Annotated in this window: 38 protein-coding genes and 1 pseudogene (1 of these 39 cut by a window edge); 14 read left to right on the forward strand and 25 right to left on the reverse strand. The window is 67.8% G+C overall.

All coding sequences use genetic code 11. From position 1 onward, the window contains the following. Positions 1–605, reverse strand: partial view of a DNA topoisomerase IV subunit A gene (gene parC, locus D575_RS0101350; protein ID WP_018144112.1) — the 5' portion only. It extends 1,657 nt beyond the left edge of the window; 605 of the gene's 2,262 nt are visible here — the first part of the coding sequence; it begins with the start codon at positions 603–605; its stop codon lies off the left edge, out of view. 126 nt (positions 606–731) lie between these two features. On the opposite strand from parC, the gene cls reads away from it, so the two are divergent. Both cls and D575_RS0101360 read left to right on the forward strand, forming a co-directional pair. Continuing rightward, the gene (gene cls, locus D575_RS0101355) at positions 732–2,153 is read left to right on the forward strand and encodes a cardiolipin synthase (RefSeq protein ID WP_018144113.1); all 1,422 of its coding nucleotides are present in this window, start codon (positions 732–734) and stop codon (positions 2,151–2,153) included. 164 nt (positions 2,154–2,317) lie between these two features. Beyond that, positions 2,318–5,224: an EAL domain-containing protein gene (locus tag D575_RS0101360; RefSeq protein ID WP_018144114.1), complete on the forward strand. Its 2,907-nt coding sequence runs from the start codon at positions 2,318–2,320 to the stop codon at positions 5,222–5,224. Positions 5,225–5,239: 15 nt separating this feature from the next. Here the strand turns inward: D575_RS0101360 and D575_RS0101365 are convergent, their stop codons facing one another. Further along, positions 5,240–6,970 (reverse strand): diguanylate cyclase domain-containing protein, encoded by a 1,731-nt coding sequence (locus D575_RS0101365; RefSeq protein WP_018144115.1) that lies wholly within the window; start codon positions 6,968–6,970, stop codon positions 5,240–5,242. A 153-nt stretch (positions 6,971–7,123) separates the two neighbouring features. Between D575_RS0101365 and D575_RS0101370 the strand changes: the two genes are divergently transcribed. Continuing rightward, entirely contained in the window at positions 7,124–7,621 is a 498-nt protein-coding gene (locus D575_RS0101370) for a DUF3293 domain-containing protein (protein ID WP_018144116.1), read from the forward strand. Between the two features lie 8 nt (positions 7,622–7,629). Here D575_RS0101370 and D575_RS0101375 read toward each other — a convergent pair whose 3' ends face one another. Then, the gene (locus D575_RS0101375; protein WP_018144117.1) at positions 7,630–8,097 is read right to left on the reverse strand and encodes a CopD family protein; all 468 of its coding nucleotides are present in this window, start codon (positions 8,095–8,097) and stop codon (positions 7,630–7,632) included. A gap of 170 nt (positions 8,098–8,267) precedes the next feature. Between D575_RS0101375 and D575_RS0101380 the strand changes: the two genes are divergently transcribed. Beyond that, positions 8,268–8,657: a RidA family protein gene (locus D575_RS0101380; RefSeq protein ID WP_018144118.1), complete on the forward strand. Its 390-nt coding sequence runs from the start codon at positions 8,268–8,270 to the stop codon at positions 8,655–8,657. Continuing rightward, a pseudogene (recG, locus tag D575_RS0101385) lies at positions 8,650–10,743 on the forward strand (ATP-dependent DNA helicase RecG); the annotation flags it as partial. The gene D575_RS0101380 and the pseudogene recG, both read left to right, overlap by 8 nt. Positions 10,744–10,983: 240 nt before the next feature. Here the strand turns inward: recG and D575_RS0101390 are convergent. The 3 genes from D575_RS0101390 to D575_RS0101400 all read right to left on the reverse strand — a co-directional run bounded on the left by D575_RS0101390 (position 10,984) and on the right by D575_RS0101400 (position 14,131). Continuing rightward, positions 10,984–11,526 carry a DJ-1 family glyoxalase III gene (locus D575_RS0101390; protein ID WP_018144120.1) on the reverse strand — a complete coding sequence of 181 codons (543 nt, stop codon included), beginning with the start codon at positions 11,524–11,526 and terminating at the stop codon, positions 10,984–10,986. A gap of 22 nt (positions 11,527–11,548) precedes the next feature. Then, positions 11,549–12,823 carry a S41 family peptidase gene (locus D575_RS0101395; protein ID WP_018144121.1) on the reverse strand — a complete coding sequence of 425 codons (1,275 nt, stop codon included), beginning with the start codon at positions 12,821–12,823 and terminating at the stop codon, positions 11,549–11,551. A gap of 126 nt (positions 12,824–12,949) precedes the next feature. After that, positions 12,950–14,131: a murein hydrolase activator EnvC gene (locus tag D575_RS0101400; protein ID WP_038031819.1), complete on the reverse strand. Its 1,182-nt coding sequence runs from the start codon at positions 14,129–14,131 to the stop codon at positions 12,950–12,952. Between the two features lie 74 nt (positions 14,132–14,205). Between D575_RS0101400 and D575_RS0101405 the strand changes: the two genes are divergently transcribed. The 6 genes from D575_RS0101405 (at position 14,206) to D575_RS0101430 (ending at position 17,613) form a co-directional block, all read left to right on the forward strand. Beyond that, positions 14,206–14,541, forward strand: coding sequence for a helix-turn-helix transcriptional regulator (locus D575_RS0101405; RefSeq protein WP_026182005.1), 336 nt, complete (start codon positions 14,206–14,208; stop codon positions 14,539–14,541). 28 nt (positions 14,542–14,569) lie between these two features. Beyond that, positions 14,570–14,998, forward strand: a complete 429-nt coding sequence (locus D575_RS0101410) for a rhodanese-like domain-containing protein (RefSeq protein ID WP_018144124.1) — start codon at positions 14,570–14,572, stop codon at positions 14,996–14,998. Next, a complete protein-coding gene (gene grxC / locus D575_RS0101415) occupies positions 14,998–15,288 on the forward strand; it encodes a glutaredoxin 3 (RefSeq protein WP_018144125.1) in 291 nt (96 codons plus the stop codon). Before D575_RS0101410 ends, grxC begins: the two co-directional genes overlap by 1 nt. 111 nt (positions 15,289–15,399) lie before the next feature. After that, a complete protein-coding gene (gene secB / locus D575_RS0101420; RefSeq protein WP_018144126.1) occupies positions 15,400–15,927 on the forward strand; it encodes a protein-export chaperone SecB in 528 nt (175 codons plus the stop codon). Between the two features lie 15 nt (positions 15,928–15,942). Next, positions 15,943–16,935: an NAD(P)H-dependent glycerol-3-phosphate dehydrogenase gene (locus D575_RS0101425; RefSeq protein WP_018144127.1), complete on the forward strand. Its 993-nt coding sequence runs from the start codon at positions 15,943–15,945 to the stop codon at positions 16,933–16,935. Between the two features lie 99 nt (positions 16,936–17,034). Then, on the forward strand, positions 17,035–17,613 hold the full coding sequence (locus tag D575_RS0101430; protein WP_018144128.1) for a hypothetical protein: 579 nt from the start codon (positions 17,035–17,037) through the stop codon (positions 17,611–17,613). Between the two features lie 75 nt (positions 17,614–17,688). On the opposite strand, the gene D575_RS0101435 is transcribed toward D575_RS0101430, so the two are convergent. The 4 genes from D575_RS0101435 to D575_RS0101450 all read right to left on the reverse strand — a co-directional run bounded on the left by D575_RS0101435 (position 17,689) and on the right by D575_RS0101450 (position 22,588). Then, positions 17,689–17,973 carry a hypothetical protein gene (locus D575_RS0101435; RefSeq protein WP_018144129.1) on the reverse strand — a complete coding sequence of 95 codons (285 nt, stop codon included), beginning with the start codon at positions 17,971–17,973 and terminating at the stop codon, positions 17,689–17,691. Positions 17,974–18,309: 336 nt separating this feature from the next. Further along, a complete protein-coding gene (locus tag D575_RS0101440) occupies positions 18,310–19,968 on the reverse strand; it encodes a BCCT family transporter (protein WP_018144130.1) in 1,659 nt (552 codons plus the stop codon). 68 nt (positions 19,969–20,036) lie between these two features. Further along, positions 20,037–21,188, reverse strand: a complete 1,152-nt coding sequence (locus D575_RS0101445) for a putative zinc-binding metallopeptidase (protein ID WP_018144131.1) — start codon at positions 21,186–21,188, stop codon at positions 20,037–20,039. 110 nt (positions 21,189–21,298) lie between these two features. Next, positions 21,299–22,588, reverse strand: coding sequence for a triacylglycerol lipase (locus tag D575_RS0101450; RefSeq protein ID WP_018144132.1), 1,290 nt, complete (start codon positions 22,586–22,588; stop codon positions 21,299–21,301). A 245-nt stretch (positions 22,589–22,833) separates the two neighbouring features. Here D575_RS0101450 and D575_RS0101455 point away from each other — a divergent pair, with 245 nt between their 5' ends. Further along, on the forward strand, positions 22,834–23,313 hold the full coding sequence (locus D575_RS0101455) for a cupin domain-containing protein (RefSeq protein ID WP_018144133.1): 480 nt from the start codon (positions 22,834–22,836) through the stop codon (positions 23,311–23,313). 126 nt (positions 23,314–23,439) lie between these two features. On the opposite strand, the gene clpB is transcribed toward D575_RS0101455, so the two are convergent. From clpB to rluD, 3 genes are all read right to left on the reverse strand, one after another. Further along, the gene (gene clpB / locus D575_RS0101460) at positions 23,440–26,022 is read right to left on the reverse strand and encodes an ATP-dependent chaperone ClpB (RefSeq protein ID WP_018144134.1); all 2,583 of its coding nucleotides are present in this window, start codon (positions 26,020–26,022) and stop codon (positions 23,440–23,442) included. Positions 26,023–26,292: 270 nt separating this feature from the next. Next, the gene (gene pgeF, locus D575_RS0101465) at positions 26,293–27,075 is read right to left on the reverse strand and encodes a peptidoglycan editing factor PgeF (protein ID WP_018144135.1); all 783 of its coding nucleotides are present in this window, start codon (positions 27,073–27,075) and stop codon (positions 26,293–26,295) included. Beyond that, on the reverse strand, positions 27,068–28,027 hold the full coding sequence (gene rluD, locus D575_RS0101470; RefSeq protein WP_018144136.1) for a 23S rRNA pseudouridine(1911/1915/1917) synthase RluD: 960 nt from the start codon (positions 28,025–28,027) through the stop codon (positions 27,068–27,070). Before rluD ends, pgeF begins: the two co-directional genes overlap by 8 nt. A 79-nt stretch (positions 28,028–28,106) precedes the next feature. On the opposite strand from rluD, the gene D575_RS0101475 reads away from it, so the two are divergent. After that, on the forward strand, positions 28,107–28,949 hold the full coding sequence (locus D575_RS0101475; RefSeq protein ID WP_018144137.1) for an outer membrane protein assembly factor BamD: 843 nt from the start codon (positions 28,107–28,109) through the stop codon (positions 28,947–28,949). Between the two features lie 272 nt (positions 28,950–29,221). Here the strand turns inward: D575_RS0101475 and D575_RS0101480 are convergent, their stop codons facing one another. The 12 genes from D575_RS0101480 to D575_RS0101535 all read right to left on the reverse strand — a co-directional run bounded on the left by D575_RS0101480 (position 29,222) and on the right by D575_RS0101535 (position 39,711). Continuing rightward, positions 29,222–29,560 (reverse strand): P-II family nitrogen regulator, encoded by a 339-nt coding sequence (locus D575_RS0101480; RefSeq protein WP_017940393.1) that lies wholly within the window; start codon positions 29,558–29,560, stop codon positions 29,222–29,224. 320 nt (positions 29,561–29,880) lie between these two features. Then, positions 29,881–31,575, reverse strand: coding sequence for an NAD+ synthase (locus D575_RS0101485; RefSeq protein WP_018144138.1), 1,695 nt, complete (start codon positions 31,573–31,575; stop codon positions 29,881–29,883). 7 nt (positions 31,576–31,582) lie between these two features. Further along, a complete protein-coding gene (gene sucD / locus D575_RS0101490; protein ID WP_018144139.1) occupies positions 31,583–32,458 on the reverse strand; it encodes a succinate--CoA ligase subunit alpha in 876 nt (291 codons plus the stop codon). Beyond that, positions 32,455–33,615: an ADP-forming succinate--CoA ligase subunit beta gene (sucC, locus tag D575_RS0101495; RefSeq protein ID WP_018144140.1), complete on the reverse strand. Its 1,161-nt coding sequence runs from the start codon at positions 33,613–33,615 to the stop codon at positions 32,455–32,457. Before sucC ends, sucD begins: the two co-directional genes overlap by 4 nt. A gap of 68 nt (positions 33,616–33,683) precedes the next feature. Further along, positions 33,684–34,064 carry an aspartate 1-decarboxylase gene (gene panD / locus D575_RS0101500; RefSeq protein WP_018144141.1) on the reverse strand — a complete coding sequence of 127 codons (381 nt, stop codon included), beginning with the start codon at positions 34,062–34,064 and terminating at the stop codon, positions 33,684–33,686. A gap of 320 nt (positions 34,065–34,384) precedes the next feature. Then, the gene (gene panC, locus D575_RS0101505; RefSeq protein ID WP_018144142.1) at positions 34,385–35,263 is read right to left on the reverse strand and encodes a pantoate--beta-alanine ligase; all 879 of its coding nucleotides are present in this window, start codon (positions 35,261–35,263) and stop codon (positions 34,385–34,387) included. Between the two features lie 30 nt (positions 35,264–35,293). Further along, a complete protein-coding gene (gene panB / locus D575_RS0101510; protein WP_018144143.1) occupies positions 35,294–36,088 on the reverse strand; it encodes a 3-methyl-2-oxobutanoate hydroxymethyltransferase in 795 nt (264 codons plus the stop codon). Between the two features lie 34 nt (positions 36,089–36,122). Continuing rightward, complete coding sequence (locus D575_RS0101515; RefSeq protein WP_018144144.1) at positions 36,123–36,773, reverse strand: deoxynucleoside kinase; 651 nt, start codon at positions 36,771–36,773, stop codon at positions 36,123–36,125. Continuing rightward, a complete protein-coding gene (gene folK, locus D575_RS0101520; protein ID WP_018144145.1) occupies positions 36,770–37,315 on the reverse strand; it encodes a 2-amino-4-hydroxy-6-hydroxymethyldihydropteridine diphosphokinase in 546 nt (181 codons plus the stop codon). Before folK ends, D575_RS0101515 begins: the two co-directional genes overlap by 4 nt. Continuing rightward, a complete protein-coding gene (pcnB, locus tag D575_RS0101525) occupies positions 37,312–38,751 on the reverse strand; it encodes a polynucleotide adenylyltransferase PcnB (RefSeq protein WP_018144146.1) in 1,440 nt (479 codons plus the stop codon). The genes folK and pcnB overlap by 4 nt, the downstream gene beginning before the upstream one ends. 52 nt (positions 38,752–38,803) lie before the next feature. Continuing rightward, positions 38,804–39,274 (reverse strand): NUDIX hydrolase, encoded by a 471-nt coding sequence (locus D575_RS0101530; RefSeq protein WP_018144147.1) that lies wholly within the window; start codon positions 39,272–39,274, stop codon positions 38,804–38,806. After that, on the reverse strand, positions 39,271–39,711 hold the full coding sequence (locus D575_RS0101535) for an RNA-binding S4 domain-containing protein (RefSeq protein WP_018144148.1): 441 nt from the start codon (positions 39,709–39,711) through the stop codon (positions 39,271–39,273). Before D575_RS0101535 ends, D575_RS0101530 begins: the two co-directional genes overlap by 4 nt. Positions 39,712–39,817: 106 nt before the next feature. Between D575_RS0101535 and D575_RS0101540 the strand changes: the two genes are divergently transcribed. Continuing rightward, a complete protein-coding gene (locus D575_RS0101540) occupies positions 39,818–40,507 on the forward strand; it encodes a glutathione S-transferase family protein (RefSeq protein ID WP_018144149.1) in 690 nt (229 codons plus the stop codon). Positions 40,508–40,778 lie beyond the last annotated feature (271 nt).

Below are 40,778 nucleotides of genomic sequence, written 5' to 3' on the forward strand. Positions count from 1 at the left end.
ACGCAGGCGGCGGCCACCTCGCGCAGGTTGTGCGGCGGGATGTCCGTCGCCATACCCACCGCGATCCCGGAACCCCCATTGAGCAGCACGTTCGGCAGCCGCGCCGGGAGCATCTTCGGCTCGTCCAGCGCACCGTCGAAGTTGGGCACCCAGTCCACCGTGCCCTGACCCAGTTCGGAAAGCAGCAGCTGCGCATAACGCGACAGGCGCGACTCGGTGTAGCGCATCGCCGCAAAGGACTTGGGATCATCCGGCGAACCCCAGTTGCCCTGCCCGTCGACGAACGGATAGCGATAGGAAAACGGCTGCGCCATCAGCACCATCGCCTCGTAGCACGCCGAGTCCCCGTGCGGATGGAACTTGCCGAGCACGTCGCCCACGGTGCGCGCGGACTTCTTGTACTTGGCGGTGGCGGAGAGCCCCAGCTCGCTCATCGCGTAGATGATCCGCCGCTGTACGGGCTTCAGGCCGTCGCCGATATGCGGCAGAGCACGGTCCAGGATCACGTACATGGAGTAGTCCAGGTACGCCTTCTCGGTGAAGTCCTTCAGCGGCAGCTGCTCGCCGCTGTTGGCGAACAGGCTGGGGGTCTCGATATCGGTCATCGACAGTCTCGCGGACGTGGATGGGCCGGGGTTTTACGCCGGGTCGGGCCCGCGTACTGTAGCGGGCACGCGCCCGGCGTTCCACGGGTGCGGTCGGAAAACCCATCATCGACAAGGAGTCCGTCCGTGCCGGATACAGGCTGGACCGCCAGTATCGTCGCCATCGCCGTCTTCGCCCTGGCGGTGATGAGCGTCGTGCACGCGCTGCTGCAACGCCGCGATACCGGGACCGTCATCGCCTGGGTCGGGCTGATCGTGTTGCTGCCCCTGGCCGGCTCGCTGCTCTACTGGCTGTTCGGCGTCAATCGTATTCGCCGGCGGGCCCACGCCCTGCGCGAGGGCTATCTGATCGCCGACCCCAGCACCGACGGGAGCAGCCTGGCCGAGCCACCGGAACGCTGGCAGCGCCTGCTGCGTTCCGGGGACCGCCTGAGCCCGTTCCGCCTGGTCGGTGGCAACGCGATCGAACCGCTGTTCGACGGCGATCGCGCCTACGCGCAGATGCTGGCCGCGATCGACGCGTCCCGTCACAGCATCAGCCTGGCCACGTACATCTTCGACTATGACCAGGTAGGCGAGCGCTTCGTCGCCCACCTGCAGCAGGCACAGGACCGGGGCGTGCAGGTGCGCATCCTGATCGATGCCATCGGCGCCCGCTACAGCCGTCGCAACACCCAGCGCCAGCTGCGCCGGGTCGGCCTGCCTGCCGCCGCCTTCATGCCGGTACACCTGCCGAGCAGCCTGGCCGCCTTCAACCTGCGCAATCACCGCAAGATGCTGGTGATCGACGGCGCCCGCGCCTTCACCGGCGGCATGAACATCCGCCGCGGCCACAGCCACACCAACCCGGGACCGCACCCCATACACGACCTCCACTTCGAGCTGCGGGGTCCGGCCTGCACCCAGTTGCAGCGGGTCTTCGCGGAAGACTGGCAATTCGCCACCGGCGAACGCCTGGAGGGTCCGCTCTGGCTTCCGCAGTCCGTAGACCCCGCCGGCGCCCGCGCCTGCCGCGGCCTTCCGGACGGCCCGGACGAGGACTTCGAGGTCCTGAACTTCACCCTGCAGTCGGCGCTGGCCGAGGCACGCGAACAGGTCACCATCGTGACCCCGTACTTCCTGCCCGACGTGGCGCTCACCGGGGCGCTGAAGGCCGCGGCCCTGCGCGGGGTCCAGGTCGACATCCTGATCCCCGCCCGGAGCAACCTGCGCCTGGTGGAGTGGGCCAGCCGCCCGCAGCAGGCCGAACTGCTGGAGCGCGGCTGCCGGCTGTGGCTCACACCACCACCGTTCAACCACGCCAAGCTGATGCTGGTAGACCGCGAGTGGGCCCTGGTTGGCTCTGCCAACTGGGACCCGCGCAGCCTGCGCCTGAACTTCGAGTTCAACCTGGAATGCCTGGATGCCGGACTGGGCCAGGAACTGGCCAGCTGGACCGACGCGCTGCGCGCACAGTCGCACCCCCTGACCCTCGAGGAGGTCCGCGCCCGGCCGCTCGCGACCCAACTGCGCGACGGGGCCGCGCGCCTGCTCACGCCGTATCTGTGACCGACCGTTAGCCACCCCCGCGGTGACCCTCACGCGAACCGGGACGCGCGCGCGTGGTCTTTTGTACTGTAGCGGCAGGGACCGAGCGCGGGCACCGACCCGCATCGCTTCACCGCAGGGGGGCAAGGGATGGCACGGCACTGGGACGCAAGCGCAGGGAACCGATGAACGGGATCCTTGCGCCATCGCTCTACCTTGCAGCGGGGCTGGCGATCTATGCCACGCTCAGCCACCTGCTGCACAGCCGGCAAAGCGCCCGGAGCAGCACCGAGCACCGGCTGTTCGCCGCGATGTGCGCCCTGATGGCGGTGCTTGCCGTCGGATCGGCCCAGACCTACCAGGCCGGCACCGTCGAGGCCTATACCCGCGCACTCACCCTGAACGTCTATCTGCTGGGACCGTTCTACGTGCTGTTCGCCGCCTTCGTCGCGGCCCATACGCGCACCCCCGCCCGCTGGCTGATCTCCGGACTTCTGGTACTGCTGGTCATCACCTGGGTGGTCAACACCCTGCAGCCCTACAGCATGCAGTACCAGGTGATCGACGAACTCCGCCTCCTGGAACTCCCCTGGGGCGAAACCGTGGCTCTCGCAGTGGGCACCATCAGCCCCTGGTTCGGCTTTGGCGTGCTCGCGGTCTTTCTGGTCCTGGGCTTCGCCCTCACCACACTGATCCGGCACTACCGGCGCTATCGCCAGACCACCACCCTGCTCCTGCTGGGCGGGATCGGGGTCTTCGTCCTGTTCACGTTGCAGGGCGTCCTGGCCCGGGGCGGCGCACTGGAGATGCCCCAGCTCGCGCCATTCGGCTACGTGGTGATCGTCGTCATGATGAGCCTGGTACTGAACCGCGAGACCGGCGAACGCCTGCGTGACTCGGAAAGCCGTTTTCGGGCGCTGGTGGAGCAATCCCCGGTCGGCATCCAGGTACTCACACCGCAGGGCGAGATCCGCCAGTGCAACGCCGCCTGGGAAACCATGCATGGCGCACAAGCCTCCCTGCCAGGCGGCAACGTTCTCGACCGTCCGAATGCCATCGACCGGCACATCCACGAACCGCTCAAGGATGCCCTGCGCGGACACTACCGCGAGATCGGCCCTCTGCCCTACACCCCGCCAGCCCGCCCCGACCAGTCGGCCGAACCCGCCGACCCCGGCCCGGCGACCCAGACCACCCCGCTCATCACCCCCGAGCGCTGGCTGCGGGGCTGCATCTACCCACTGCAGGATGTCCGTGGCGAGGTACAGGACGTGATCGTGATGCAGGAGGACATCACCGCCGCGCACCGCAGCGAGGACGCCCTGCGCCTGATCGCCGAGGGGCTGCAGGCGCGCTCGCGCGAGGAGTTCTTCCAGCAGCTGGTTCTCAAGCTGAGCAACCTGTTCGCTGCCGACTATGCCCTGATCGGCATCGAGGATCCGGAAAAACCCGGCGTGGTGGAGACCGTCGCCCTGTGTACCGCGGGGCAGATCGTGGAGAACTTGCGCTACGACCTCGCCGAGACCCCCTGCGAACGTGTGCTGGAGATCGGTACCTGTATCTACCCCTGCGACGTACAACAGCGCTTTCCGGGCGACGAGATGCTGGTGGAGATGGACGCCGAGAGTTATCTGGGGGCCCCGTTGCTGGACAGCCAGGGCACGCTGCTGGGGCACATCGCCATGGTCAACCGACATCCGGTGGAGGATGTCGACAAGGCGATGGAGATCCTCGGGATCATGGCCGACCGCGCGGGGGCCGAACTGGAACGCCTGCACACCGAGGAACACATCCATGCCCTGGCCTACCACGACTCCCTGACCGGGCTGGCCAACCGCACCCGCCTGCACGACGACCTGACCCGCCATATCGAGGAGGCCACCGCCGACCACCTGCATGGCGGGCTGATCCTGATCGACCTGGACCACTTCAAGACCATCAACGACGCCCTGGGGCATGCGGTAGGCGACACCGTGCTGGGCGCGGTGGCGGACCGCCTGCGCAGCCATGCCCCCGAGGATGCGCTGATCGTGCGCCTGGGTGGCGACGAGTTCGCCGTTGTCCTGCCCCCCTGCGCCCGGGTACGCGAGACCCTGGAGCCGGAACTGCAGGCAATCGCCGAGCGCATCCTGGAGGCCCTGCAGCGCCCGATCATCATCGGCGAACGCACCTTCGGGGTCGGCGCCAGTCTCGGCTGCGTATGCTATCCCGACGCCGGAGAAAGCTCGGCAGAAGCCCTGCGCCACGCCGATATCGCCCTGTACCAGGCCAAGCGTGCCGGCCGCGGCGGGGTGCAGTTCTACCGCCATGCACTGCAGGACGAGGCACATGCCCGCCTGCAGATCGAGGACGGGCTACGACAAGCGGCCGAACGTGACGAGCTGGACCTGCACTACCAGCCGCAGTTCGACACCGCCGAGCGCCTGATCGGGGTCGAGGCCCTGCTGCGCTGGCAGCACCCGGAGATGGGCCAGGTCCCGCCGGATCTCTTCATCCCGGTCGCCGAGGAGACCGGCCTGATCCACGGGGTCGGTAACTGGGTCCTGGAACACGCCCTGATGCGGCTGTCGCAGTGGCAGGCCGGGAACCTGCAGCCACCTCGCCTGGCCTTGAATCTCTCGCCCTGGCAACTGGCGCGCCCGGACTTCGTCGACCAGTTCCAGGCGCGGCTGCGCCGATACGGGGTGGACGGCCACGCCCTGACCCTGGAGGTCACCGAATCCGGCCTGCTGCGCGACCTGCCGGACGCCATCACCAAGCTGGGCGCGCTGCGCCGGCTGGGCATGCGCATCGCCCTGGACGACTTCGGGACCGGCTATTCCTCGCTCGCCTACCTGCGCGACCTGCCGGTGGACGAGCTGAAGATCGACAAATCCTTCGTCAAGGAGCTGCTGGCCGGCGGTGACCGGACCCTGATCGAAAACATCGTGGACATTGCCCGCAACATGGAGCTCGACGTCATCGCCGAGGGCGTGGAGCACCCGGAGCAGCGGGAGCAGCTCCTGGCCCTGGGCTGCACCCGGTTCCAGGGCTTCCTGTTCAGCGCGCCGCTGACGCACGAACAATTCGTCGCGCGACTGCATCGGCCGTAGACGAGGCCGGCCGATTCAGTCGCGAGCGGCCGGGTCTTCCAGCCCGCAACCCAGCGCGCCGCGCCGGCGCAGGGACAGATCCGTTTGCCGGCGCTCCTCTCCGGAGCATTCCCGGTACAGCACGATCCGGCTGCCGCCTTCCTCCTTCGCCACGTACATCGCGCGGTCGGCGCGCTGCAGCAACGCCTCCACATCGTCCCCGTCCTCGGGGTAGAGCACCGCCCCCATGCTGAGCCCGACGCGAACCGACTCGCGATTCACCTCCACCGGCTCCTCGAAGCGTTCGATCAGCTTGAGTCCGACCCCCGTCACCGCATCCGGATCACGCACATTCTCCAGCAGCAGCACGAATTCGTCGCCGCCCACGCGGGCCACCACGTCGCTCTCGCGCACACCCTCGCGCAGACGCCGCGCCACGGTCACGAGCATCACGTCGCCGGCATCGTGTCCCAGGCGATCGTTGATGGGTTTGAAGCCGTCGAGATCGCAGACCACCAGGGCCAGGCCGGTACCGGCGCGCTGGGCCCGGCGCAGGGCCTGCTGGATATGCTCCTGCAGCAGACTGCGATTGGGCAGGCCGGTCAGGGAGTCATGATGGGCCTGGTGCCACAGGCGCTCCTCGGAGGCCTTGTCGCGGGTGATGTCACGGACCATCCCGAGGACCTGCACGGCGCGGCCTTGGGCGTCCCGATCGATTTCGCCCTCGACCCGCACATGGCGCAGCCCGCCGTCCGCGCGCACCACCCGGTGATCCACCCGGTAATAGGCCTCGTGATCCAGCGCCTCGTTGGTGGCGCGGCGCACCCGCGTACGGTCGTCCGGATGGATGGCTCGCATGTAGGCCTCGAATCCCGCGGTATCGGTTTGCGGGTCGAGCCCGAACAGATCGAATACATGCGTGGACCAGTTCATCCGCAGACCACGAATATCCCAGTCCCAGTAACCGGCCCCGGCAATCCGCTGGGCCTCTTCCAGGCGCTCGGTGGTCTCCTGCAGGGCCGCGGTTCGCCGGGCCACCGCCGCCTCCAGCCCGGCCTGCGTCTCGCGCAGGCGCGCCTCGATCTGCTGGCGTCCCTCCAGTTCCTTGTGCAAGGCGGCGTGATCACGCCAGATCCTCCGGCGCACCCGCACCCACATCAGCACAATCATCAGCATGGTCAGGACGGTGGCCACCAGCATCACCTGCTGCGCCTGTTCATGGCGCTGCGCCATGGCCGCCACCGCCTCCTCGTTATCACGTTCGAAGGCCGCGAGGATGGCCTCCATCTGTTCCAGCACATCCTCCTGCACCGGCATTGCGTCCGCATACAGGATCGCCAGCGCGTCGTTGCGCCCACCCGCCAGGGCAATGTCGAGGAGCTCGGACAGGATCGGGGCACCGGTCGCGGTCAGCGCACGCAGTTCGGCCAGCAGCGCGGCGTCGCGTGGGGTCCGAGCCAGTAATTCCGCACCCTCGCGGGCGTCCAGGAAGCGCTCGGCCAGCTCGCGAAACTCCCGCTGGTAGCGATCCTGCAGGGCCGGGTCCTCGGCACTGATCACCAGCGAGGCGCGCAGCATGCGCTCGCGCACGAGGCTGCGCATGCGATGCACGCGGTCCACCTTCTGCACGTATTCCTCGGTAAGGGCCTGGACGTCGTACTGCAACTGCTGCACCCGAAGCCAGCTGGCGACGGCGACCACCGCAACCAGCAGCAGCACCACAACAAAGGCACCGGTCAGCCCGGGAACGAAGGGACGCGGGGCCATCGCGTCTCAATCCCAGCCGGGGAGGGGCCGGTCCATGGACGCACCCGCACCCGACGAGGCACCACAAACCGCTGTCGCATCCTTGACGCGCATCCCGCTCCCCCTGTTTGATCGACCATATCCGCACGATCCAGGCGGGGAGGTTGCCGCGAGATGTCCACCAATACAAGCAAATACCGCGACCGGATGTCCGCCTCGCGCCCGGAGTCGCCCGCTCCCGTAGCGCAGCTGGCGACACTGGAGAAGGCCTACCTAAGCGCCGCCTACTGCCTGGAGATCGAGGGCAGCAGCCGAGTTCTGCACATCGACCAGCCCGCGAATGATGTCACGGCCTGGATGGCCGAGCGGGACATGCAGCGCCTGGTCCTGTTCACCGCCTGCAATCCGGGCAGCCGCCCGGGCACCGAGGGTGAAAACATCCAACGCCAGCGCCGGCTGGAGCAGACCGTGGCCGAGCACGGCCTGCGCGCATGGCCTGCCCGCAACCGCGACCCGCGCGGCCAGTGGCCGGACGAACCGGGCCTGGCCATCGCGGACCTGCCCGACGACCTGCTGGCGCGCTGGCTGGAGGCCTTCGGCCAGAACGCAGCCGTGCTACTGGAACCGCCGGCTCTGCCCCGGCTGGTATGGCACCCGGGGCTAGGAAGGTAGCGTGCCTCCTACAACGGCAGGCGACCGCCCGAAGCGACCACGATCGTCACCAGACCGATGACGGTGTTGATCCCGACCAGGATGCGGATCTGCCCCAGCCGGCGCAGGCCCTCCTCGGTATCGTTTGCCGCAATGGCCTTGCGCATCCGCCGATAGGGGGCGAAGAACACATGGGCAAAGATCGCCATCATTATCAGACCCAGCAGCAGCATGGTGTGCACGCTGGGATGCACATCACCCATGCCGCCGAACACCCCGAAGATCAGGTAGAAGCCGGTCACCAGGATCACCAGGACCGAGGCCCAGACCCAGGGGAAGAAGCGTGCGAACACACCCTCCCAGAGCTTCAGCCGCGCCGGCCCCTCGAGCTGCTGCCCGGCCACCGGGCGCAGGAACATGTAGGCGAAGAACATACCGCCCACCCAGATCACCACGGCCAGTACATGCAGCACGTTTGCCAGTGCGTATCCCGTCATTGCCTGCTTCCTTTTGTCATTACGGATGTGGCCCGCAGTGTAGCCGTCCGCGTGCACGGCTGCCGAGCCTCCGACCGCACACGCGTGCGGATTGATCAGTAGAATGGCGGGTCCGCATCCAGCAATCGCTGGCCCTATCAAGATTCAACCCGGCAGTACAAGGAGTCCACATGTCGCGCGAGATCATCCAGACCGAAAACGCCCCGGCCGCCATCGGCCCCTACTCGCAGGCCGTGCGTACCGGCGACACCCTGTACCTGTCCGGCCAGATCCCGCTGGACCCGGCCACCATGGAACTGGTCGAGGGCGGCATCGAGGACCAGATCCGCCAGGTGTTCGCCAACCTCCAGGCCGTCCTGGAGGCGGCGGGAGCCAGCACCGCCGATATTGCCAAACTGAACATCTTCCTGATCGACCTGGCTCACTTCCCGCTTGTGAACAAGATCATGAGCGAAGTCTGCAACGAGCCCTACCCGGCACGTGCCGCGATCGGCGTGGCCGCCCTGCCCAAGGGCGCCCAGGTGGAAATGGACGCCATCGCCTGGCGCCCGCGCGACTGATCGCGCTGCGCGAACCCAACCGGTGGAGCTGCAGGTCCCGCTGACCGCGCTGAAGGGTGTCGGCCCGGCGGTGGCGGAACGACTGGAGCGTCTGGGTCTGGAGCAGGCCGGGGACCTGCTGTTCCATCTGCCCCTGCGCTTCGAGGATCGCACGCGCCTGAAGCCGATTGCCGCGCTGCGTCCGGGGCTGGCTGCACTGTTCGAGGGGCGCGTCACCCACTCCGAGGTGGTCCACCGCCGCCGGCGCATGCTGGTGGTCACCCTGGCCGACGGCCAGGCCCAGGTCCTGCTGCGGTTCTTTCACTTCGGGGCCAACCAGCAGCGCCGCCTGAGCCCCGGCACGTGCATCCGCGCCTTCGGCGAGCCCCGCGGCATGCCCGGCGCACTGGAGTGCGTGCACCCGGAGATCCAGACCGTGGGCGATAGCCCGCCGGCGATGGAGTCGCACCTGACCCCGATCTACCCGACCACCGAGGGCGTGTCGCAAAAGCTGCTACGCCAGCTGGTCGCGCACGCCCTGCCGGGGATGCAGGCCCTGCCCGACCTGCTTCCGGAACTGCCCCGGCAGGGCCTGCCTGGCCTGCACTCCGCCCTCGAGCAGCTCCATCACCCACCGGCGCAGGCCGACGCACTGGCCGCCCTGGACACCCCGGAGAACCGCAGCCCGGCGCGCACGCGGCTGGCCCTGGAAGAGCTCTGCGCCCACCAACTCGCGCGCATGCAGCAGAGCCGGATGCCCGCGGACACACGCAGCGCCCCGGTCATCCAGTCCCCGGGGGCGCTGTGGCAACAACTGCGCGGGCAGCTCCCCTTCGAACCCACCGGCGCACAGGAGCGTGTTACCGAAGAGATCCTGGCCGACCTCGCGCGCCCGCAGCCGATGAACCGTCTGGTCCAGGGCGATGTCGGCTCCGGCAAGACCCTGGTCGCGGTCGCAGCCGCGCTAGCGGCGGTAGAGGCCGGCTATCAGGTGGCGTTCATGGCCCCGACCGAACTACTCGCCCGCCAGCACGGGCGCAATCTTGCCCAGTGGATGGAACCACTGGGCGTCGCGATCGCCTGGCTGGGCGGACGCCAGACGGCCAGCGAGCGCGGCCAACTGCTCGCGGAACTGGCCAGCGGGCAGCGCCAGGTCGCGATCGGGACCCACGCCCTGTTTCAGGAGGAGGTGCGGTTTCATCATCTGGGGCTCGCAATCATCGACGAACAGCACCGCTTCGGCGTGCACCAGCGCATGGCCCTGCGCGACAAGGGCAACGGCCGGATGCCGCATCAGCTGATCATGACCGCCACCCCGATCCCGCGCACCCTGGCCATGGCCCTGTACGCGGAACTGGCCAGTTCGGTCATCGACGAACGCCCGCCCGGGCGCACCCCGGTACGCACCGCGCTGATCAGCCATGAGCGCCGTGACGAGGTCATCGAACGCATCCGCGCCGCCTGCGGCTCCGGTACCCAGGCCTACTGGGTCTGCCCGTTGGTGGAGGAATCGGAACAACTGGAGGCGGAATCCGCCGAGGCCACTGCCGAACGCTTGCGCGAGGCGTTGCCGGAGCTGACCATCGGACTGGCCCACGGACGCATGAAGGGACCGGAGCGCGATGCGGTGATGGAGCGCTTCCGCGCGGGCGCGATCGACCTGCTGGTGGCGACCACCGTGATCGAGGTCGGCGTCGACGTCCCCAACGCCAGCCTGATGATCATCGAGAATGCCGAACGCATGGGGCTGTCGCAGCTGCACCAGCTGCGCGGCCGGGTCGGGCGCGGCAGTGCCGCGTCGGCCTGCGTGCTGCTCTACCGTCCGCCACTGGGCGATACCGCACGCGAGCGCCTGGAGGCGATGCGCCGCACCGACGACGGCTTCGAGATTGCGGAGGTGGATCTCAAGCTGCGCGGTCCGGGCGAACTGCTGGGCACGCGCCAGACTGGCGATCGCAGCTTCCGCGTCGCCGACTGGTCACGCGACCAGGACCTTCTGGACGAGGCCGCCACTCTCGCGGCACGCATCGAGAACGACCCGGCGCGCGCCGCCGCCCTGATCGAACGCTGGCTGGGCACCGCCACCCGCTACGCGACCGTGGGATAGCCCAAGAACGAAGGGCGAATCCACCCCGAAGCGCAGGAGACAGCGGGTGTTGATGACGACCGCCATCGGACCTCTTGAGGCGCATCAGAAAGGCCACGATCGTTTTGCAGCGGGCAGGATGCGGATGAGCGCAGCGAATCGCATCGGCCTCGCGGAATGGTCCGGCCCCGATGCGTTTCGCTGCGCTCAACACATCCTACCCTCTTCGTGTCTTCCTTCGTGTCTTCGTGGCTAAGGCCATCAGGGTCTTAGCAGCGGGCCCTCGACGGCGTCGCGGGCCTCGCGGCCGGCGAGCTGTTCGATCAGGGTCAGGGCGAAGTCCATCGCGGCACCCGGGCCACGGCCGGTGATCAGACGCCCGTCGATCTCCACCGGGGCGCCGGTGGACGGGATTCCCGCCTCGTCCAGCGCGCCGGTAAAGGCGGTAACGGTGCGGCCCTCCAGCAGCCCGGCCTCGGCCAGCGCCTTGGGCCCGGCACAGATCGCGGCCAGGTATCCCTCGCGTTCGGCCTGCGCCCGCAGCAAACCCTGCACCCGGGCGTCGTCGCGCAGGTGATCGGCGCCGGGCAGGCCACCCGGCAGGACGATCAGGTCAAAGGACCGATCCAGCACCTGATCAACCGTGGTATCCGGCTGGATGACCGTGCCCCGCGAACAGGTCACCGGCCCGGGCTCCAGCCCGGCCACGGTGACCTCGAATTGCGCCCGGCGCAGCAGGTCGATGATCGTGACCGCCTCCAGTTCCTCGGCCCCCGCGGCCAGGGGCACCAGTACGTTCGGCATCAATCCTCCCTGTCCGCCGCGCTCAGCGGCGGTTGTAGAAGTTCAGGCCCTTCAGGAGATTCAGCGCCTCGTTCATGCCGTAATCGCGCTCGGCCAACGTCTCGCCATTGTCTTCGTCCGCATCCACAGATTCCGGCAAGCCGTCACGGCCCATGCGGGCGCCGCCATTTTCGCTGTCGGAGCGCTGCACCACGAGCTGCTGCAGGCGGATGTCCGGGTCAATCCCGTCCTCGTTGATGGCACGGCCATCAGGCGTGAAGTAACGCGCGGTGGTCAGCTTGATCCCGGTGTTCTGGGTCAGCGGCAGGATGGTTTGCACCGAGCCCTTGCCGAAGGTGTTCTGCCCCATAACCACGGCCCGCCTGTGGTCCTGCAGCGCACCCGCCACGATCTCGGAGGCGGAGGCCGATCCGCGATTGACGAGGACGACCATCGGCGCGCCCTTGAGAACATCCCCCGGCGAGGCCTGGTAGCGGAACTGCGAATCCTCCAGCCGACCTTCGGTGTAGACGATCAGGCCTTCTTCGAGGAAGGCGTCCGAGACGCCCACAGCGCCCGTCAGGATGCCGCCGGGGTTGTTGCGCAGATCCAGCACGAGCCCCTGCAGCTCGCCCTGTTCCTGCAGGTCTTCGATTGCCCGCACCAGGTCGCGTGCCGTGCGCTGCTGGAAATTGCTGATGCGTACGTAGCCGAAGCCGTCCTCCAGGATCTCGGAGCGCACGCTCTGCACCTGGATCACATCGCGGGTGATGGTGATTTCTTTCGGGCGGTCCTCGCCATCACGCAGGATGGTCAGGGTGATGTCCGAGCCTTTCTCGCCACGCATCTTGGCGACCGCGTCGGACAGGGACATACCCTTCACCGACTCGCCATCCAGGCGAATGATCAGGTCACCGGCCTCGACCCCGGCACGGCTGGCCGGGGTGTCATCGATCGGCGCGATGACCTTGACGAAGCCGTCTTCCATGCCAACCTCGATGCCCAGCCCGCCAAACTCGCCGGAGGTCCCGACCTGCATGTCCTCGAAGTCCTGTTCGTCCAGATAGGCCGAATGCTGGTCAAGGCCGGACAGCATCCCCTGGATCGCACTGTCCAGGAGATCCTTGTCTTCGACCTCGGTGACGTAATTGCGCTTGATGCGCATGTATACGTCAGTGAAGCGCTGCAGATCTTCTACTGGCAGAGCGGATTGCGCGCCATTGTCGCGGTCGGCGTAGACGGCCACCGAAACACTCAGCATGACCCCGACAACCAGTCCGACGATCAGGGAGTATCCGGTGCGACAAGACTTGCTCATTACCTTTCCTCGTTCACTTGAGGTGATTCGTGTGAAGATGGTAGCACCCGCAATGTGACGGCTGCCTGAATGCACGCCGCCGATCGGCCTTTTGCCGGGGCATGGGCGCATTCCATCTTGCTTCCTCTACTGAGAGGGCCACCAGCTTTCGGGGTTCAATGGCCCGCCGTTGTGACGGATCTCGAAGTAAAGCCCGGGCGCGATCGCCTCGCTGCCCTCGCCCGCCACGGCCAGTTGCTCGCCGGCGCCCACGGTCTCGCCTTCCGCCACCAGGATCTCCTCTACATTGGAGTAGAGCGTCAGGTAGCGCTCCCCATGATCAACGATCACCAGGAAGCCGTAGCCCTGCATCCAGTCGGCGTAGACCACCCGGCCGAAGTGCACCGCGCGTACCGCCGTGCCGTTATCGACCTCCAGCACCGCGCCGCGCCAGCGTGAACGCAGGCGGCTACCACGGGACTCGTTGAAACTGCGAATCACTCGGCCTTCGGCCGGACGCGGGAGTTCGCCCTCCAATTCCACGAAGCCGACGTCCGGCCGTTCGGGGGTAAACTCGCGGGGTGCCGCGGCACGCGCCGCGCTGCGTGCCTCGACCTCCTCGATTACCGCCTCCAGGGTTTCGGCATTGCGCGCCAGGCGCTCCAGTTCCAGCGACTCGTCCTCGATGGCCGCCTCCAGCTCCGCCATCGCCTGGCGCTGGTGCGCCTCCTCGCGTTCCAGATCCGCGACCGCCGCGCGGGCCTGCTCTTCCCGTTCTGCCAGCACCGCCCGCTCCCGCGCGAGTTCCTCGCGCGCCGTCTCCAGCGCCTCGATTCGATCGCGCAACACGACCAGGGCCTGCTCGCGCGCTTCGCGGATGCGCGCGGCAAACGCGGCCTGATGGCGATGCTCCGCGGCCTGACCGTCGCTCCGTCCGGGATGGCGTTCGCCCTGCCACTGATCGCGCACCAGGCGGGCCGCGGCGCGGCGTTCTGCCTCCAGCCGCTCCCGGGCCTCGTCCACACGGTCCTCCTGGTCGGCGACCACCGCCTCCTGACGCGAACGCGCCCGCGCCAGCTCGCGCAGCTCCTGGCGCGAGGCCTCGGTCCCGCGAGCGGCCTCCGCAAGCAGCCCTTCCAGCTGCTGCAGGGCCGCGTAACGCTCTTCCTGGCTGCGCTCCAGGTCCTGGATGGCCTCGCGCGTCTCGCGCAGCTCCGCCTCCGGTTCCAGCGCCACGGCGCTGACCGGCCACAGAAAACAGAGCAACACACCGCACCACAAAAGGGCGCGTGAACCGCTTGGATGACTCAAGATTGCGCAAATTCGCATATCGGGGTACGTTTAGGTTCTTATATTCTGACCCAGTTGCGAGGGCCTGCCCTCGCGAGCAAGAGAGGCATGCCGTGAGCAACGAAACGGTTGAAGACGAAATGTACGTCGAAGACGGTTTGATGTCCCAGGACGAAGACATCGAGCGGGCCTCGCGCTCGCTCAAGGCCATGTCCCACCCGCTGCGTCTGAAGATCCTCTGCATTCTCGGCGATCGCGAAATCAGCGTACAGGAAATCGTCGATCAGGTCGGGACGTCGCAGAGCAACATCTCGCAGCATCTCGGCATCCTGCGCGACAAGGGCATCCTCGCCACGCGCAAGGACGCCAACCGGGTTTACTACCGGGTGGGGGACTCCCGGACCCTGCGCCTGATCGGTATGATGCAGGACGTTTTCTGCAGTTCCTGACACCCACCCCTCCGATCCGGTCTCCCGAATGCTTGAACGCCTGCCCGAATTTCTCGCCAACCACCCCATCCTGACCGGCGCCCTGCTGGCGGTGATCGGGATGATCCTGTTCGTCGAACTGCGACGCCTGAACCGCAAGTATCGGTCGCTCTCGCCGGTCGAGGCGGTGCGCGTGATCAACCAGGACGACGCCCTGGTGCTGGACGTGCGCGAGGACAACGAAGTCGCCTCCGGGCGCATCGGCGGTGCCAAGCACATCCCGCTCGGCAGCCTGAAAAAGCGCATGGGCGACATCGAGAAATACAAGGACAAGCCGGTAGTGGTGTACTGCCGCAGCGGCAACCGCTCCGCCAGCGCCGCGCAGCAACTGACCGCGGCCGGGTTCGAGGACGTAGTCAACCTGCAGGGCGGCATCCAGGCCTGGCAATCGGCCAACATGCCCATCAAGAAGAAGTAATGCAGTTCGAGGTCTACTCCAGCGGGCGCTGTCCATTCTGCCTGCTCGCGCGGCGCCTGCTCAACCAGCGTGGCTACCCTTTCGCGGAGTATGCCGTCGACCGCGAACCCGGTCTGCGCGCGGAGATGGAACAGCGCGCCGCCGGCCGCACCTCGGTCCCGCAGATCTTTCTCGGCGATACGCACATCGGCGGCTTCGACGAACTGCAGGCGATGGACAGTAACGGCGAACTGGCGCGCCTGGCCAGCGAGGCCGGCCTCGAAGCCCCGACCGACAACGCATCCGGATAACACGCGCCGCCGCCGGCAACGGGCGGCAAACGGGATCGCCCCGGCCACCCCGAAAAACACCGCTCATCCCCCTTACAATGCCCCGATTCCAGACGACTGCGAGACAACATCATGGCTGAAGAGAAGAATTCCCCGAAGAGCGGCAACGGCGCGGCCCAGGCCGAACAGAGCGACCGGCCCGACTTCTCCATCCAGAAGGTCTTCATCAAGGACCTGTCCTTCGAGGCGCCGGAATCCCCCGAGGTATTCATGCGCGAGTGGAAGGGCGAGACCAACATCCAGCTGAACACCAACGCACGTCCGATCGACGAGGCCGCCGGCGCCTTCGAGGTGGAACTGGGCCTGACCGTGACCACCGAATCCGACGGCAAGACCGCCTATCTGGTCGAAATCAAGCAGGCCGGCGTGTTCATCGTGCGCAATTTTGCCGAGGATCAGCGCAACCACCTGCTGGGTGCCTACTGCCCCAACGTGCTGTTCCCGTTCGCCCGCGAAACGGTGGCCGACCTGGTACTGAAGGGCGGCTTCCCGCAGCTCCTGCTACAGCCGGTCAACTTCGAATCGCTGTATGCCCAGCACCTGCAGGAACAGAAGCAACAGGCCGGCGGGGAACAGGCCGAGCCCACGCAACAGGCCTGACGCGAGGCGCAACCGATGCGTATCGCGGTCCTCGGAGGCGGCTGCTGGGGCACGGCGCTGGCGCTGCATGCGGCCCGCCTGCATGCCGACGTCGCCCTGTGGGTGCGTGGGGACGATACCGCCACGCGCCTGCAGCACCAGCGCGAGAACGCCCGCTACCTTCCCGGCCACCGCTTCCCGGACAACCTGCGCGTCAGCGCCGACCCGGCAATCGTCGATGACCGCGATCTGGTCCTGATCGCGGTCCCCTCCGGCGCGTTCCGCGAGACCCTGCGCTGGCTGGCCCCACGGCTGGCGCGCGCGCAGATTGTGGCCTGGGCCACCAAGGGCCTGGAGACGGCGACCGGGGCCTGGCTGCACGAGATTGCCGAACAGGAACTCGGGCGGGAGCGCCCGCCCGCCCTGATTTCCGGCCCCTCGTTTGCCGCCGAGGTCGCACAGGAGCAACCCACCGCACTGTCGGTCGCCTCCAGCGACGAGGGGCACATGGACGCACTGGTTGCGGCCCTGCACGGGCGCTCGCTGCGCCTGTACCGCAATACGGACGTGATCGGCGTGGAACTGGGCGGCGCGCTGAAGAACGTGCTCGCGGTGGCCACCGGTATTGCCGACGGCGCCGGGTTCGGGGCCAATGCGCGCGCCGCACTGATGACCCGTGGGCTGGCCGAGATCCAGCGCTTCGGCGCGGCGGTCGGCGCCCGTCCGACCACCCTCACCGGCCTCTCCGGACTGGGGGACATGATCCTCACCTGCACCGACAACCAGTCGCGCAACCGGCGCCTGGGCCGGATGCTGGGCGAAGGCCTGGATCTCGACACCGCCCGCGCGCGGGTGGGACAGTCGGTGGAGGGTGTAGAGACCGCCCGGGTCGCTGTGGCGCGGGCGAAGGCACTGGAAGTGGACATGCCGATCTGCGCCGAGGTGCACGCGGTGCTCTATCAGGGCCGCCCGGTGCACGACACTGTGCGCCGGCTGCTGGAACGCGACGCCACCCGCGAAGAGGACTGAACCCGCGTCCGCAAAAGCCCCGCGCGACACCCGCACAATCGCCCGTACGCTCCGGTCGGACTACCGTGGCCCTCACACGCGAACGCAACGGAGAACCGCATGAGCAAGGCCTGGAAGGAACTGGACCTGGAAGGTGGCGGCCTGCAGGCGGTCAACGCCCGCCTCGCTCGCGAGATGCGCACCCGCCCTGCGGCCTACGCTGCGTGGATCCTGTTCCCGCTCGGGCTGCATCGCTTCTACCTGCGCGAGCCGCTGGGCGGCGCCGGCTTCCTGGCACTCAGTGCGGCCACCCTGGCCCTCGCCGGATTTGGCCCCGCCGCCTGGTGGTTGCTACCGCTGATTATTGGCGTGTCATGGGCGCTGGTGGACCTGTGGTGGATCGACCGTCGGGTGACCGACTACAACAAGGAGCTACGCAAGCAGCTCTTCCTGCGCAAGGGCCACAAGCCACCGCAGGACTACCGTGGCCGCTACACCAGCGACGAAGACGCCCGCCGCGAACTGGACGAATACCAGCAGATCAAGGAAGCCGAAAAGCCCGGGCAATCAGGCCTGGCCGGTCGCAACGACCCGGCCCGCGACGCCGGCGGCAAGCGCCGCATGCCCAGCTTCAACGAACAGGAAGCCATGCTGCGCCAGATGCGCAAGGACAAAAACAAAGGCGACGGGAACAACTGACCGCCGCCTTCACAAGATCGCCGAGGTTGCGCCGCCCCCGGTTGCGGCCACGCCCGACGGCATGGCCCGTGGCGCTCAGTTCTCGCCGGGGCGCCACACGCCACTGGCCTCCTGCGGCGGCGGGGCGGTCTGCTTGCGGCTCTCGACGTCCACGAACACCGACTCGGTAAATTCGGAGAGCTGCTTGAGGTACTCCTTGCGCTCGTTCACCGACTCCGGCATCTGCGCGACCATGAACCCGGTGATTGCGCTCAGGTACTGCACGGCCACGATGGGTTGCTGCGCCTTCGGGTCCACCTCGGTCAGCAGATCCTGGACCTTCTGAATCAACTCGCCGGACAACTGCAGGGTATCGCTCATGGGGTTCCTCTCGCGGTTCGTGAAATCGTTGCGCACAGGCTACGGCAAGCCCCGCCACCCCGAAAGTGAACGCAAGATGCGCGGGCCTTTCCCTCCCTGGTGTGTTCACCACGAAGCGCGCGAAGGCACGAAGAAGGTCAAGTTCAAGAGCGATTTGAACCACAGAGGGCACAGAAGACACGGAGAACATCAGGGTTGAAGGGCAAGGCGGATCGAACTGCGCCTTCGCCACCCAGGCGTTACCGCGTTCCTTCCTTTTCTCTGTGCCCTCTGTGGTGCAAAGGCTTTTGACCTTCTTCGTGCCTTCGTGTGCTTCGTGGTGGAAAACAGGGGCGGTCAGGAGCGACGAGGGTCGTCGTCTTCGTCACGGGCCTCGGGGGCATCGTCGTCCATATCAAAGTCCTCGTGGACGCGATCCGGCGGAATGGTCCATGGCTCGCTGGGGGCGACCGTATGCGCGCCCGGGCGTGGGGCATAGCGCTCGTCTTCCAGGGCGCGCATCAGGCCCACCACCATCATCAGCATCACCAGCGAGAACGGCAGCGCGGCCAGGATGACTGCATTCTGCAGGACCTCCAGCCCTCCGGCCAGCAGCAAGACGCCGGTCACCAGACCGATCATCGCGCCCCACAGGATCAGGTGAATCGCCCGGTGTTCGGTGGCCCCATGGGCCAGCAGGGTGTTGATGACCACGATGCCGGCATTCGCGGAGGTCAGCAGGTAGGTCGCGATCAGCACCGTGATCAGCACGGCGCCGGTCTGCGCGATCAACCAGGGTTCCAGGGTCTCCATGGTGGCGAAGGTTGCCATGGTCAGGTCTTCCGCCACGCGATCGGCAATGTTTGCGATGCCCTCGACCTCGGCGTGCAGGGCCGTACCGCCCAGCAGCGCAAGCCAGAAGAAGGTGATCAGGGTCGGCACCAACAGCACCCCCGTGACGAATTCGCGCAGGGTGCGCCCGCGCGAGATGCGCGCGATGAACAGCCCAACGAACGGCGCCCAGGCCAGCCACCAGCCCCAGTAGAAGACCGTCCAGTCGGAGTGCCACCCGTCCAGGTGGTGGGCATGGGTGTACAGCGACAAACCCAGCAGGTTCTGCATGTAGCTGCCGCTGGACTGCACCACCAAGGCCAGCAAGTACTGGGTCGGCCCCCATACCAGCAGTAGTCCAAGCAGAGCGACACTGAGCCACAGATTGGCCTGGCTGACCCGCTGCACCCCGGCCTGCATCCCGGCCACCACCGACACGATCGCAGTCACCGTCAGCAGCGCCGTCAGCAGCAGGAGACCGCGATCCCCTTCCAGCGAGAGGCCCAGGGTATGCGCCAACCCGGCCTCCAGCTGCTGGATACCCAGCCCCAGGGTCGTTGCGATCCCGAAGACCGTGGCCACAATGGCGAGCAGATCCACCAGATCGCCCGGCCAGGTATGGCTGTACTTGCCGATCAGCGGGTGCAGGGCCGAGCGCAGCGCCAGCGGCTGGCCCTTGCGGAAGCTGAAATAGGCCAGGATCAGCGCCAGCAGCGCGAACACGCCCCAGGCGTTCAGCCCCCAGTGGAAATACGTCAGCACCATCGACATGTCGGCGGCGGCCGCCTGGTCGCCGTTCTCGCTCAGGAACGGGTTGCCGCCGTAATGCGACAGCGGCTCGGCCACCGCCCAGAACAGCAACCCCACGCCCATGCCGGCGGCGAACAGCATCGACAGCCACGACAGCGTGGTGAACTCGGGCACTTCGTCGTCACGTCCCAGGCGCACGTCCTTGTAGCGCCCCACCCCGAGCCAGATCACCATGACCAGGAAGAAGGCCATGATCACCACGTAATACCACTCCAGCAGCGGCGTCACGAAGGCACGCGCATCCCCCACCACCGCGCCCAGCTGCTCGGTTCGATAAACCCCCAGCAGGGCGATGATCACCACGAGGATCAGCGCCAGCGGCGCAACACGCGGGTTCAGCCCCTTGAACGGGCCGCGGGTGGCAACGTTGTACATCTGGCGTCCTTTCGCTTGCGCGATGGATGTATTTCAGGACCGGACCTTTGCCGATCCATGCCAGCAGATCAAGGGCCGGTGGCGCCCGCCGGTTGTACGCGGCTGCCCATGCGGAAATCCTGAATGACCTGATGCACGAACGCCAGCTTGGCGATCGCGGTAGCGGTCAGCACGAAGGGGTAGACATGCGAGTGGCCCATACTGCGGTTGAGGCTGTTCAGGGCGCTGACCAGCGGCAGCCAATGCTCCAGAAGCAGATCGAAGTCCGCCGTGGCATAGGCATCAAAAGCCGGCAGATTCCCCTGTGCCCCCAGCCGCGCCGACGGTCCGGCGACGGGTTCGATGTCCATGTTGTAGGCAGAGGCCGTGTCCAGCGTATCCACGATGTGCAGATAGTGGGCCCAGGTCTCGGCCCAGTCTTCCCAGGGGTGGGAGCTGGCATAGGCGGACACGAACGAGGCCTGCCAATCCGCCGGCGGACCGCCGGTGTAATGGCGCCGCAGGGCCTCGTCGTAGTCCGCGCGCTCGTCGCCGAAGCGCTCGCGAAAATCGGCATGCCAGTGGGTACCACGAATCAGACGATCCCAGTAGTAGTGCGCGGACTCATGGCGAAAGTGGCCGAGAATGGTGCGATAGGGTTCGGCCATCGCCTCGCGCATGCGCTCGCGCACCGCGGGATCGGCCTCGGCGATATTGATCGTAATGAGCCCGTGCGAATGGCCGGTGACCACGCCACCGCCCTCGCGGAATTCCGGGGCCGGGTCGGCCAGGAAATCAAACGCAATCCCCCCAGGATCGCTTTTCCGCGGCACCACCGGCAGGCCCAGGCGCAACAGGCCATATACCAGGCGTCGCTTTTCGGCCTCCAGACGCTCCCACAGCCGCGCATTGCCCGGCACACTGAGGTCCGGGATGGTGCGATTCAGGCGGCAGGCGCGACAGAAAGGCTCGGCTTCCTCATAGGGCACCATCCAGTTGCACACCGCATCCACCGCATAGTGCCGGCACTGGCGATAAAACAGCCCGTCCGGCTCGTCCGCTACCCGCCACAGGCCACCGGGGATCGGTCGCCCGCGGGCGCCCACAGCCTCCCCCGCCGGCACCAGGGCGGAGACCTCCAGGCGGTCCGGCAGGAATCCCAGCCGGTGGCCGCAGCGGGTACAGAAGGTGTTGTCGAAGTACACCCCCTGCCCACAGACCTCGCACTCGAACAACTGCATCGCGCTCCCCGTTGGCTGGCCTGCCGAGGACGTCCAGGCGACAGGCATGCCTTCAGACTACGCCGATCCCATGGCGCCGTCGCGACGGCAGGCACCAACACAGACGGCAGTCAGTCCCCCCGTACGCCGGACAAGAGCCCGTCCACTCGCTCCAGCACCAATGGATGGGACAGGATGCCGGCGTGCGTGGTCGCCACCCCGAAGACCGAGGCCGCCGCGCGCTGCGCGGGCGGGTGCAGCATGCTGGCGAGGGTGACCACCCCGTCCGCAGTGGCGCGCGCGCCTCCCTCTCCGCGCTGGTAGCCAAACAGCAGGTGCAGCTCGGTCACCTCCGTGTTGGCATCCGCGAACAGGCCTTCCAGGTAATCGCTGCCCGGGGCCATGTCGCGCCATACCGGAATGACCACCGGCGAACGATCAACACCCCGCTGGGCGCGTTCGTGTCCGGCCCACGGGGTGGACAGGGTGATCATCGCCGGCACGGTCGCCGCCGCCTCGCGCCGGGCGCGCTCGTTCAGGAAGCCGCGCGCGATCAGCCCGCCCATGCTGTGTGCCACCACCGGCAGTGACTCGACGCCGTGGCGTACCTCCAGCTCCTCGACCACCTGTGCCAGGTGCACCGCGGCCGACTGCAGCGGCAGCCCGGAGGCGTAATAGTAGAACCACGGCTGGTAACGCTCTCGGTCAAGCCCCTCCAGCAGCCCAGCGAAGTCCCGCGGCGAGCCGTTCATCCCGTGCACGAACAGCACGGGTGTCCGTGCGCGATCGTATGGCTCAAGAAAGTACACCCCGGCATACCCCGCCAGCACGAAATCCAGGGGGCGCCACTGGCTGCCCCGCGCCACCTCGGTCGCGAAGCGCGGATCCTCCAGATGGGCGATCTCGCCGTAGGCCGTCACCCGACCCAGGCTCAGCGGCGCCGCGCCGCCCCCGGGACCCCGTGTATCCGGCAGGTGAATGGCGTGCGCCAGGCGATCATTCCCGTTCACGCGGATATCGATCCCGGTCAGCCGTCCGCCAGGGCCACAATCCAGCGCATCGCCGCCCGCGACATGCTGGACCGGTGCGCCAGCCGGATGCGCGCGATCACCATCCTCGTCGCGGAAGGCCAGCACGCTGTAACGACCAGGCTCCAGGGCAAAGAACCAGCTCCCGCCGCGCGCGCTCACCACGTGGTCTGCCGGTTCGGGCACAACGGCGCCGGCGACCGGCTCGCGGAACACCGCCACCACATAGGGCCCGGTCCGTTCCACCCCATCCGCCCCTTCGTTCGATCCTACCGTACCGCTGATCACACAGGCTCCGCCCATCCGCGCCAGCTGCTCGCGCGCATCCAGCAGCGAACACCCCACCAGCCCCAACACCACCGCCAGGACCGCACACACCCGCAACACACCCATCCCGAACATCCCTATCCGACAGCTCTCAGACCCCGAGTGTAGCGAGCCGGCAATCGTGGCGCTGCCCGGTGCCCACCCACCGCAACATCCGCCCCCCTGCCGCAAGATCTTGGAAGTCACCCCCACGTGAACCAGCCAGACTTACAGGCAAAGGCCGCTCCGGACGGACACCCGCCCGGTCAGCCACACCACGACACGCTCCCCCCGGAGCGTGCCGGGTAAAGCCGACCCACAGGAGGTGCACCATGTTCAAACACGATATCCCGCCCCCCGGGGCCATACCCCGCCTTGCCTCGGCCGCCGCCGCCCTCGCGCTGGTCGCCGCCTGGACGGTCGCGACGGCGGACCAGGGCCCGGCCTTCATCCACGAACCCGATTCCCCCGATCTCGAATGGGGCCCGTGCCCGGACTTCATGCCGGATGGCTGCCGGCTCGCCGTGCTGCAAGGTGACCCGGCGCAGCCCAATGCCGACGTCTTCTTCCTCCTCCCCGGCAACAGCACCGCGCCCCACCACTGGCACACCAGCGCCGAACGCATGGTGCTCGTCAGCGGCGAGATGCAGGTCGACTACGACGACCAGGATCCGGTCGTGCTCCGACCCGGCACCTATGCCTACGGACCGGCCCGGCTGGCACATACCACCCATTGCACATCGGACGAGGACTGCATCCTGTTCATCGCGTTCGAGGAACCGGTGGACGCCCACGCCAGCCACGACGACTGACCCCGTCACCGTCCAATCACCACCGCCGGATGCGGCCGCCAGCCCCTTCGCCCGCTCTGCTGCTCCCGGACCCAAAAAAGGCCCGCACGGGGCGGGCCTTGTTGGATCGGAACAGCGACAGCCCGGTCAGGCGGCAGCGGCAGCCCGGGTAAAGGCAAGCTGGTCGCCAGCCAGGTCCACCTCGATGGTATCGCCGGGGCCGAATTCGCCGGACAGCAGCGACTGGGCCAGCGGGTTTTCCATCTGCGTCTGGATGGCCCGCTTGAGTGGACGCGCGCCGTACACCGGGTCGAAACCGGCGGCGCCCAGGTGATCCAGCGCGGCGTCGGTGACGGTGAGCCCCAGATCGCGCTCCTCCAGACGCTTGCGCAGGAACTGCAGCTGGATGCCGGCAATCGCCCGGATCTGCTCGCGCTCCAGCGGGTGGAACACCACCACATCATCCACGCGGTTGATGAACTCGGGGCGGAAGTGCTGCCCGACGATCTCCATCACCGCGGCCTTCATTGCGTCGTAGTTCGCCTCGCCGGCCATCTCCTGGATCTGCTGCGAGCCGAGGTTGGAAGTCATCACGATCACCGTGTTGCGGAAGTCCACGGTGCGCCCATGACCGTCCGTCAGACGACCATCATCCAGCACCTGCAGCAGCACGTTGAACACATCCGGGTGCGCCTTCTCGACCTCGTCCAGCAGGATCACGGAGTACGGCTTGCGGCGCACGGCCTCGGTCAGGTAGCCGCCCTCCTCGTAGCCGACATAGCCCGGGGGCGCCCCGATCAACCGCGCCACCGAGTGCTTCTCCATGAACTCGGACATGTCGATGCGCACCATGGACTCTTCGGTGTCGAACAGGAACGACGCCAGTGCCTTGGTCAGTTCGGTCTTGCCAACCCCGGTCGGGCCGAGGAACAGGAACGAGCCATTCGGCCGATTCGGATCGGACAGGCCCGCCCGCGAACGGCGGATGGCGTTGGCCACCGCGCGCACGGCTTCCGTCTGGCCGACCACGCGATCACCCACGGCCTCTTCCATGCGCAGCAGCTTGTCCTTCTCGCCCTCCAGCATCTTGGAGACCGGGATGCCGGTCCAGCGCGCAACCACCTCGGCGACCTCCTCGTCGGTCACCTTGGTGCGCAGCAACTGGGTCTCCTGGCTCTCCATCTCGTGGGCCATGGCCAGGGACTTCTCCAGATCCGGGATGCGCCCGTACTGCAACTCGGACATGCGCGACAGGTCGCCGGCACGGCGGGCGGTCTCCAGCTCGGTACGTGCGCGCTCGAGCTCTTCCTTCAATTGCGCGGCGCCGGAGACCGAGGCCTTCTCGGACTTCCACACCTCTTCCAGATCGGAGAGCTCGCGCCCCAGGCGATCGATCTCGCCCTCCAGGGTATCCAGCCGCTTCTTCGAGGCGTCGTCGGATTCCTTCTTCAGGGCCTCGCGTTCGATCTTCAGCTGAATCAGGCGCCGTTCCAGGCGATCCATGACCTCGGGCTTGGAGTCGATCTCCATGCGGATCCGCGAGCTGGCCTCGTCGATCAGGTCGATCGCCTTGTCCGGCAGCTGGCGATCGGTGATGTAGCGCTGCGACAGCTGCGCCGCGGCGACGATCGCCGGGTCGGTGATCTCGATTCCGTGGTGGACCTCGTAGCGCTCCTTCAGACCGCGCAGGATAGCGATGGTGTCTTCCAGCGTGGGCTCGTCGACCACCACCTTCTGGAAGCGGCGTTCCAGCGCGGCGTCCTTCTCGATGTTCTGGCGGTATTCGTCCAGCGTGGTCGCGCCGATGCAGTGCAGCTCGCCGCGCGCCAGGGCCGGCTTGAGCATGTTGCCGGCATCCATCGCGCCCTCGGCCTTACCCGCGCCGACCAGGGTATGGATCTCGTCGATGAACAGGATCACGCGACCCTCTTCCTGCGACAGCTCCTTGAGCACGGACTTCAGCCGCTCTTCGAAATCGCCGCGGTACTTGGCCCCGGCCAGCAAGGCGCCCAGATCCAGTGCAAGCACGCGCTTGTCCTTCAGCCCCTCGGGCACCTCGCCGTTGATGATGCGCTGGGCCAGACCCTCGACAATCGCGGTCTTGCCGACCCCGGGTTCGCCGATCAGCACCGGGTTGTTCTTGGTGCGGCGCTGAAGCACCTGGATCGAGCGGCGAATCTCCTCGTCGCGCCCGATCACCGGGTCCAGCTTGCCCTGCTCGGCGCGCTCGGTCAGGTCGATGGTGTACTTGTCCAGCGCCTGGCGGTTCTCCTCGGCGTTCGGGTCGTCCACCTGGGCACCGCCGCGCATGTCGTCCACGGCCTTCTCCAGGGAGTCCTTGTTGGCGCCGGCGTTGCGCAGCATCTCGCCCACACCGGCCTTCTCGGCGATCGCCGCGAGCAGGAACAGCTCGCTGGGGATGTACTGGTCCTTGCGCTCCTGGGCAAGCTTGTCGCAGACATTCAGCATGCGCCCCAGGTCATTGGAGACATGCACCTCGCCCGCGGCACCCTCCACCCTGGGCAGGCGGTCCAGCGCCTCGCCCAGCGCGGAGCGCAGCTGGCGCACGTTGGCGCCGGCGCGGTCGAGCACGTGGCGGATGGTACCGCCCTCCTGGTCCAGCAGGGCCAGCAGGAGGTGGGCCGGTTCGATGAACTGGTGATCGCGGCCTACCGCGAGCGATTGTGCATCCGCGATGGCGGACTGGAACTTGGTCGTCAGGCGATCCATTCGCATTGGGAAACCCCTCGGTCAAATCTGGATGAACTGACACCAATGATGGGGGCAATCCCCCGACCTTCAAGGATAGACGGACGGAACCGCCCGCATCAGACAAACGCCAACACCGTCACGCACGAACATCGGGGCGGCGCGCGGAGGTTGCCACGGCCCCTGCGGGGCCTCGCAATGACGGGGGCAGGAAAAAGCACCGTCATCGCGAGGCGCGCAGCGAAGCAGCGATCTCCATGGGTAACCCACGCACCGGGCCGAGCGTCGGGGTTATCGCAGGTGGCCGGGATCGACCCAGACGAGCGTACCCATGCGCCCGGTCTCGCCATCGCGGCGGTAGGAAAAGAAGGTATCCGCCTCGCTGAAGGTGCAGCGTCCGCCACCGGCGACCTGCGCCACCCCGGCCCGCTGCAGGCGCTGCCGGGCCAGCAGGTAGAGATCCGCCAGCAGGCGGCCCTCGGCGCCGGGGCAGAACGCGGCAACGGCCTCCGGGTCGTGCGCGACAAAGGCCTCGCGGACCTCGGAGCCCACCTCGAAGGCCGCAGGGCCAATGGCCGCCCCCATCCAGGCCTGGATGGGCATCCCCGGGCGCAGCGTCTTCAGGGCCTCCACGCTGGCCTCCAGCACCCCGTCCGCCAGCCCACGCCAGCCGGCATGCGCGACCCCCACCGCCGCGCCATCGGCGGTCGCCAACACCACCGGCAGGCAGTCGGCGGTCTGCACCGCACAGACGACCCCGGGCCGGTCGCTGACCACTGTGTCGGCCGCGGCCGCGTCGCCGGCCTCCAGCGCCGCGTGCAGGGTGTCGGCGTTGGTCACGCCGGTGCCGTGGACCTGGCGCGGCCAGGTGATCGGCGCGGCCAGCCCCAAAGACTGTTCCAGTCGACGCCGATTCTCCGCCACATGTTCCGGGTCATCGCCGGTGTGCAGCGCCAGGTTCAGCGCGGCCCAGGGCCCGGTGCTGACGCCGCCCACCCGCGTGGTCTGGACCGCGCGCACGCCGGCCGGCAGTTCGCCGGGGGACGGCGCCAGCAGGGGCAGGGTCTCAGGCATCACCGGTCTCCCGGGCATCGGCGCGCAGGGCTGCAAGCAGGCCCTCGAAGTCCTCCGGTAGCGGGGCCTCGAACGCGCAGGGTTCGCCGCTGGTCGGGTGCTCGAACTCCAGGCGCGCCGCATGCAGGGCCTGACGCTTGAAGGCCGCCACCGTGGCCTTGGCCGCCTCACCCATGCCCTTGACCGGCCGCGGGCGTCCGCCGTAGGTCAGGTCGCCCACGATCGGGTGGCGGATATGCGCCATGTGTACGCGGATCTGGTGGGTACGGCCGGTCTCCAGACGCACGTTCAGCAGGGTATGGGCGGGGAAGCGTTCGGCCACGCGGTAATGCGTGACCGCGGGCTTGCCACCGCCGGTCACCGCCTGGCGCTTGCGATCCACCGGGTGGCGCCCGATCGGCTCCTCGATGGTGGCACCGCTGATCACCCGACCCTGGACCAGCGCGCGGTACTCACGGTGCACGCTGCGCGCCTGCAACTGGCGCACCAGGGCGGTCTGCGCCTCCGGGGTACGCGCGACCACCATCAGTCCGGTGGTGTCCTTGTCGAGGCGGTGGACCACGCCCGCGCGCGGCAACTGCGCCAGTTCCGGCGCGTGGTGCAGCAGGGCATTGACCAGTGTGCCGTCGCGATGCCCGGCTGCCGGGTGGGCCACCAGCCCGGCCGGCTTGTTGATCACCAGCACCGCCGCATCCTCGTACAGGACATCCAGCGCTATGGCCTCGGGCTGCGCCGCCAGCACCGGGGCATCTGGCGCCAGCAGCTCGACCCGCTCGCCCCCTCGAACCGGCGTGCGCGGGCGCGGCGAGGCGCCGTCCACCCGCAACGCCCCCTCCTTCAGCCACTGGGTCAACTGGCTGCGCGAATACTCGGGGAACAGCTGCGCCAGCGCGGCATCCAGGCGCTGCCCGGCCGCCTCCTCCGGCAGATGGGCCTCACGCGGTTCACTCATTGCGCGGCCTCCCGCTCGTCGCCACCGGGGCTTGATGTTGTAGAATCCTTGGACTTTGGTTCATCTGTGAGGCCTCGCCGTGATTTCTGTCCCGCACCTGTCGCGCCTGCTCGTCGTTCTGTTCGTGGCGCTCGTGGTCGCCGGCTGCGCCGGGCGCGAAGACCCCACGCTCGGCTGGTCCGCCAGTCAGCTCTACGGCGAGGCCAAGAACGCCCTGAACGAGGGCAATTACGATCAGGCCGTCGAATACTACGAAAAACTCGAGGCGCGCTACCCGTTCGGGCGCTACGCCCAGCAGGCGCAGATCGAGATTCCCTATGCCTACTACAAGGCCGGCGAGCCGGAACCCGCCCTGGCGGCCGTGGACCGCTTCGTGCAGCTGAACCCGCGGCATCCGAACCTGGATTATGCGTACTACCTGCGCGGGCTGATCAACTTCAACCGCCAGCAGGGCTTTCTCGCCAACCTGTTCCCGCGCGACCCGGCCGAGATGGACCCGGAACCCTTCGACCAGGCCTTCCAGGACTTCGACCGCCTGATCCGCGAATTCCCGGACAGCCGCTACGCCCCGGACTCCTACCAGCGCATGCTCTACATCCGCAATGCACTGGCCGCCTACGAGCTGCGCGTGGCAGAGTTTTACATGGAACGTACCGCCTGGGTCGCCGCGGCCCAGCGCGCGCGCAACGTGGTGGCCACCTATCCCGGGGCCGAGGTGATGCCGAAGGCCCTGGCCGTGCTGCACCGCGCCTACACCGAACTCGGCCTGGAAGACCACGCCGAGAACACCATGACGGTGCTGGAACTGAACTACCCGGATGCCGCCGTCGCCGTGCGCGCCGGCGAACCGGTGGAGCTGGAAGGCGAGGAACGCCGCGGCCTGTGGCGCGTGATGGACCGCATCCCCTTCCTGACGAATTAACCGGGGAAAGCGGCACAACCGTAAAGCCATCCCCGGCCGGCGCCCCGCACCACCTTGGGGGTGGCACCGTCATTGCAAGGAGGCGAAGCCGACGTGGCAACCTCCTGATGTTCGCAGAGCGCCGGGATCCAGTGGTTCCGGACGGAGGTTACTCGCTACGCTCGCCCTTCGGGCCGGCCTGCGGCCGTTCAACGCCGCTTCGCTGCTTTTGTGCCACGTCGGCTTCGCCTCCTCGCAATGACGCTGCGATCCCCCCGCCGTGCGGGCCGAGGCTACAACGCTTCGCTGCCCTCTTCGCCGGTGCGGATGCGGACCACGCGCGACATGTCGGACACGAAGATCTTGCCGTCCCCGATCTTGCCGGTGCGCGAGGCCTTCACGATCGCGTCAATGCAGGGATCGACACGGTCGTCGTCCACCACCAGTTCCAGCTTCACCTTGGGCAGGAAGTCGACCACATATTCCGCGCCCCGGTAGAGTTCCGTGTGGCCCTTCTGGCGCCCGAAACCCTGAACCTCGGTCGCGGTCATGCCGGCAATGCCCATCTCGGTCAGGGCCTCGCGGACATCTTCCAGCTTGAACGGCTTGATGATCGCCTCGATCTTCTTCATGCGAATCCCTTTGGTTGAGCCCGCTGCGCGGGCGCTTGTCTCACATCCGGAAGTGTATCAAACCCCCGGCGCTGCGCTGGAAGATCCGCCCCGGCGCGGTCCGAGGCCCCCGCCATTGCGAGGCGCGCAGCGCCGTGGCGATCTCCATGGGTGGCCCCGATGCCGGCCAAGGCGGACATCGGTGGTTCCGGACGGAGGTTACTCGCTACGCTCGCCCTTCGGGCCGGCCTGCGGCCGTTCAACGCAGCTTCGCTGCTTTTGTGCCGCGTCGGCTTCGCCTCCTCGCAATGACGGTGCGCGCGTCCGGCGTCGCGTATCGCTCAATCCGGACGATACCCCGAGGTAATTGGGTAACGCCGGTCGCGGCCGAAGGCGCGCGGGCTGACCCGCACCCCGGGCGCGGCCTGGCGGCGCTTGTACTCGGCGATGAACACCATGCGCGCGATGCGCTCCACCGTGGGGCCGTCGAAGCCCTGGGCGACGATCTCGGCGACGGACTGCTCCTGCTCGACGAAGGCCTCGAGGATCGCGTCCAGCACGTCGTATGGCGGCAGCGAGTCGGCATCCTGCTGGTCCGGCGCCAGCTCGGCGCTGGGCGGGCGCTCGATCACCCGCGGCGGGATCGCCGCGCCGCACGTGTTGCGCCAGCGTGCCAGGCGGTACACCCACTGCTTGGAGACGTCCTTCAGTGGCGCGAAACCGCCATTCATGTCGCCGTACAGCGTGGAATAGCCCACCGCCATCTCGGACTTGTTGCCGGTGGCCAGCAGCAGCTTGCCGCTGCGGTTGGACAGCGCCATCAGCAGCACGCCGCGGGCGCGCGCCTGCAGGTTCTGTTCGGTCACGTCTCCCGCCCCGGCCGGATACGCCGCCAGGGCATCCCCCAGCCCGGCCATGAAGCTCTCCACCATCGGCTCGATGGCGATCTCGTGGTATTCGAGACCCAGAAGCCGCGCCTGCTCCTCCGCATCCTCGATGCTCATCGAGGCGGTGTAACGATAGGGCATCATCACCGCGGTCACCGCCGCCGGGCCCAGCGCATCCGCCGCCAAGGCCGCGGTCAGGCCGGAGTCGATGCCGCCAGACAGGCCCAGCAATACCCCCGGGAAGCCGTTCTTGCTCACGTAGTCACGGATGCCGATCATCAGCGCCTGATAGAGGTCACGGGCGTCCGCCTCGTCCGGTTCCGGGCCGGGGTCGGTCAGGGTCGGAAGAATGCCGCAGGCGGACAGATGCATGTGCTCGTCGCGGGACCGCAGGACCGGCCCCTGCGCACTGCGACTTGCCTCTACCTGGCCCTGGCCGGTGGCCCAGGCGGGCAGCACGGCGCGGGCCCCGTTGACCGGGTCGTGCACGAACGAGCGGCCGTCGAACACCAGTTCGTCCTGCCCGCCCACCTGGTTCACGTAGACCACCGGACAGCCGGTCTCAGCCACCCGCGCCCCGACCACCTGCAGGCGTTCCTCGGCCTTGCCGCGGTGGTAGGGCGAGGCGTTGAGATTCAGCAGGATCTCGGCCCCGGCAGCCTGCGCCCCGGCGGCCGGACCCGGCTGCCAGATGTCCTCGCAGACGGTCAGCCCGATCTGCCAGCCATCCAGCTCGACCACGCAGGGGGCATCGCCAGCAACGAAATAGCGCTGCTCGTCGAACACCGAATAGTTGGGCAGGACCTGCTTGGCGTAGCGCGCGATACAGGCCCCGTCGCGCAGCCACAGGGCCGCATTGATCAGGCCGCCATCTCCCTGCACCGGGGCACCCAGGATCACGTCGATACCCCGCGCCGCCCTGGTGATCGCCACCACCGCGCGCTCCACGCCCAGCAGGAAGGCCGGGCGCAGCAGCAGATCCTCGGGGGGATAACCGGTGACCGCGAGTTCGGGGAAAACCACCGCGCGGGCGCCACCGGCACGGGCCTGCTCGATGGCCTCGAGGATTTGGTGGCGGTTGTCGTCCAGCCCGCCCACGACCGGATTGATCTGGGCCAGGGCCAGACGCAGAGGCTGGTCCGAGGTCATCGGCGACTCAGGCGCGGGCGAGCGCGGACTGCATCGCGGCGCCCAGCTCGGCCGGGCTCTCCGCCACGGTCGCGCCGGCCTCGCGCAGGGCCGTCATCTTCTGCTCCGCGGTACCCTGGCCACCGGCGATGATCGCGCCGGCATGACCCATGCGTCGCCCCGGGGGCGCCGTGGCGCCGGCAATATAGGCGGCTACCGGCTTGTCGAATTCGTCCGCGATGTAACGTGCGGCGCGTTCCTCGGCATCACCGCCGATCTCGCCCACCATCAGCACGCCGTCGGTCTCCGGGTCATCGCGGAACAGACGCAGGCAGTCGACAAAGTCGAGGCCCTGGATCGGGTCACCGCCGATGCCCACGCAGGTGCTCTGACCCAGCCCGAGGTCCGATGTCTGCTTGACCGCCTCGTAGGTCAGGGTGCCCGAGCGCGAGATGATGCCGATGCGCCCGCGGCTATGGATATAGCCGGGCATGATCCCGACCTTGCAGGCCTCCGGGGTGATGATGCCCGGGCAGTTGGGCCCGATCAGGCGCGTGGGGCTGCCGGCCAGGACCTGCTTGACCCGCACCATGTCCTGGACCGGGATGCCCTCGGTGATGCAAACGGCCAGTTCGATCCCGGCATCCGCCGCCTCGCAGATCGCGTCGGCCGCGAACGGGGCCGGGACGTAGATCATGCTGACGCTCGCGCCGGTCTGCGCCACGGCATCGGCGACGGTGTCGAACACCGGCCGGTCCAGGTGGGTCTGGCCGCCCTTGCCCGGGGTCACGCCCCCGACCAGGCGCGTGCCATAGGCGATGGCCTGCTCCGAGTGAAAACTGCCCTGCTTGCCGGTGAAGCCCTGGCAGATCACCCGGGTGTCGCGGTCGACGAGTATGCTCATGCCACGGCCTCCACCACGGCGCGCGCCGCCGCGTCCAGATCGGCGGCCGGGATCACGTCCAGGCCGGAGTTGGCCAGCGCGGCGCGGCCCTGCTCGGCATTGGTGCCCTCCAGGCGCACCACCACCGGCACCTGAACCTGGATCTCGCGGATCGCGGCGATAATGCCCTCGGCGATCAGGTCGCAGCGCACGATGCCGCCAAAGATATTCACCAGCACCGCCTTCACCGATGGGTCCGACAGGATCAGCTTGAACGCTGCGGTGACCCGCTCCACCGTCGTACCGCCGCCGACATCGAGGAAGTTGGCCGGCGAGCCGCCGTGGTGCTGGATCAGGTCCATGGTCGCCATTGCCAGCCCGGCGCCGTTGACCATGCAGCCGATCGAGCCGTCCAGGCGGATGTAGTTGAGGTCGTGCTCGTGCGCCTGCTCCTCGGCAGGGTCGCGCTGGCGCACGTCACGCTCCGCGAACAGCGCCTTCTGGCGGTAGGCGGCGGAGTCGTCGATGGTCAGTTTGGCGTCGATCGCCAGCAGCTGATCCTCATGGGTCAGCACCAGCGGGTTGATCTCGAGGAGCTGCGCGTCGAGCTGCTGGAACAGGGCATGGGCATTGGTCACCAGCTGCGCCATCGCCTTCGCCGCGTCGCCGGACAGACCCAGGGTGGCGGCGACGCGGCGGCCGTGGAAGGGCATCACGCCGGTGGCCGGATGGATCGGCAAGGTCACCACGGCCTCGGGGCGCTCCGCCGCCAGGGTCTCGATGTCCATGCCGCCCTCGGCGGAGACCACCAGCGCCAGGCGCTCGCGCGAACGATCCACCAGCATCGCGAAATAGAACTCGCGGGCGATGTCCGCCGCCGGCTCCAGCAGAAGCTGGTCCACTGGCAGTCCGTCGGGGCCGCTCTGGCCGGTCACCAGGCGCGAACCCAGCAGCTTTTCCGCCGCCTCGCGCGCAGCATCGGCGGAATCCGCCATGACCACGCCACCGGCCTTGCCGCGACCGCCCGAGTGCACCTGGGCCTTGACCAGCGCGCGCTCGGCACCCAGCGCCTGCCAGGCCCCGGAGACCTGCTCGACGGAGTCGATCACCTGACCTTCGGGGACGGGGATACCGGCGTCGCGAAAGCGCGCCTTGGCCTGGAATTCGTGGAGATTCATGGGCGTCGAGGATAGCGGCGCAGCCCCGGCCCGACAACTGCGGGAGGCGCGCGCGAAGGAGAGTGTTCTTAAGCGGCCTGGACCGGAATGCCGTTACCGGTGCGCACGATGCGGTTGCCGGCGTCGAGATAGACCAGGTCGGGCGTGAATTCGCGGGCCTCGGCGGCCTCCATCTGGCCATAGGCACAGATGATCACGCGATGGCCCACCGCGGCCTTGTGTGCGGCCGCGCCGTTGACCGAAATGATCCCGGAGCCGGCCTCGCCCTCGATCGCGTAGGTGGTAAAGCGCTCGCCATTGTCGACGTTGTAGATCTGGATCTGCTCGAACGGCAGGATGCCGGCGGCGTCCAGCAGGCGCGTGTCGATGGCACAGGAGCCCTCGTATTCCAGCTCGCAATGCGTGACCCGGCCCTGATGCAGCTTGCCTTTCAGCATGGTGACAAACATACGGCGAATTCCCGGCTTGAACCTCGGAAGGGCGGAAAATTATCCGCGATCCCGGCGGATACGGCAAACGCGCCTTCTCGAGTCGATGGTTTTTCACCGTGAAGTGCGCGAAGACACGGAGAAATTCGAGGGCGACTTACAGGCAGGCTGGAAGACAGAACGAGTGGCAAAAAAGGAATGGACCCGGCGTTCGGGGGCTCGCAAGAACGTTACCGATTGTCAGCGCCCTGCAGCACCGCCCTCAGCCTTCAACCTGCCCGTCTTCTGTGGATGACTCTTGAATTTCTTCGTGTGCTTCGGGGTAGCCGAAACAAGCAGCGTCAGTCGGTACGGGTGCGGACGTTGTCGATCAGGCGGACGCCTTCCAGCCAGACGGCGGCCAGGACCACCAGGTCCTGCTCGGCCAAGGGCACATCGGTTGCCGGCTCCATCAGGTCTTCCGCACGGCGGATGGAGAGGTATTCGGGCTCGAAGCCGGCCTCGCGCAGACGATCGCTGGCGCGGGCCTCCACCTCGGCGATGCGGTCGGCGTCCACTTTGGTGGCCGTGCGGCAGACGGTCGCCACCTCGTCCAGCACCCGCTTGAGCTCGGGTGCCACGGCCCGCGCCTCTTCCGACAGCTGGCTGTTGCGTGAACTGAAGGCCAGGCCGTCCGGCTCGCGCACGGTCGGGACTGCCTCCACCCGGGTGGGGATGTCGAGCCCCTGCACCATGCGCTCGATCAGCTTGAACTGCTGGTAATCCTTCTCGCCGAACAGGGCCAGATCCGGGCGCACCAGGTTGAACAGCTTGGTCACCACGGTGGCCACGCCCTCAAAGTGCCCCTGGCGGTAGTTGCCCTCCAGGATCTCCGAGAGCACCGGCACCACCACCTGCACCGGGGGCATGCCGTCGGCGGGGTACATGTCCTCGTCGGTGGGGCAGAACAGGGCATCCACACCGGCTTCGGTCGCCAGCCGGGCGTCCTCGTCGAGGGTGCGCGGATAGCGCTCCAGATCCTCGGCGCGGTCGAATTGCAGCGGATTGACGAAGATCGACACCACCACCCGCTGGGCCCGCGCCCGGGCATGCCGGATCACGGTCATATGGCCCTCGTGGAGGTTGCCCATCGTGGGCACCAGCGCCACGGTACCGCGCCCCTTGCGGGACCACTCTCGATGCATGGCCACCAGTTGCGGCCGATCACGCAGGATTCTCATGGGCCAGGATCCATCCTTTGGGAAACGCAGTTAACTGAAGGTATGCACGCCGGATTCAGGGAAGGCTCGCGCCCGCACCGCGTCACAGTATCCGCGGACGGCGCCCTCCAGGGAACCGCCCTCGGCAAGGAAATCGCGCGCGAAGCGCGGCGGCTCGGGCGTCAGGCCGATCACGTCGGTCAAGACAAGCACTTGACCATCGCAACGCGGGCTGGCGCCAATCCCGATCACCGGGACCCCTGCACTGCGCACGATGACATCGGCCAGGCTCTCGGGGATACCCTCCAGCAGCAGGGCCTGGGCCCCGGCGCTCTCCAGCTGCGCGGCCAGGGATTCCAGCTCCGCCGCAGCCTTCGGGTCGCGCCCCTGCACGCGGTGCCCGCCCAGACGGTGCACCGCCTGCGGGGTCAGGCCCAGATGGGCACAGACGGGAATCCCGGCGGCGACCAGGCGCTCGACCACGGGGACCTCCATCGCGCCGCATTCCACCTTGACCATGTGAGCCCCGGCGCGCAGGAGCGCCCCGGACTGGACCAGGGCGGTAGCGGGATCGACATCGCCAAGGAACGGGATGTCCGCCATGATCAGCGCGTTCTCGCTGCCGCGGGCCACGTTGGCTACATGGTAGACCATGTCCTCCAGCGTAACCGGCAGAGTGGTCGCATGCCCCTGGACCACCATGCCCAGGGAATCGCCGACCAGGATCACGTCGACCCCACAGCGATCCAGCAACCCGGCGAAGGCTGCATCATAGGCCGTGAGGCAAGCGATGGGTTCGCCCGCCTGCTTGCGCTGGGCCAGGGTATTCACGGTAATCGGACGCATGCTCATGCCTCCCGGGCAGTCCGGCATGCCAGCCTCAAAGCGAGATCGGCAACGGGTTGAAGTAGTGCCGCCCGCCCTGGATCGGCTCCAGGAACTGCACCAGCTGGTCAAAGTCGGCCGGGTTGTTCACCCAGTCGATCTCGGTGGCGTTCACAATCACGAGCGCCGGTCCTTCGAAATGATAGAAGAATTCCGCATAGGCCGCGTTCAATCGCTCCAGATAACCGGCCTCGATGTGACGTTCGTACGGTCGTGCCCGGCGGCGGATGCGCTCCTGCAGCACCTCCACCGGCGCCTGCAGGTAGACCACCAGGTCCGGGCGCGGCAGCCCCCCGCGCAGATGGCGGAACATCTCGCGGTAGATCTCCAGCTCATCCGGATGCAGGTTCAACTCGGCGAACAGCGGGTCCTTGTCCATCAGGTAGTCGGACACATGGCGCTGCTCGAACAGGCCCTTCTGCGCCAGCGGCGTCAGCTGGCGCACGCGCTGCACCAGAAAGTGCAGCTGGGTCGCCAGGGCGTGCTTGTCCGGCTCCTGATAGAAGCGATCCAGGAAAGGGTTCTCGTCCGGGGCCTCGAAGATGCCCTCCGCCTGCAGGTGCTCGGCCAGGCGCTTGGCCAGGCTGGACTTGCCGACCCCAATCGGTCCCTCTACCGCGATGAAATCGAAATCGGCAAGGCTCATCCGCGTCCCTCCGCAGTCGCCACGGCCTCCTGCGGTTCCGCGATCGGGATCAGGCTCGCACCGTCGAAGCGCTGCGCCAGCCGCTCCAGCGGACCCACTCCCGGGATCTGCAGCGACGGCGCCAGCTCCAGCAGCGGCAGGATCACAAAGTCGCGCTCGGCAATCCCGGCGTGCGGCACCTTCAGCCCCGGCAGATCCAGCGACTGCTCGCCGAACAGCAACAGATCCAGATCCAGCAGGCGCGGCCCCCAGCGGGTACCGTCCCGCTCGCGCCCGCAGGCGCACTCGATGGCCTGCAGCCCCGCCAGCAGGTCCAGCGGCTCCAGCCGGGTGTGCAGACGGGCCACGGCGTTCACGTAGTCGGGCTGGTCCTGCGGGCCCATCGGCGGGTTACGGAACAGCCGCGAGCGCCCGATCAGACGCGTTTGCGGCAACTCATGCGCCAGCCGGGCAAAGGAGTCCCGCACCTGCGTCTCGGGGTCACCCAGGTTGGCGCCGATCCCGATGAACGCGTGCACGCCGCGGGCAGGCTCGCTGCTCATTCGCCACCACCCCCCGATTCCGGGTTTGCGCCCGCATCGGCGCTCGCGCCGGCGCCGCCCTTGCGTCCCCGACGCCGGCGCCGGCCGCCACGGCGTGACTTGCTCTTGGCTCCAGCCTTGCCATCCCCTTTGGGAACACCCTTGCCCTGGGCACCCGCCATGGCCTTCTGTGCGTCCTCGTCCAGCTCCTGGATCTCGGTCCACCAGCGACACAGCTCGGGGTCGGCATCGCCGGCGCGGGCGCGCAGGCAGAGAAAGTCATAACCGGCGCGAAAGCGCGGATGCGTCAGCAGGCGCAGCGCACGGCCACCACGATGGCGCTCCAGCCGCGCCTGGAGTTCCCAGATCTCGCGCACGATCAGGCTGAAGCGTTTGGGAATGGACACCGTCTTCACCTGACGATCCAGCACCTCGGCCATCGCCTGCTGCCAGGCCGGAATCTCCTGTTCGTCGGCCGCGATCCGTTGGGCCGCGGCCACCTGCACCGGGGCCCAGAGGATGGCCGCGTAGAGGAACGCCGGGTTCACACCCAGGCCCTCATTGATGCGCTTGTCGGTATTCAGCAGCGACTCGACCAGGAACTGGCGGCGCTCGGGGCCAACGTCCGGATCGGCAAAGCAGGCCGCAGCCTCGGGGAACATCGGCTCGAACAGGCCGAGGCGTTCCAGCTCGTCCAGACAGGTGACCGCCGCGCCGCTGTGGAACAGCTTGATCACCTCGTCGAACAGCCGCGCCGGGGCTACCGTCTGCATCAGCGAGGCGAGATCAAGGATGCCGGACTCGACCTCCGGCGCGATGGTCAGACCCAGCTTGGCGGCGAAGCGAACCGCACGCAGCATGCGCACGGGGTCTTCGCGCAGGCGCGTCTCGACGTCGTCGCCGATCAGGCGCAGCTCGCCCGCGCGCAGGTCCTCGAACCCACCGGTGTAATCCAGCACCGAGAAATCCTCGATGTCGTAATACAGGGCGTTGATGGTGAAGTCGCGGCGCACCGCATCCTGCTCGATGGTGCCGTAGCGATTGTCGCGCAGGATACGACCTTCCTCGCTCAGCGCGACCTGGCCTTCGTCCTCGGACTCGTCGTCATGCGGCGCGCGGAAGGTCGCCACCTCGATCATCTCGCGTCCGAACAGCACATGCGCCAGGCGAAAGCGACGCCCGATCAGACGGCAGTTGCGGAACAGGCCACGCACCTGCTCGGGGGTGGCGTCGGTGGCGACATCGAAGTCCTTCGGCTCGCGGCCCAGCAGCAGGTCGCGCACGCCGCCGCCCACCAGGCAGGCACGATAACCGGCCTCGCGCAGCCGATAGAGCACCTTCAGGGCGTTGTCGTCGATCGCCGCGCGCGAGATGCCGTGCTCCGCACGCTCGTAGACGCGCGGTTCCGGCAGCTCGCTGTCGGGCCGGGACGGGGTTGCGGGGTCAGCCTTTGTCACGCGATACCGTATCGGTGGTCGAAAGCGCCGTATGGTAACAGCTTGGCCGGATTCATCCCGTTTTTTGTACCGGACGCGGGGCGGCGGTTTCGCCGGTCAGGCGCCAGCGCCGATAGTCGTCGAGGATACGTCGGTGGTCGAAGACCAGCACCTGGCCCGGGTCTTCCGGGTCCAGCCAGGCGCAGTCGGCAGCGTCATCCCCGGCCCTGGCCTCCCCCCGGCCCCGCGCGATGTAGACCGCGCTGACGGTGTGCCCGCGCGGGTCGCGCTGCGGGTCGGAATACACCCCCAGCAACGCCTCCAGCTCGACCTCCAGCCCGGTCTCTTCGCGCGCCTCGCGTACCGCGGCATTCTCGGTGGACTCACCGACGTCGACGAAGCCGCCCGGCAGGGCCCAGCCGTGCGGGGGGTTGTGGCGCTCGATCACCAGCACACGACCGGGCTGCGCCGAGTGGCGGATGACCATATCCACCGCCAGCCGGGGTGTGACGGGCGGGCCACTCGAGGCTTCGGGGTTGTTCACTCGGATTCACTCCTGTCGCTGCCGTCCTGGCGAATAAAGCGGCGGATCTTGCGCCGCTCGCGCTTGTCCGGGCGCCGGCTGGGGGCGCTGTCCGCGACCGCGCGCTCGGCGCGCCGGCGTTCGCTTTCGGCCGCGCGCCGGGCCTGGCTTTCTTCGGTCTCGGTGTACAGCGCCTGGGCTTCGCGCGCCGGCCGTCGCTGATCGCTCAAATGGACCACATCCAGCTCCCAGACCTGCGGGCCGCGGTGGATGGTCAGGCGATCACCGGTGTGCACCCGACGCGCCGGCTTGCAGCGCTCGCCGTTCACGTGGACCTTGCCGCCGCCGACCGCCTCGCTGGCGAGGCCGCGCGTCTTGTAAAAACGGGCGGCCCAAAGCCATTTGTCGATCCGCAGCCCGGAGCCGGGCGCCCCGTTGTGGCCGCTACCCTTGCCCAAGGCTTTCCCGCGACATCACGAGGGGAGACAATGCGCCCCCTTTAATAGCGAGGAACCGGCGACCCGGATCGGGGCCCCGCCCCACCTGCGGACGCCGAAGACCACCATGAATCTGCCGCATCTGCACCTGATCAGTTTCGCCATCTGTCCGTTCGTTCAGCGTAGCGTGATCACACTGAAATACAAGGAGGCGCCGTTCGAGCTGAGCCTGATCGATCTGGCCAACCCGCCGGACTGGTTCCGCGAACGCTCGCCCCTGGGCAAGGTTCCGCTGTTGATCGTCGACCACGATACGGTGCTGTTCGAGTCGGCCGTGATCAACGAATATATCGATGCCATTACCCCGCCCGCGCTGATGCCGACCGACCCGCTGGAACAGGCACGCACCCGGGCCTGGATCGAGTACCTCTCGGAACAGACCTTTGCCCAGTACCACTGGATGACCGCGACCACCGAGGATGCCTTCGAGCTGGCGCGCCACACTGCCGCACACGGGCTGGAGCGCCTGGAACAGCAGATGACCCAGGACGACCGCCTGGCCGCGCCCGGCTTCTCGCTGATTGATGCCACCCTGGCCCCGATCCTGATGCGCTATGCGCTGCTGGAGGATCCGGACAGCCCCTGGGAGACCGAGGCCTTTCCGCGCCTTGCGGCCCGCTGGGACCAGCTGCGCGAGATGCCGGCCGTGCGGGACTCGGTCCCGACCGACTTTGCGGCGCAACTGGCCGACTACCTGCGCCAGCAGGACGGCTTTGCGCCGGCGCATTTCGCGCCGCAGCTCGACGCGTCCGCCTGACCGAGGCTTCACCCGACCGCCTGCCCCGGTGTGGTCGGACTCGGCCCATCAACCGCCGGGTTGAGTCTGGTCATGGTTCGACATCTGGTGTTTACGCTGGCTTCGGTCCACCGCCTGCCTGGTTGTGGCTGGCCATGGTTTGTCCTCCGGTGTTTACGGTGGCTTCGGCCCGCTTACTGCCACGCGCTCTCTCGCGAGCGCACCGCGAGGCACTTCTTTGCTCGTGCAAAGAAGTGCCCAAGAAACACGCCCGACTGCCGCGACCCCGGCC

It is taken from the genome of Thioalkalivibrio sp. AKL6, assembly GCF_000376905.1.
Taxonomy (GTDB): domain Bacteria; phylum Pseudomonadota; class Gammaproteobacteria; order Ectothiorhodospirales; family Ectothiorhodospiraceae; genus Thioalkalivibrio; species Thioalkalivibrio versutus.

Excerpts from the sequence above, each read along its gene's own strand:
- grxC (WP_018144125.1), top strand. The coding sequence starts at position 14,998 with ATGCAGTTCGAGGTCTACTCCAGCGGGCGCTGTCCATTCTGCCTGCTC.
- D575_RS0101455 (WP_018144133.1), top strand. The coding sequence starts at position 22,834 with ATGTTCAAACACGATATCCCGCCCCCCGGGGCCATACCCCGCCTTGCC.
- D575_RS0101450 (WP_018144132.1), bottom strand. The coding sequence starts at position 22,588 with ATGGGTGTGTTGCGGGTGTGTGCGGTCCTGGCGGTGGTGTTGGGGCTG.
- sucD (WP_018144139.1), bottom strand. The coding sequence starts at position 32,458 with ATGAGCATACTCGTCGACCGCGACACCCGGGTGATCTGCCAGGGCTTC.
- clpB (WP_018144134.1), bottom strand. The coding sequence starts at position 26,022 with ATGGATCGCCTGACGACCAAGTTCCAGTCCGCCATCGCGGATGCACAA.
- D575_RS0101480 (WP_017940393.1), bottom strand. The coding sequence starts at position 29,560 with ATGAAGAAGATCGAGGCGATCATCAAGCCGTTCAAGCTGGAAGATGTC.
- panC (WP_018144142.1), bottom strand. The coding sequence starts at position 35,263 with ATGAGAATCCTGCGTGATCGGCCGCAACTGGTGGCCATGCATCGAGAG.
- sucC (WP_018144140.1), bottom strand. The coding sequence starts at position 33,615 with ATGAATCTCCACGAATTCCAGGCCAAGGCGCGCTTTCGCGACGCCGGT.
- D575_RS0101485 (WP_018144138.1), bottom strand. The coding sequence starts at position 31,575 with ATGACCTCGGACCAGCCTCTGCGTCTGGCCCTGGCCCAGATCAATCCG.
- D575_RS0101375 (WP_018144117.1), bottom strand. The coding sequence starts at position 8,097 with ATGACGGGATACGCACTGGCAAACGTGCTGCATGTACTGGCCGTGGTG.
- D575_RS0101390 (WP_018144120.1), bottom strand. The coding sequence starts at position 11,526 with ATGCCGAACGTACTGGTGCCCCTGGCCGCGGGGGCCGAGGAACTGGAG.
- pgeF (WP_018144135.1), bottom strand. The coding sequence starts at position 27,075 with ATGCCTGAGACCCTGCCCCTGCTGGCGCCGTCCCCCGGCGAACTGCCG.
- rluD (WP_018144136.1), bottom strand. The coding sequence starts at position 28,027 with ATGAGTGAACCGCGTGAGGCCCATCTGCCGGAGGAGGCGGCCGGGCAG.
- D575_RS0101440 (WP_018144130.1), bottom strand. The coding sequence starts at position 19,968 with ATGTACAACGTTGCCACCCGCGGCCCGTTCAAGGGGCTGAACCCGCGT.
- panB (WP_018144143.1), bottom strand. The coding sequence starts at position 36,088 with ATGCGTCCGATTACCGTGAATACCCTGGCCCAGCGCAAGCAGGCGGGC.
- D575_RS0101540 (WP_018144149.1), top strand. The coding sequence starts at position 39,818 with ATGAATCTGCCGCATCTGCACCTGATCAGTTTCGCCATCTGTCCGTTC.
- folK (WP_018144145.1), bottom strand. The coding sequence starts at position 37,315 with ATGAGCAGCGAGCCTGCCCGCGGCGTGCACGCGTTCATCGGGATCGGC.
- D575_RS0101430 (WP_018144128.1), top strand. The coding sequence starts at position 17,035 with ATGAGCAAGGCCTGGAAGGAACTGGACCTGGAAGGTGGCGGCCTGCAG.
- D575_RS0101370 (WP_018144116.1), top strand. The coding sequence starts at position 7,124 with ATGTCCACCAATACAAGCAAATACCGCGACCGGATGTCCGCCTCGCGC.
- D575_RS0101365 (WP_018144115.1), bottom strand. The coding sequence starts at position 6,970 with ATGGCCCCGCGTCCCTTCGTTCCCGGGCTGACCGGTGCCTTTGTTGTG.
- panD (WP_018144141.1), bottom strand. The coding sequence starts at position 34,064 with ATGTTTGTCACCATGCTGAAAGGCAAGCTGCATCAGGGCCGGGTCACG.
- D575_RS0101425 (WP_018144127.1), top strand. The coding sequence starts at position 15,943 with ATGCGTATCGCGGTCCTCGGAGGCGGCTGCTGGGGCACGGCGCTGGCG.
- D575_RS0101410 (WP_018144124.1), top strand. The coding sequence starts at position 14,570 with ATGCTTGAACGCCTGCCCGAATTTCTCGCCAACCACCCCATCCTGACC.
- D575_RS0101380 (WP_018144118.1), top strand. The coding sequence starts at position 8,268 with ATGTCGCGCGAGATCATCCAGACCGAAAACGCCCCGGCCGCCATCGGC.
- secB (WP_018144126.1), top strand. The coding sequence starts at position 15,400 with ATGGCTGAAGAGAAGAATTCCCCGAAGAGCGGCAACGGCGCGGCCCAG.
- D575_RS0101360 (WP_018144114.1), top strand. The coding sequence starts at position 2,318 with ATGAACGGGATCCTTGCGCCATCGCTCTACCTTGCAGCGGGGCTGGCG.
- D575_RS0101445 (WP_018144131.1), bottom strand. The coding sequence starts at position 21,188 with ATGCAGTTGTTCGAGTGCGAGGTCTGTGGGCAGGGGGTGTACTTCGAC.
- D575_RS0101515 (WP_018144144.1), bottom strand. The coding sequence starts at position 36,773 with ATGAGCCTTGCCGATTTCGATTTCATCGCGGTAGAGGGACCGATTGGG.
- D575_RS0101395 (WP_018144121.1), bottom strand. The coding sequence starts at position 12,823 with ATGAGCAAGTCTTGTCGCACCGGATACTCCCTGATCGTCGGACTGGTT.
- D575_RS0101435 (WP_018144129.1), bottom strand. The coding sequence starts at position 17,973 with ATGAGCGATACCCTGCAGTTGTCCGGCGAGTTGATTCAGAAGGTCCAG.
- D575_RS0101400 (WP_038031819.1), bottom strand. The coding sequence starts at position 14,131 with ATGCGAATTTGCGCAATCTTGAGTCATCCAAGCGGTTCACGCGCCCTT.